The organism is Peptoanaerobacter stomatis (assembly GCF_000238095.2).
GTDB lineage: Bacteria > Bacillota > Clostridia > Peptostreptococcales > Filifactoraceae > Peptoanaerobacter > Peptoanaerobacter stomatis_A.
The window spans coordinates 674,097-731,767 of sequence record NZ_JH815225.1 but is presented as its reverse complement, the minus strand read 5'-3'; the positions used below and the strand labels follow the sequence as shown (position 1 = coordinate 731,767).

The 57,671-nt window shown below is 29.2% G+C and carries 49 protein-coding genes and 1 other annotated feature (2 of these 50 cut by a window edge); of the genes, 34 read left to right on the top strand and 15 right to left on the bottom strand.

Annotated elements, in window-relative coordinates; translation table 11 throughout:
• Positions 1–60 (bottom strand) — a binding site (T-box leader) (it extends 171 nt beyond the left edge of the window).
• Positions 61–211: 151 nt separating this feature from the next.
• From HMPREF9630_RS03020 to HMPREF9630_RS02990, 7 genes are all read left to right on the top strand, one after another.
• The gene (locus HMPREF9630_RS03020) at positions 212–688 is read left to right on the top strand and encodes a 4'-phosphopantetheinyl transferase family protein (protein ID WP_009527058.1); all 477 of its coding nucleotides are present in this window, start codon (positions 212–214) and stop codon (positions 686–688) included.
• A gap of 244 nt (positions 689–932) precedes the next feature.
• Entirely contained in the window at positions 933–1,154 is a 222-nt protein-coding gene (locus tag HMPREF9630_RS03015; protein WP_009527057.1) for a YdbC family protein, read from the top strand.
• Between the two features lie 312 nt (positions 1,155–1,466).
• A complete protein-coding gene (locus HMPREF9630_RS03010; RefSeq protein ID WP_009527056.1) occupies positions 1,467–3,050 on the top strand; it encodes a flagellar hook-length control protein FliK in 1,584 nt (527 codons plus the stop codon).
• Positions 3,051–3,072: 22 nt separating this feature from the next.
• Positions 3,073–3,336, top strand: a complete 264-nt coding sequence (locus HMPREF9630_RS03005) for an EscU/YscU/HrcU family type III secretion system export apparatus switch protein (RefSeq protein ID WP_009527055.1) — start codon at positions 3,073–3,075, stop codon at positions 3,334–3,336.
• Positions 3,333–3,683 (top strand): YraN family protein, encoded by a 351-nt coding sequence (locus HMPREF9630_RS03000; RefSeq protein ID WP_009527054.1) that lies wholly within the window; start codon positions 3,333–3,335, stop codon positions 3,681–3,683. Before HMPREF9630_RS03005 ends, HMPREF9630_RS03000 begins: the two co-directional genes overlap by 4 nt.
• 259 nt (positions 3,684–3,942) lie before the next feature.
• Positions 3,943–4,413 (top strand): Fur family transcriptional regulator, encoded by a 471-nt coding sequence (locus tag HMPREF9630_RS02995; RefSeq protein ID WP_009527053.1) that lies wholly within the window; start codon positions 3,943–3,945, stop codon positions 4,411–4,413.
• A gap of 122 nt (positions 4,414–4,535) precedes the next feature.
• A complete protein-coding gene (locus tag HMPREF9630_RS02990; protein WP_009531314.1) occupies positions 4,536–4,685 on the top strand; it encodes a rubredoxin-like domain-containing protein in 150 nt (49 codons plus the stop codon).
• Positions 4,686–4,890: 205 nt separating this feature from the next.
• Here the strand turns inward: HMPREF9630_RS02990 and metA are convergent, their stop codons facing one another.
• Together metA and HMPREF9630_RS02980 are read right to left on the bottom strand one after the other, a co-directional pair.
• A complete protein-coding gene (metA, locus tag HMPREF9630_RS02985; protein WP_009527052.1) occupies positions 4,891–5,802 on the bottom strand; it encodes a homoserine O-acetyltransferase MetA in 912 nt (303 codons plus the stop codon).
• Between the two features lie 138 nt (positions 5,803–5,940).
• Complete coding sequence (locus HMPREF9630_RS02980) at positions 5,941–7,227, bottom strand: O-acetylhomoserine aminocarboxypropyltransferase/cysteine synthase family protein (RefSeq protein ID WP_009527051.1); 1,287 nt, start codon at positions 7,225–7,227, stop codon at positions 5,941–5,943.
• Positions 7,228–7,743: 516 nt separating this feature from the next.
• Between HMPREF9630_RS02980 and HMPREF9630_RS02975 the strand changes: the two genes are divergently transcribed.
• Positions 7,744–8,631, top strand: a complete 888-nt coding sequence (locus HMPREF9630_RS02975) for a polyprenyl synthetase family protein (RefSeq protein ID WP_009527050.1) — start codon at positions 7,744–7,746, stop codon at positions 8,629–8,631.
• A 40-nt stretch (positions 8,632–8,671) separates the two neighbouring features.
• On the opposite strand, the gene HMPREF9630_RS02970 is transcribed toward HMPREF9630_RS02975, so the two are convergent.
• Genes HMPREF9630_RS02970 through HMPREF9630_RS02960 form a run of 3 tightly spaced genes read right to left on the bottom strand, consistent with a single transcriptional unit; the run spans position 8,672 to position 12,743 of the window.
• On the bottom strand, positions 8,672–10,540 hold the full coding sequence (locus HMPREF9630_RS02970; RefSeq protein ID WP_009527049.1) for an ABC transporter ATP-binding protein: 1,869 nt from the start codon (positions 10,538–10,540) through the stop codon (positions 8,672–8,674).
• On the bottom strand, positions 10,530–12,263 hold the full coding sequence (locus tag HMPREF9630_RS02965; protein ID WP_009527048.1) for an ABC transporter ATP-binding protein: 1,734 nt from the start codon (positions 12,261–12,263) through the stop codon (positions 10,530–10,532). The genes HMPREF9630_RS02970 and HMPREF9630_RS02965 overlap by 11 nt, the downstream gene beginning before the upstream one ends.
• 39 nt (positions 12,264–12,302) lie before the next feature.
• Positions 12,303–12,743 carry a MarR family winged helix-turn-helix transcriptional regulator gene (locus HMPREF9630_RS02960; protein WP_009527047.1) on the bottom strand — a complete coding sequence of 147 codons (441 nt, stop codon included), beginning with the start codon at positions 12,741–12,743 and terminating at the stop codon, positions 12,303–12,305.
• A gap of 386 nt (positions 12,744–13,129) precedes the next feature.
• Here HMPREF9630_RS02960 and aspS point away from each other — a divergent pair, with 386 nt between their 5' ends.
• Positions 13,130–14,902: an aspartate--tRNA ligase gene (aspS, locus tag HMPREF9630_RS02955; RefSeq protein ID WP_009527046.1), complete on the top strand. Its 1,773-nt coding sequence runs from the start codon at positions 13,130–13,132 to the stop codon at positions 14,900–14,902.
• A 118-nt stretch (positions 14,903–15,020) separates the two neighbouring features.
• Complete coding sequence (locus HMPREF9630_RS02950; RefSeq protein WP_009525350.1) at positions 15,021–15,455, top strand: SoxR reducing system RseC family protein; 435 nt, start codon at positions 15,021–15,023, stop codon at positions 15,453–15,455.
• A 157-nt stretch (positions 15,456–15,612) separates the two neighbouring features.
• Here the strand turns inward: HMPREF9630_RS02950 and HMPREF9630_RS02945 are convergent, their stop codons facing one another.
• Genes HMPREF9630_RS02945 through HMPREF9630_RS02935 form a run of 3 tightly spaced genes read right to left on the bottom strand, consistent with a single transcriptional unit; the run spans position 15,613 to position 19,296 of the window.
• A complete protein-coding gene (locus HMPREF9630_RS02945; protein WP_009527045.1) occupies positions 15,613–16,221 on the bottom strand; it encodes a thymidine kinase in 609 nt (202 codons plus the stop codon).
• Positions 16,222–16,237: 16 nt separating this feature from the next.
• Complete coding sequence (locus HMPREF9630_RS02940) at positions 16,238–16,918, bottom strand: metallophosphoesterase (protein ID WP_009525348.1); 681 nt, start codon at positions 16,916–16,918, stop codon at positions 16,238–16,240.
• Between the two features lie 20 nt (positions 16,919–16,938).
• Positions 16,939–19,296, bottom strand: a complete 2,358-nt coding sequence (locus tag HMPREF9630_RS02935) for an endonuclease MutS2 (protein ID WP_009527044.1) — start codon at positions 19,294–19,296, stop codon at positions 16,939–16,941.
• Positions 19,297–19,653: 357 nt separating this feature from the next.
• Here HMPREF9630_RS02935 and HMPREF9630_RS02930 point away from each other — a divergent pair, with 357 nt between their 5' ends.
• Entirely contained in the window at positions 19,654–20,823 is a 1,170-nt protein-coding gene (locus HMPREF9630_RS02930) for a M20 family metallopeptidase (RefSeq protein WP_009527043.1), read from the top strand.
• 193 nt (positions 20,824–21,016) lie between these two features.
• Here HMPREF9630_RS02930 and HMPREF9630_RS02925 read toward each other — a convergent pair whose 3' ends face one another.
• Positions 21,017–22,600: a diguanylate cyclase domain-containing protein gene (locus tag HMPREF9630_RS02925; RefSeq protein WP_009527042.1), complete on the bottom strand. Its 1,584-nt coding sequence runs from the start codon at positions 22,598–22,600 to the stop codon at positions 21,017–21,019.
• A 516-nt stretch (positions 22,601–23,116) separates the two neighbouring features.
• Between HMPREF9630_RS02925 and groES the strand changes: the two genes are divergently transcribed.
• The 20 genes from groES to era all read left to right on the top strand — a co-directional run bounded on the left by groES (position 23,117) and on the right by era (position 48,870).
• Complete coding sequence (groES, locus tag HMPREF9630_RS02920) at positions 23,117–23,401, top strand: co-chaperone GroES (RefSeq protein WP_009525344.1); 285 nt, start codon at positions 23,117–23,119, stop codon at positions 23,399–23,401.
• 174 nt (positions 23,402–23,575) lie between these two features.
• Entirely contained in the window at positions 23,576–25,198 is a 1,623-nt protein-coding gene (gene groL, locus HMPREF9630_RS02915; RefSeq protein ID WP_009527041.1) for a chaperonin GroEL, read from the top strand.
• A gap of 462 nt (positions 25,199–25,660) precedes the next feature.
• Complete coding sequence (locus HMPREF9630_RS02910) at positions 25,661–27,256, top strand: potassium/proton antiporter (RefSeq protein ID WP_009527040.1); 1,596 nt, start codon at positions 25,661–25,663, stop codon at positions 27,254–27,256.
• Between the two features lie 193 nt (positions 27,257–27,449).
• Complete coding sequence (dxs, locus tag HMPREF9630_RS02905) at positions 27,450–29,306, top strand: 1-deoxy-D-xylulose-5-phosphate synthase (RefSeq protein ID WP_009527039.1); 1,857 nt, start codon at positions 27,450–27,452, stop codon at positions 29,304–29,306.
• Between the two features lie 478 nt (positions 29,307–29,784).
• Positions 29,785–30,579, top strand: a complete 795-nt coding sequence (locus tag HMPREF9630_RS02900; RefSeq protein ID WP_009527038.1) for a TlyA family RNA methyltransferase — start codon at positions 29,785–29,787, stop codon at positions 30,577–30,579.
• A 176-nt stretch (positions 30,580–30,755) separates the two neighbouring features.
• On the top strand, positions 30,756–31,013 hold the full coding sequence (locus tag HMPREF9630_RS02895; RefSeq protein WP_009525339.1) for a hypothetical protein: 258 nt from the start codon (positions 30,756–30,758) through the stop codon (positions 31,011–31,013).
• A gap of 27 nt (positions 31,014–31,040) precedes the next feature.
• A complete protein-coding gene (recN, locus tag HMPREF9630_RS02890) occupies positions 31,041–32,720 on the top strand; it encodes a DNA repair protein RecN (RefSeq protein ID WP_009527037.1) in 1,680 nt (559 codons plus the stop codon).
• A 2-nt stretch (positions 32,721–32,722) separates the two neighbouring features.
• On the top strand, positions 32,723–33,271 hold the full coding sequence (locus HMPREF9630_RS02885; RefSeq protein WP_009525337.1) for an NUDIX hydrolase: 549 nt from the start codon (positions 32,723–32,725) through the stop codon (positions 33,269–33,271).
• Between the two features lie 28 nt (positions 33,272–33,299).
• Entirely contained in the window at positions 33,300–34,661 is a 1,362-nt protein-coding gene (gene glmU / locus HMPREF9630_RS02880; protein WP_009527036.1) for a bifunctional UDP-N-acetylglucosamine diphosphorylase/glucosamine-1-phosphate N-acetyltransferase GlmU, read from the top strand.
• Between the two features lie 220 nt (positions 34,662–34,881).
• Positions 34,882–35,835, top strand: a complete 954-nt coding sequence (locus HMPREF9630_RS02875) for a ribose-phosphate diphosphokinase (RefSeq protein WP_009527035.1) — start codon at positions 34,882–34,884, stop codon at positions 35,833–35,835.
• A gap of 12 nt (positions 35,836–35,847) precedes the next feature.
• The gene (gene pth, locus HMPREF9630_RS02870) at positions 35,848–36,411 is read left to right on the top strand and encodes an aminoacyl-tRNA hydrolase (protein WP_009527034.1); all 564 of its coding nucleotides are present in this window, start codon (positions 35,848–35,850) and stop codon (positions 36,409–36,411) included.
• 12 nt (positions 36,412–36,423) lie between these two features.
• Complete coding sequence (mfd, locus tag HMPREF9630_RS02865) at positions 36,424–39,807, top strand: transcription-repair coupling factor (protein ID WP_009527033.1); 3,384 nt, start codon at positions 36,424–36,426, stop codon at positions 39,805–39,807.
• A 189-nt stretch (positions 39,808–39,996) separates the two neighbouring features.
• The gene (locus tag HMPREF9630_RS02860) at positions 39,997–41,130 is read left to right on the top strand and encodes a peptidylprolyl isomerase (RefSeq protein WP_009527032.1); all 1,134 of its coding nucleotides are present in this window, start codon (positions 39,997–39,999) and stop codon (positions 41,128–41,130) included.
• Positions 41,131–41,410: 280 nt separating this feature from the next.
• Positions 41,411–42,601, top strand: a complete 1,191-nt coding sequence (gene coaBC / locus HMPREF9630_RS02855) for a bifunctional phosphopantothenoylcysteine decarboxylase/phosphopantothenate--cysteine ligase CoaBC (protein ID WP_009527031.1) — start codon at positions 41,411–41,413, stop codon at positions 42,599–42,601.
• An 89-nt stretch (positions 42,602–42,690) separates the two neighbouring features.
• Positions 42,691–43,533: a bifunctional 5,10-methylenetetrahydrofolate dehydrogenase/5,10-methenyltetrahydrofolate cyclohydrolase gene (locus tag HMPREF9630_RS02850; protein WP_009527030.1), complete on the top strand. Its 843-nt coding sequence runs from the start codon at positions 42,691–42,693 to the stop codon at positions 43,531–43,533.
• Between the two features lie 80 nt (positions 43,534–43,613).
• Positions 43,614–44,807 (top strand): acetate/propionate family kinase, encoded by a 1,194-nt coding sequence (locus HMPREF9630_RS02845; RefSeq protein ID WP_009527029.1) that lies wholly within the window; start codon positions 43,614–43,616, stop codon positions 44,805–44,807.
• 115 nt (positions 44,808–44,922) lie between these two features.
• Entirely contained in the window at positions 44,923–45,420 is a 498-nt protein-coding gene (locus HMPREF9630_RS02840) for a YceD family protein (protein ID WP_009527028.1), read from the top strand.
• 44 nt (positions 45,421–45,464) lie between these two features.
• Positions 45,465–45,644, top strand: a complete 180-nt coding sequence (gene rpmF / locus HMPREF9630_RS02835) for a 50S ribosomal protein L32 (RefSeq protein WP_009525326.1) — start codon at positions 45,465–45,467, stop codon at positions 45,642–45,644.
• Positions 45,645–46,057: 413 nt separating this feature from the next.
• On the top strand, positions 46,058–47,890 hold the full coding sequence (glmS, locus tag HMPREF9630_RS02830; RefSeq protein ID WP_009527027.1) for a glutamine--fructose-6-phosphate transaminase (isomerizing): 1,833 nt from the start codon (positions 46,058–46,060) through the stop codon (positions 47,888–47,890).
• A 50-nt stretch (positions 47,891–47,940) separates the two neighbouring features.
• Entirely contained in the window at positions 47,941–48,870 is a 930-nt protein-coding gene (gene era / locus HMPREF9630_RS02825) for a GTPase Era (RefSeq protein ID WP_009527026.1), read from the top strand.
• Positions 48,871–49,226: 356 nt separating this feature from the next.
• On the opposite strand, the gene HMPREF9630_RS02820 is transcribed toward era, so the two are convergent.
• The gene (locus tag HMPREF9630_RS02820) at positions 49,227–50,315 is read right to left on the bottom strand and encodes an HD-GYP domain-containing protein (RefSeq protein ID WP_009527025.1); all 1,089 of its coding nucleotides are present in this window, start codon (positions 50,313–50,315) and stop codon (positions 49,227–49,229) included.
• A 31-nt stretch (positions 50,316–50,346) separates the two neighbouring features.
• Entirely contained in the window at positions 50,347–51,366 is a 1,020-nt protein-coding gene (locus HMPREF9630_RS02815) for an HD-GYP domain-containing protein (protein ID WP_009527024.1), read from the bottom strand.
• Positions 51,367–51,949: 583 nt separating this feature from the next.
• Here HMPREF9630_RS02815 and HMPREF9630_RS02810 point away from each other — a divergent pair.
• The gene (locus tag HMPREF9630_RS02810; RefSeq protein WP_009527023.1) at positions 51,950–53,287 is read left to right on the top strand and encodes a butyryl-CoA:acetate CoA-transferase; all 1,338 of its coding nucleotides are present in this window, start codon (positions 51,950–51,952) and stop codon (positions 53,285–53,287) included.
• Positions 53,288–53,353: 66 nt separating this feature from the next.
• Here HMPREF9630_RS02810 and HMPREF9630_RS02805 read toward each other — a convergent pair whose 3' ends face one another.
• Genes HMPREF9630_RS02805 through HMPREF9630_RS02790 form a run of 4 tightly spaced genes read right to left on the bottom strand, consistent with a single transcriptional unit; the run spans position 53,354 to position 55,812 of the window.
• A complete protein-coding gene (locus tag HMPREF9630_RS02805; protein WP_009527022.1) occupies positions 53,354–54,016 on the bottom strand; it encodes a response regulator in 663 nt (220 codons plus the stop codon).
• Positions 54,009–55,148: a sensor histidine kinase gene (locus tag HMPREF9630_RS02800; protein WP_009527021.1), complete on the bottom strand. Its 1,140-nt coding sequence runs from the start codon at positions 55,146–55,148 to the stop codon at positions 54,009–54,011. The genes HMPREF9630_RS02805 and HMPREF9630_RS02800 overlap by 8 nt, the downstream gene beginning before the upstream one ends.
• Positions 55,145–55,603, bottom strand: coding sequence for a chemotaxis protein CheW (locus HMPREF9630_RS02795; protein WP_009527020.1), 459 nt, complete (start codon positions 55,601–55,603; stop codon positions 55,145–55,147). Before HMPREF9630_RS02795 ends, HMPREF9630_RS02800 begins: the two co-directional genes overlap by 4 nt.
• A 26-nt stretch (positions 55,604–55,629) precedes the next feature.
• Positions 55,630–55,812 (bottom strand): DUF896 domain-containing protein, encoded by a 183-nt coding sequence (locus HMPREF9630_RS02790; RefSeq protein ID WP_009527019.1) that lies wholly within the window; start codon positions 55,810–55,812, stop codon positions 55,630–55,632.
• A gap of 234 nt (positions 55,813–56,046) precedes the next feature.
• On the opposite strand from HMPREF9630_RS02790, the gene hpt reads away from it, so the two are divergent.
• Complete coding sequence (gene hpt / locus HMPREF9630_RS02785; protein WP_009527018.1) at positions 56,047–56,565, top strand: hypoxanthine phosphoribosyltransferase; 519 nt, start codon at positions 56,047–56,049, stop codon at positions 56,563–56,565.
• A gap of 193 nt (positions 56,566–56,758) precedes the next feature.
• Positions 56,759–57,671, top strand: the 5' portion of a protein-coding gene (locus HMPREF9630_RS02780; RefSeq protein ID WP_009527017.1) for a SpoIIE family protein phosphatase. It continues 857 nt past the right edge of the window; the window shows 913 of its 1,770 coding nt (coding positions 1–913); its start codon is at positions 56,759–56,761; its stop codon lies off the right edge, out of view.

Here is a 57,671-nt window from a genome sequence, read left to right as displayed (position 1 = left end):
CCAAACATTCTCTCTCTGAAGATACATATCTAAACTACTTTCCTTTTTCAACGTTTTTATACTTTAATGGTATAGATTATACTTCATAAATTTAATTAAGTCAATATGTTTTTTTAAAGAAATTAAAAAAAGTTGTAAATGTATTCTAAATATTTGTAAATTCAAGATGAACTATGTTATAATATAACAAAAATAATTTTTGAGTGATACTATGAAAACATATATTTTTTTGAGCCGATTAAATAAAAAAATTAAAACAGATGACTATGTAAAATATATATTGAGTAAGTATTATTTTATGAATTTTTCAGATATAGAAATAATACGAGGGCAAAACGGTAAACCATATATTAAAAATTCTGATATAAAATATAGTGTGTCCCATAAAAAAAACTATATGGTTGCAGTGTTTTCTTACGATGAGATAGGTATAGATATAGAGATATTAACTGATAAAGACTATAGTGGAATAGTAGATAGGTATTTTTTTGAAGATGAGAGGAAATATATATTATCATCTATATCAAAATTAGAGCAAAATAAGAGATTTTTTGAAATATGGACAAAAAAAGAAGCATATATAAAAAAATATGCTTTAAATATTTCATATATAAAAAAAATAGACAGCTTAAAAGAAGATATAAAAACATTTAAAATGAATGATTTGATAATATCGGTATGTAGTTGATATTATATTTTTGCGTGATATTAATAAAGAATTTTTAATTATATATCATTATACTAAACACTATTTAAATTAAGATATGTACAAATATATTTTGATAAAGGTATTTTTTTATAAATACATTTAAAGCAGATATTTATAAAAGAGTTAACAATTTGGATTGAAAAGCAATTAAGTATTCTATTAAAGAGTATCTATATTTAAATTAGATAACAGTATAAAATCATGAAAAACAGGAGATAAACACATGGCAAAAATAACATTTGATATAAAAGAAAGCTTTGGAGAGCTTAGCAAGGCGGCAAACGGCTGGACAAAAGAACTTAACCTTGTATCTTGGAATAATAGAGAAGCGAAATACGACATAAGAACTTGGGATGAAGAGCATGAAAGTATGGGAAAAGGTATAACCTTAGACAAAGAAGAGCTTATAATTTTAAAAGGAATACTTAATAATATGGAACTTTAGCATTTTTAATATTTGATAAAATTATACATAGTTATTCAATGAAGTTTTATCTTTATAAAATAAAAATTAAATACAAAAACCTATTTAGAGGATGATTTATACTAAAATCTTATAGAATAATGAAAATTCATAATAATTACTTTTTAAAATAGAGTATGTATGTTAATGTAATAATTATATGATTTATTTATAATTTTATTAGAAAATAATATTAATATGCTAAAAGCGATGCAATAAAAATATGAATAAAATTAATGACTTTTATCTACGATTTATAATTATGAATATTGTTTGAAGGAGGTGACTTTTTCGGTGAGAATAGACATAGATTCCATAGGATACAGACCCGAATTTATGCCACAAAAACCAAGTGGTGAAGTAAATGAACTTAACAATAGAGGCGAAAATGTAAGAGGGAGAATAATAGATGTCAACCAAAATATAGTTTTGATACAGACATCTACAGGCAAGCAATTTTCTGCAACAACGACTGTTCCAATGGAGAATTTTGTAGGGCAGGAAATGTCGTTTGCATTAATGATAGGTTTAGATGGAGAATTGTTGTTAAAACCTGAAATAGACGAAAAAAATCAAAAGACATTAGTAGACTTAAAGATAGAAGATATGTTAAACAAACTTGGGAAACAGATAACTCCTGATAACAAAGAACTTATAAAACAGATGATGAAAGCATCTATGCCTATAAATAAAGAACAGTTTGAAGAGATTAAAGAACTTAATTTTGCAATGAATTTATTGAAAAGCGATGAATTTGCAGTAAACTTGGAAAATGGAGATAACGAAAAAAACTTAAATGAATTGTTAAAAGAATTACAAACAAGAAAAGATTTCGGTTTAACAAATAAATCAGAAACAGCGGTATTAAATAAAGAAACTGATTTAAAAGACATATTGCTTCTTAAAAATCTCGGTTTAAAAGTAAATGTGAACAATTTAAAATCGCTTTATGATGTTTTAAATAAGGCTAATGTCAAACAAGATGATATAATCGGAATGAATAACCTTATAAATGATAAAGAATTTAGTCGAAATCTCAGATCAGAATTGGAAAATATTACAAATATACAAGTTGAACAAAAAGATGAAAATAATTTTGTAAAAACGACAAATGTGCTTTTGGAAAACGCCGAAAAACTGTCTTTCAAAGAAATGGAAAATCTGAATAAAGCCTTTAAAAATATAGAATTTAAAGATTTTTCAGAAAATATACTAACAGACACTATAAAAGAATCTGTAAAAAATCCTAAATTACAAAAAGAGATAAAATCGGATGAAATAACAGAAATGCTTAAAAATATAGAAAAAGGACTCATAAAAAAGATACAGCAAAACGGTAAATATAACAAGTCAGATTTGCAAGTAGAATATGAAAAAGCAAAAGAAGAAATAAAAGATATAATAAGTATATTTTCATCTCAAAGCGATACAGCAAAAGCAATAGAAAAACAGGTATTACCCAAATTGGATCTATTAATGAATATGGCAGAAAAATATAATTATAATGTCATACCGTTCAAAGTAGGAGAAAACTACGAAAATGTATTGCAGTATTATATGAAAAAAGGAAAGAAAAGCCTAAAAAAACAAGATGAAATAAATGTAGGCTTATCAATAGATACAATGAATTACGGCAACGTGAAAGCTATGGTAAACTACGATAAAAAAGACAGCTTAAAGCTTGATTTTTATACACAAGATAAAAATGTAAAAAATTTATTTGATAATAATATATCAAAATTAAAAGATATATTGAAAACCATAGGATTTTCCAATATAAATATAAATGTTCGTGTAAATGAAAATAAATCGCATAAGCTAATAAATGATGTGTTATTCGATGATAAAAATTTAAAAAGTTTTGAGATGTGGATATAGCCGTAAAAAATTAGGAGAAATTATGAGGGAAGAAAAAAAAGCCGTAGCACTTAAATATGACGAAGGCGAAGATATAGCTCCCAAAGTTATTGCAAAAGGGGAAAGAAAAGTAGCTGAAAACATATTGGAAAAAGCAAAGGAGCATAATATACCTGTTTATAAAGATAAAAAACTTGCATCTCAGCTAAGCAATTTAGAAATAGACGAAAATATTCCGCAAGAATTATATGAGGCTGTGGCTCAAGTATTGTTGTTTATAACAAAGTTGGACAGTGAGCAGTTATGAAAATATTCAACTTTATAAAAGGACAACAAGGAGAAGAGTTGGCACAAGAATATCTCAGAAAAACAGGATATAAGATAATTCAAAAGAATTATAGAACAAAATTTGCAGAGATAGACATAATAGCAAAAAAAGATAATATTTTAAGTTTTATAGAAGTAAAATCAAGGAATAATGACAACTTTGGAAGACCGTATGAGGCTGTTAATGGAGTAAAAATAAAAAAGATTAGGAAAAATGCGGAAATATTTTTAAGTACGACAGATATAAACTACGATGGAATATCATTTGATATAATAGAAGTCTTTCTTGAAAATAAAACTATAAACCATATAAAATCAGCATTTTAAAGACATATATGCAATATTTTTTAAAATTAAAAAATACCTATTGACTATTTTCAATTGATTATATATAATAGAAAACAAGATATATATTAGGCAAATATGTATAATTATATATACATATCAAATGATAATTAATTGCCATATGGGATAGAACATTTATTAACATAAAATAAATATTATAAAAATGGCAGGTTGAAAATTATTTTTTAAATATTGATTATAGTTATGGTGGAGATTTTTTAATAATAAAATGGAGGCGAATATGCTTAAAATTACTGATGAAAATTCTTATTTAGAAGAGTTGAAGTTCAGACTTAAAGAAGAAGGATTCAAATTAACTCATCAAAGAAGAAACATAGTGGAAGTGCTTTTAAATGCACATGGCAAACATATGAGCAGTGAAGAAATCTATGACGTGGTAAAAAGAGGATGTCCTGAGATAGGTTTAGCCACAGTGTACAGAACATTGCAGGTGCTGGACAAGTTAGGATATACAAACAAACTTAATTTAGATGACGGATGTGTGAGATATGAGTTGACATTGGATAAAAATGCACATAATCATCACCACTTGGTATGTAAAAACTGTTCTAAGATAATAGAAGTAGAAGAAGATTTGCTTGATCAGTTGGAAGATGTTATAAAAGAAAAATATGGTTTTGATGTAGAAAACCATGATGTAAAATTCAACGGATATTGTAGAGAATGTTCACAAAAATTGAGAAAAGCATAGATTTTTAACTATTATCAGTTATTTAAAATTTTAGATAAATTTTGTAATATTGATTAGTTTTTTTAAAATTGTTGTTATAGTATTTTTATAAAAAAGAATACTGTAATGAAAACGATAAGAGGGTGTTTATCATTAAAAGCTGGAAATGTACAATATGTGGCTATATTCATGATGGAGAAACTCCACCGGAAAAATGTCCGATATGTGGTTATGGGCCTGAAAAATTTATGCAAATAGCCAACTATAAAAAGAATGACAAAGATAATAAATAAGAAGATAAAAAATGGTTATATTTCAATATTTTTTGATGATATAACCATTTTTTTTATACAAGTGTTATCCAATTAAATAAAATATCTAAATTGTATAACACTAAAATCTATTTAAATTATTTATTTTATATAAGTTATATGATTTATTACAGTATATTTTTAATATACACATAATTTTATTGGATTTGATATAACAGTATTATTTTTATATTTTGTCTATATCATATGGTGTTGTTTGATATAAATGGTAGTTGAGCCAATTGGAAAACAATAAGTTTGAATGAGCTTTCCAATTCATATACGGTTTTTTAGAAATATCATCGTTAGGATAGTAGTTTTGTGGTATTTTTATATCTTTGTTAAGTGCCAAGTCCCTTTTGTATTCTTCATCAAGAGTATATCTGTCATATTCTGCATGACCTGATACAAATATAAATCTCTTTTCTTCACACATGCACATATACACACCTGCATCTTTAGAAGCTGCTATTATATCAAGTTCATCAATTTTTTCTATATCTTCTATTTTTGTAGTAGTGTGTCTTGAATGTGGAATAAAAAATTCATCATCAAATCCTCTTACAATAGGTTTTCTTTTTATTATTTGATGTTCAAAAACTCCAAACAGTTTTTCCGATAAAGTATATTTCGGTATTTTGTAATAATAGTAAAGCCCCGCTTGAAATGCCCAGCATATAAACATAGTTGAATGGACATTTGTCTTACAAAATTCAAAAACCTCTGTAAGTTCATCCCAGTAGTCAACTTCTTCAAAATCTATATGCTCAACAGGAGCTCCTGTTATTATCATACCGTCATATTTGTTATTTTTTATCTGTGAAAATGTCTTATAAAATTTAAGCAGATGTTCTTTTTTTGTATTTTTACTTTCGTGGGATTCCAACGTAACAAGGTCCACATCTATCTGCAAAGGACTGTTTGCGAGCATTCTAAGTATTTGCGTTTCAGTAACTATCTTTTTTGGCATAAGGTTGAGCAGTGCTATTTTTAGCGGACGTATGTCCTGGCTTGTAGCTCTTGCTTCATTCATTATAAATACGGATTCTTTTTCCAATATATCATAAGCTGGTAAATCTTTTGGTATTATTATCGGCATATCAAAACTCCTAACATATTTTTTATTACTTAATATCCATACCCTTTTAATATTATAATAATTAAAAACATATAAATAAATTTGTAAAATTATGGAAAAAACACTTAACAAAAAAAGTCAAGTGTTTTTTATAGGGAGCTATTTTATTTTCTCTAATGCTTGTTTTATATCGGCAATTATATCATCAGCATCTTCTATGCCGACAGAATATCTTACAAGATTAGGTAAGATACCGCCTGCTATTTGTTCAGCTTCGGATAATTGTCTATGTGTAGTGCTTGCAGGATGAAGTGCGTGAGTTCTAACATCAGCAACGTGTGTTACTAATGTAGCTAATTTCATATTGTCTATGAATGCTTTTGCATTGTCGCTTCCGCCTTTTACTCCGAATGCTACTACACCGCTTGCTCCTTTTGTCAGATATTTTTTTGCAAGTTCATAAGAAGGAGAGCTTTCAAGTAAAGGGTAGTTTACAAATTCTATTTTTTCGTGTCCTTCAAGATATTTAGCAACTTTAAGTGCATTTTCACAATGTTTTTCCATTCTGAGGTGTAAAGTTTCAAGCCCAAGTGTTGTTAAAAAGGCATTAAAAGGACTCATTGTTGAACCTATATCACGAAGAAGTCCTGCTCTTATTTTAAGAGCAAATGCAGCTTTTCCGAAAGCTTTTGTATATATTAAGCCGTGATAACTTTCGTCAGGAGTTGAAAGTTGTGGGAATTTTCCATTTTCCCAATTAAAATTACCTCCGTCTACTATTACACCGCCTACTGAAGTAGCGTGTCCGTCCATATATTTTGTAGTGGAGTGTATTACTATATTTGCACCTAATTCGAAAGGTCTGCAAAGATATGGAGTAGCAAAAGTATTGTCTATTACAAGTGGAATATCGGCTTTTTTAGCAATAGAGCTGAGTTTTTCAAAATCCAATACTTCCAAAGCCGGATTGCCTATAGTTTCAGCATAGACAAGTTTAGTATTGTCATCAATTAATGAATATATCTCATCTGCAGTAGCAGATGAACTTACAAACCTTACTTCTATTCCCATATTTTTCAATGTGCTTGCAAAAAGAGTATGAGTGCCACCATAAATATTATTTAAGGATATTATATTTTCACCGGATTTTGTAAGAGCAAGTACTGAAAAAAGTATTGCGGATTGTCCTGATGCAGTTGTAACAGCAGCAACTCCACCTTCCAATGTTGTTATTTTTTCTTCCAAAAAGGACAATGTAGGATTACCGAGTCTTGTATATATAGGTGTTGGAGCTTGCAAGTCAAAAGCAGCAGCCAAAGCGTCACAATTTTCGTATTTGTAAGTAGTAGATTGTACTATAGGCATAACTCTAGGCTCAGCAGAACCTTTCGGTAAATAACCTGCCTGTACACATTGAGTGGAAATATTAGTATTTTTTATATCCATTTTGATTTCCTCCTAAAATTTAGAAAAATTTGCTTTATTAAAAAGCAGTAAATACAGTATTTAAATTTTTATAGCATTGTAGGTTAAAATATATGTCAAAGTTTGTAATTTACAGATACAGAATATATAATCAATTAATTTTTAAAAATAATAATGTCTAAAAAAGAGGCAATATAAAAAAATTATAGGAGAGATGTAAATTAACTGATTATACATTTTATGATTTGAAAGCAATTATATAATAAAAAGATTGAAAAGTAAATAAGAACAAATTGTACATTTTTACAAAAGTATTAATATATGTTATAATACATCAAAGATATAATATTTGAATATACAAAGGAAAACATTGATTTATCCTATATTCAGTATATTTATGAAATATATCGCTATAGGCATAGTTTATACTTGGTTATAAGATAATCCAAACAGTATATAGATATTATTTGGTACGGAACAATATTTAAAAAATATATATGTTTATAACAGTATAAAAATAAAATGGAGAAAAATAAAATGGACATTAAAAATGTTATGCAAGCTGATAAAAAACTTATAGAAGATAGATTAATGGAGCTTATGAATATAAATTTGACATATTCATCTAAGATATTAGATTCTATGAGATATTCACTTTCAGCCGGTGGAAAGAGGATAAGACCTTGTATTTTTGTTGAAGTTTTAAAATCATATAATATAGATGTTAAAAAATATTTAGACGTAGCCTGCGTGATAGAGATGATACATACATACTCGCTCATACATGATGACTTGCCGGCTATGGATAATGATACTCTAAGGCGAGGTAAACCTACAAATCATATGGTGTATGGTGATGCCATAGCTATACTTGCAGGAGATGCACTTCTCAATTTTGCATACGAATTGTTATTTAAGTTTATAAAAAACAATTTTCAAATAAATTCTGTAAAAGCGTGTGAAGAAATATCAAATTGTGCAGGTATATATGGAATGATAGGCGGACAGGTCAGTGATATAATAAATGAAAATAAAGATATAAGCTCAGGTAATCTCGAATATATACACGAAAATAAGACCGCTAAACTTATAATTGCTTCTATGGTATCGGCAGGATATTTGGCAAATGCAGATGAAAATGATATGGAACATTTAAGAAAATATGCTTATAATCTGGGTATGGCATTTCAAATATCAGATGATATACTGGATATTATAGGTAATGAAAAATTACTTGGAAAAAGTGTAGGTAAAGATGTAGATGAAGGAAAAAATACTTATCCTAAGTATTTCGGTATAGAAAAGTCTAAAGAAAAACTTAATGGATATGTAAATAGCGCTATAGATGAAATATCTGAAATAAAAGACAAAGATATGAGTTTTTTTGCTCAGCTTGCAACTTATATAGGTAATAGAAAATATTAAAAAAGTGTACTTGCATTTATTTGCAGTACACTTTTTGCCTTTAGTCTAATTCTGTTTTACCTGTATATAGTTTGTAGTATTCGCCTTTTTGAGCGATAAGTTCTTCGTGGTTGCCACGTTCTATTATTCTTCCATGATCAAGTACCATTATTGCATCGCTGTTTTTGATTGTTGAAAGTCTATGTGCTATTACAAAAACCGTTCTGCCTTTCATTAAATTATCCATACCTTTTTGAACAATTGCTTCTGTTCTCGTGTCTATATTTGATGTTGCTTCGTCCAATATCAGTACAGGCGGATTGGAGATGGCTGCTCTTGCTATTGATATTAATTGTTTTTGACCTTGAGATAATTCTTCTCCTGAGCCTGATATTACTGTGTTATATCCATCTGAAAGCATATTTATAAAACCGTCTGCTTGAGCTAATTTTGCAGCATTTATTACTTCTTCGTCTGTTGCGTCCAATTTACCGTATCTTATATTTTCTGCAATAGTTCCTGTAAATAGTTTGGTATCTTGTAATACCACTCCGAGTGAGCGTCTAAGACTTTCTTTTTTTATCTTGTTGATATTTATATCATCATATCTTATTTTGCCGTCATCTATGTCATAAAATCTGTTTATAAGGTTTGTTATGGTAGTTTTGCCTGCACCTGTTGCACCAACAAAGGCTATTTTTTGACCGGGTTTTGCATATAATGATATATTTTGTAATACTTTTTTACCTTCTACATAGCTGAAATCCATATCAAATATTTTTATATCGCCTTTTAATTCTTCATATGTCACACGTCCGTCACTGTGAGGGTGTTTCCAGCCCCACATACCTGTTTTGTATGGAACAGGTATTATTCCGTTTTTTTCGTCTTTTTCTATATCTACAAGTGTAACATAACCTTCATCCTGTTCTACTTGTTCATCCAACTGTTCAAATATTCTTTGGGTACCGGCTAATGCCAACACTACTGAATTTAATTGTTGTGCTATTTGCATAAAGGGTTGTGTAAAACTTTTAGAGAATTGGAGATATGATACAAGTACGCCTATTGTTATGTTGCCTATGTTGTTTATAGATAATATTGCACCGAATACAGCCGTTATAACGAAAGTTATGTTGCCTATATTGGAGATAACAGGTGGTATATTGTTTACATAGATATTTGCAGTTTTTGCGCTTTCAAATAACTTTTCATTTAATTCGTCAAATTCTTGCTTTGATTTTTCTTCATGATTGAATATTTTTACAACTCTTTGACCTGTAATTCTTTCTTCTATAAATCCGGTTATGCTTGCTATATTTTTTTGTTGATATCCGAAAAATTTACCGCTTATAGATGTCATTTTTCTAACAACAAAAAACATTATTATCACCATAATACCTGCTGCAACTGTTAAAATAGGGCTTAATATAATCATTGATATAACAGTTACTATTACTGTGAATATTGATTGTAATATTTGCGGTATTGCTTGATTTATCATCTGTCTTAGCGTGTCTGTGTCATTTGTATATAAACTCATTATAGAGCCGTTTGTATTTTTATCAAAATAACTTATAGGTAAATTTTGCATATGTGAGAACATATCATCTCTAAGTTTTTTTAATATATTTTGACCTATTTTTGCCATAAGTCTGTTGTATATGAAGCTTGCAACGACACCTGTCAAAAAAACTGCGCCGAGTATCATCAATGCTTTATAAAAATTTGTATAGTCAGGTGTGATTTGTTGTGATAGGGGAACTATATAGCCATCAAGCAATATTTTGAAAGAAAAGGCTACTGCCGTTGAACCTATTGCACTTATGAGTATACAGATGAATACTACTATAAAACCTGCTTTATGATCTTTTAATATATAGTTTGTTAATCTTTTCAGTGTGCTTTGTGAATTGTCTTTAGTTTTCATCTATAACACCTCCTTTTTTTTGTGCTTCATATGTTTCTTTATAGATTGTATTATTTTTTAACAAATTTTCAGGCGTATCATATCCTACAACTTTTCCGTCATCAAGCACTATTATTTTATCTGAATTTTCTACAGATGATATTCTTTGAGCTATTATTATCTTCGTAGTGTCTTTTAAATCCTCTGCGAAGGCTTGTCTTATTCTTGCATCAGTTTTTGTGTCAACTGCACTTGTAGAATCGTCTAATATTAGTATCTTAGGGTTTTTAAGGAGAGCTCTTGCTATGCACAGCCTTTGCTTTTGTCCTCCCGATACGTTGTTTCCACCTTCGTATATCCGCTCATCATATTTATTGGGAAATTCGTTTATAAATTCATCTGCGCATGCCATTTTACATACATTTTCCACTTCCTGCATACTTGCGTTTTCATTACCCCATTTTATATTTTCGGCAATAGTTCCTGTGAAAAGTGTATTTTTTTGCAATACCATAGATACGCTGTCTCTGAGTTTTTCCAAATCGTAGTTTTTTACATTTACACCGCCTACAAGTATTTCGCCTTGTGTTACATCATATAGTCTTGGTATTAAATGAACAAGAGTGGATTTGGAACTACCTGTTGCACCTATTATACCGATTGTTTGTCCACTTTCTATTTTTAAATTTATATTCTTGAGTGAAAGATGTTGCATATTGTCGCTATAACTGAATGATACATCTTTAAACTCTATACTTCCGTCTTTTACAACTTTTTCTCCGTTTTCAGGATTTTCCATAGTAGTTTTTTCATTCAACACTTCATTTATTCTTTCTATTGAACTTTCAGCTATTATCAACAAGATGAAAACTATTGACAAAGTTATTACAGATGTGAGTATTTGTAAGGCGTATACTATTATGCTTGTGAGTTGACCTGTTGTCATATCTCCTATGACAATACTTGTTCCTCCGTTTAGCAAAATTAATATTATTACGGTATATATTACAACTTGTGTAGCAGGTAATACTGATGCTACAAGCAATTCAGCTTTTATGAATAAATCATATATATTTTTTGATAGATTTTTGAATTTTTGGTTTTCATAATCTTCTCGTACAAATGATTTTACAACTCTTTGAGCGTTAACATTTTCTGAAACTGTATTATTTAAAACATCATAATTTTTAAAAACTTTTATAAAGTACGGGTGAGCTAATTTTGCAATAGAAATCAGTACTATTGCTAATAGTGGTACGCTTATCAAGAAAATCAAAGATATTTTAAGATTTATTTTCATTGACATTATAAGAGCCATTATTATCATTATAGGGCTTCTTGCAACTGTACGAACTCCCATCATATATGCCATTTGCACATTGGATATGTCTGTAGTAAGTCTTGTAACAAGACTTGATGAGGAAAATTTATCTATGTTTTTGAAAGAAAAATTTTGCACATTATAGAATATATCATGTCTTATATTTTTGCTAAGTCCGGCTCCGGATATTGCAGCATATCTTCCGGCAAGTATACCGAAAAATAGTGAAAATCCTGCCATAACAAGCAATACAATGCCTAATTTTATTACATAAGGAAGGTTGGAATTTTTTATGCCTATATCAATTATGTTAGCCATAAGATATGGTATGAAGATTTCAAGAAAAACTTCGAGCGATACAAAAAAAGGTGCAAGTATTGCCTCTTTTTTGTACTCTCTTAAAGATTTTAACAATGACAACATCTTATTAACTCCTTTTTATATTATTTTAAATTTTATAAATCAAGATTTATTTATATTTTCGTACATTTTATTTAAGCATTTTATACAAGCATTCAGCTCATTTTTTTCTATTCCTCGCAATAAATCATTATCAAAATTTATTTTTCCTTTTACTATTGACTGGGTCATTTCATATGCATTTTCTGTAAGGTGAAGTGTTTTAAGACGCCTGTCAATTTCAGAGTGTTTGCTTGTTATAAATTTTTTCTGCTCTAAAGATTTTATTATAGAAATTGTTGTTGGATGAGTTACTCCAAGTAAGTTTTGTATATCTTTTTGGGTTGTAATTTCAACAGTATTTTTTTCTCTTTCTTTTAAATATAATAGTATTTTTATTTGTTGCATGGTTAAATTCATTTTTTTGAAATCATTGTTTACCCTTTTTTCTATACTTATGTTCAATATTTTTATCAGTCGTACTATATCATTTTTTTTATGCAAGTTCTCATCTCCTTTAAGTCAAAAACGTGTATAAATCCAAGTTTTATAAGTTGTAATTTATGTAGGTTACTACATAAAATATGTTGTATGCTACATATTTTATTACTTATAAAATAAAATGTCAAGAAAAAATTTATTTTTTTTGAAAAATGTCATTTGCTATTGCAATTTATAAGCTAAAAATATAAAATGTAAGTATATTTTAATTAAATAATGGTATTGATATAGAACATAAGACTAATTTCGTTTAAAAAATTGATAATATATATAAAGTATTCGCAAATAAAATTATATTTTATAATTATTTGATTATTTGGAATAATTATAAGTGTAATTGAAAATTTATATAGGACAAAAAATATTTTTATAACATAAAGGAGAAAATAATGGATAAATTAAACGGATTGAAAAGAACGTCATACTGTGGAACACTCAGAATGTCCGATGTCGGCGAAAAAGTTGTACTTATGGGATGGGTGCAAAGATCAAGAAATTTGGGAGCATTAATATTTACAGATGTAAGAGACAGAAGCGGTCTATGCCAAGTAGTGTTTGATGAAAACACAAGTGAAGAGATATACAAAAAAGCTGAAACTTTAGGAAGCGAATATGTAATAGCTGTTGAAGGAACAGTAAGAGAGAGAAGCTCTAAAAATAAAGAAATACCTACTGGAGATATTGAGGTGTTTGCTACTAATTTATTGATATTAAATATTTCGCAAACTCCACCTATATATATCAAAGATGATGATGACGCATCTGAAAGTTTGAGATTGAAATACAGATATTTGGATCTTAGAAAAGCTAAGATGCAAGGCAATTTATTTTTAAGACATAAAGTTACACAATTAATAAGAAACTTTTTAACAGAAAAGGGATTTATAGAGATAGAAACACCTATATTGAACAAGCCGACTCCTGAAGGTGCAAGAGATTATTTGGTGCCAAGTAGAGTTAACAATGGAAAGTTTTATGCACTTCCTCAATCACCTCAATTATTCAAACAATTGTTGATGGTATCAGGATTCGACAGATATTTCCAAGTTGCAAGATGTTTCAGAGATGAAGATTTGAGAGCGGACAGACAGCCTGAATTTACACAAATAGACTGTGAGATGTCTTTTGTTGAACCGGAAGATGTTATGAGCGTTACTGAAGAAATGGTTCAAAAAATATTTAAAGAAGTGCTTGATGTAGATGTGAAATTACCGCTTCAAAGAATGACATATAAAGAAGCTATGGAAAGATTCGGTTCAGATAAGCCTGATATAAGATTCGGTTTTGAGATTAAAGATTTATCCGATATAGTTAAAAATTGTGGATTTTCAGTATTTGAAAATGCAGCAAATACTGAAAAATCATCAGTAAGAGCAATAAATGTAAATGGTTTTGAGGACAAGTTTTCAAGAAAAGCCATAACAAAATTGGAAGATGTAGCAAAGACATATGGAGCTAAAGGGCTTGCTTATATAAAATTTACAAAAGACGGTATCAATTCTCCTATTGCAAAATTCATGAGCGAAGAAAAAATGGGCGAAATTCTTACAAGAATGGAAGCTAAAGAGGGCGATTTGATATTGTTTGTTGCAGATAAAAACAAAGTCGTTTTCGATGCTTTGGGACATTTAAGAATAGAGGTTGCAAAGCAACTTGATATGTTGAAATCTGATGATTACAAATTGTTGTTTGTAACTGAGTTTCCTCAATTTGAATACGATGAAGAAGAACAAAGATACGTGGCAATGCACCATCCATTTACAATGCCTATGGACGAAGATTTGCAGTTGCTTGACACAGACAGGGAAAATGTGAGAGCAAAAGCCTATGATATAGTGCTTAACGGCATAGAATTAGGTGGGGGAAGTATAAGAATACACGACAGCAAAGTTCAGGAAAAAATGTTTGAGTGCTTAGGATTTTCGACAGAATCTGCTTGGGATAAGTTCGGATTTTTATTAGAGGCATTCAAATACGGTACACCTCCTCATGGTGGTATAGCATTGGGGCTTGACAGATTTATAATGTTGCTTGCAAAAGAAGAATCAATAAGAGATGTAATAGCATTTCCTAAAAATCAAAATGCAATTTGTCCATTAACATCAGCGCCTGCTATGGCAGATGAGAAAGCATTGGAAGAACTCGGAATAAAATTGAGATAAATTTTAGAGATTTTATAATTTGTAACGATGTTTAGTATAATGTAATAAAAATCATTGTTTAAAAGCTCATTACAATATATTTTTCATAAAGAGTATAGTGCTTAGAAAGGAAAAGACCATGAAAGAGCTCGGAGAAGTCATAAGAATAGAAGGAAAAAATGCAATAGTGAGAGTAAATCGTTCAAGTGCTTGTGGTACTTGTACAGCTTGCAGTATGGGTATGGAGAATAAAAAATTTATAGAGCTTACTGTATCGAACACTGTAAATGCAAGTGAAAAAGATATAGTAGAGCTTGATATGGAAACTCCTAATATACTTCTTGCAGCATTTATAATTTATGGAATACCGCTTATTTCTATGCTTTTTGGAGTAATGCTCGGATATTATGTATTGTTTAAAGAAAACGTACTTGCAAGTGTAATTTCAGCATTTGTATTTTTGATAATATCATTTGTAGCAATAAGGCTTAATGAAGAAAAGATAAAGGCATCAAGCAAATTTTTTCCTACTATAAGTAGAAAAATACCGCAAGAATATACACCGATAGCATAAAAATAAAAAAGGCTGTCATTAATATATAATAATACTACTATCCATTAAAAATAGAAATTTTTCGATATATTTGAGAATATCTTAGTTTAATTGGATTTTAGTATAATATATTAGTGGCAGTCTTTTATAATGATATAAAATAAATGATGAATATTATTTATTGATTTTCTGCATCTTTAAGAGCTTTGTTGTAGCACTTTCCGCATACTTGCATATATTTTGTGTCGTCTGTTTCTATAACTGTACCGCTTTCAGCATTTGTGAGGAGTTTACCGTCTATGTACAGTAAATGAAATATGGCTTTTCTATCTCCACACATTTCGCATATTGTCTTTATTTCTTCCAAGTTGCTTGAATGTGCTATAAGATGTGCAGAGCCTTCAAACGGATTGCCGAGAAAGTCTATTTTAAGACCGTAGCACATAACTAATTTATCGTGTTTATAAGCTAATATTGACAGTTGTTTTGCGTGATGTTTTGTCAAAAACTGTGATTCATCTACCAATATAACATCTATTTTTTTATCATCGTCTTTTTCTTTTTTCAGCACCATATCGGCAATATTATCATCTTTATGGACTAAAGTGGCTAAAACTGACAAATCGTCGGACAATCTCGTTTTTATTATTCCTATATCTCTTGTGTCGATTGCCGGTTTTAGTATAAAAACATTTTTATTGTTTTGTGTGTAATTATAGTTTACACCGAGCAGATTGAGCGATTTTCCGGAGTTCATAGTACCGTATCTAAAAATTAATTTTCCCATTATATCTCCTGTTATTTTAGAATATTTTTTTCAATTTGAAATTCAAATAATCGCAAGATACCAAATGGTAGTGTACGTTATTTACAATTTCTTTATAACTTAAATCAAAGCTTTGACTTCCATGCAGATGACCGTAGATTACAGTTTTTATATTATTTTCTTCAATCAAGTCTACAAATTTTGAGCGTTCTTTTTTTTCATTTGTAGGCGGGTAATGAAGTATCAATATTATTTCTTTTTGAGTGGATTTAGCAAGGGATATTGCTGTTTGAAGTCTTATAGCTTCTCTTTCGTAGAGTTTTTTGTCTTGTTCACTGAAATGTTCGCTATTTGGACAAGTCCAACCTCTTGTACCGCAAAATACATAGTCATTTGTTTCATAGATGTTGTTTTGAATAAAAAACATATTATTGTTAAAGTTTTCCAATTTTTTGATTGATGTCCACCAAAAATCGTGATTACCTTTAATTAGTATTTTTTTGCCTTTTTGATTTGCAATTTTTTCGAGATCTTTTAAGCCGTCGTCTAACTTCAAAGCCCAAGATATATCGCCTGCTATGATGACTATATCATCATCTTGTACTTTATTATTCCAATCTTGCCATATCTTGTTTTCGTGATCTGTCCAACCGAATTTTTCCATAGATTTCGAACCGTCGGATGACAGGTGAAGGTCTGCTATAGCATATATGTTCATCTTTTAGGTGTAGAGCAAAATTATTTTAAAGTTGCTACGGTTACACCCATTCCCCCCTCTCCATACTGTCCGTCACGGAATGATTTTATATGTTTATGTTTTTTTAGGTATGACTGAAGTCCTTTCTTTAATACCAGTGTACCTACACCATGTATTATTGTCACTTCTGACAGACCGGCAAGATATGAGTTGTCGATGTATTTATCTACTTCAAGTATGGCTGTTTCCAAATCCATACCTCTCAAATCTACTGAGGTTTGTGCTGTTTTTGTCTTATTTGTCAATATTTTTCCGGCTTTTGTAGATTTTTTCTCTTTAATTTTTTCTTGAGTTGATAAGTTTTCTTTTTTTACGGTCATTTTTATAGCGCCAAGTTCTATAAGTACCTCGTCTTTTGCATCATCCACTGACAATACTTTTGCATTTTTTGCAAAGCTGTTTACATAGACTATATCACCTACATTTATATTTTCAAGCGGTTTTGAGCTTTTTGCAATCAATTCTTCTTTTGATTTTGCGTATTTTTCTTTGTATTTGTTGATATTTGTCTTTAGCTCGTTCATCTGTCTGTCAATATTTTTGTAGTCGGAGGAGTTTTTTATTTTGTTTAAATTTTTGGATATTATATCGGCTTCCGATTTTGCATCTTCGATTAGTTTTCTCGCTTTTTCTTTTGCATCTTCAATTAATTTTTTATTTTGTTCTTTTTGTCTTTGTTCTTTATTTTCCAGTTTTAAGCGTATATATTTTACATCTTCTAATTCTTTTTGGAGTTCTTCTTGTTTTTTTTCATAATCCGTTCTTATTTTTTCCAGTTTTGAAATTACATCTTCCATTTGTATGGAGTCTGTTTTTATATGTTCTTTGGCACTATTTATTATTTCTTCAGATAAGCCTAATTTTTTTGATATTTCAAATGCGTTTGATTTTCCGGGCACACCGATTAAGAGTTTGTATGTTGGTGATAATGTGTTTATGTCAAATTCTACTGACGCATTTGTAACATTTTCTTGCGTAAGTGCATAATTTTTAAGCTCACTGTAGTGTGTGGTTGCTACAGTCAAAATATTTTTGCTTTTAAGTGTTTCAAGTATGGATACTGCAAGTCCTGCTCCTTCTATAGGATCTGTTCCTGCACCGAGTTCATCAAATAACACCAATGAATTGTTGCCAACATTATCCATTATATAGACAATATTTGTCATATGTGCAGAAAATGTTGAAAGGCTCTGTTGTATACTTTGTTCATCTCCTATATCTGCAAACACATTGTCAAATATGCAAATTGTACTTTCCAAATCACAAGGTATGTGTAGCCCTGCTTGAAACATAAGTGAGCAAAGTCCGAGAGTTTTGAGTGTAACAGTCTTACCACCTGTATTAGGTCCTGTTATTATTAGTGTGGAGTATTCTCCTCCAAGTATTATTGTGGAGCTTACAACTTTGTCTTTTTCTATGAGTGGGTGTCTTGCATTTATTAGCTTGATATATTTTCTGTCGTTTATTTTCGGTTCTATAGCATTCATCTCTACGGATAATTTGCCTTTTGCCATAATAAAGTCAAGTTGTTCGAGTATATCACAGTTATGTGATATATCTTCACAATATTCTCCTACCAATGAAGTAAGATATGCGAGTATTCTTTCTATTTCTTTGTGTTCTTCCTGTTTGAGAGTAGATAGGCGATTGTTCATATTCACTATAGCCATAGGCTCTATAAACATTGTTGCCCCTGATGATGAGGTATCGTGAACTATTCCCGGAAAATCAGCTCGGTTTTCAGATTTTACAGGCACTACAAATCTTTCGTTACGCATTGTAACTACAGAGTCTTGTAGTATTTTTGAATATTTTGATGAGCTTACAAACTCATTTAATTTGTTTTTTATGTTTTGTTTTTCGCTGTTTATCTGTCTTCTTATTCTCCTTAAATCTACACTTGCATCATCCGATATTTCCGTTTCGGATAAGATTGATCTTTCTATTTCATCTTCTATATGTTTAAATATGTTTATTTCTTCTGATAGTGAACGTATGACAGGTATATCATTGAACTGTTCTACATATGCTTTGGAAATTCTTGCGGTTCTTAGAGTATCGCCTATTTTAAGTAATGATTTTGCGTCTAAAACAGAGCCTATTTGCGCTTTTCTTGACAGCAATCTTATATCGTATATTGCACCAAATGGTATGGAGCCTCTTGTGAGGATTATACTTTGTGCCTCGCTGGTCTGTTTTTGATACAAGCTTATGATTTCTTTTTTAGCTGACGGCATAAGAGAGTCAATCATTTTTTTGGCTCCATCAGATACGGCATAGCTGTGCAGTATGGATTTAATCTTGTCAAATTCGAGTGTTTTTATATATTTTTCGTACATTTCATTTCCTTTCGAGTCAGTGTATATGAAAATTTCATAAATATATAATAAAGTATATTGTTAAAATATTTATAAAATATAGTGTTTTAAAATTCTAATAAAATTTTTGTAAAATAAATCTATAATATTATATCATAAATTTATAATATTTTTGATGAAAATTACATTTCATAACATTTTGCTTTATTTTTAAAAATTTATGAACTATAATAACTGTGGTAAGTTATCAAAAAATAATTATAAGGAATTAACTCTGCTGTAAAATATATTGAGATTTTTATAATTTTAGAGTTGTGATTCAGCTGATAATTATTTTTTATTATCGTAAATTAATAATACATAAAAGGAAGTAGGAAGATGAAAAAATATTTTGATTTAATAAATGATAAAGAACTGCTTGATATATTTGCGAATGCTGTGAAGATACCGAGCATAAATCCACCAGGAAAAGAGAAAAAGATGTGCGAATATGTGGAGAATTTACTCAAAATAAATGATATAGAATATGAGAAAATAATTGTGGAAGAGGACAGATATGACATAGTTGCAAGAATAAGAGGCAAATCAAATGAAAACAGCATAATTTTTACAGGGCATATGGATGTTGTGCCGGTATCTGATGAAGAGATGAAAAGATGGAGTTACGAGCCTTTTTCAGCTACTATAAAAGAGGGTTTTTTGTACGGAAGAGGCAGTAGTGATATGAAAAGCGGGCTTATTTCAGCGATATACGCTATGATTGTACTTAAAAGGAATAATATTATTCCTCCAAACGATATTATCTTGGTAGCTACAATAGACGAAGAAAACTATATGAAAGGCTCAAAAGCACTATTAAATTCAAAGCTCATATCAGATGCGAAATATCTTGTAGTTTGTGAGCCTACTGATTTGAAAATATGTAACAAAGGAAAGGGGAGAACTTGGGCAGATGTATATGTAAAAGGCAAAACCGCTCACGGCTCTCAAGCAGGTGTTGGAGAAAATGCTATATATCTTGCTATAAGACTTATAGAAAAAATAAAAAATACTAATTTTGACGAGTATTCATCAGATGAAAACGGAAGCTCATTTTGGAGAACACTTGCAATAAATGCAGGAGTAGAGCCTCAAGTAGTACCGGATAAATGTACATTTACAGTAGATGCAAGACTTTCTGTAGGACACGAAACAAGTGAAGTATGGCAAAAATTGGACGAACTCATACAAGAGGTGAAAAGTGAAGTGCCGGATTTTGATGCAAGCTATGAGATAATAGACGAGCGTCACTCTTGGCATACAAGTGAAGAGAATAATTTGATAAGATTGGTAAAAAAAGGATTGGATAGTATAAACGAAAAATGCGAACTTGATATATTTGCAGGTTCAACAGATGCAAGCGTACTTATAAAAAACTCGCTTATACCCGTAATAATAGGACCTGGAGATTTGAGTGTAGTCCATAGAGAAAATGAATGTATAAAAATAGAGCAGTTGTACAAAGCGTGCAGATTATATATGAGTATGATGATTACAGGAATTATTTAGGAAATTTTTAAAATTTTTTAGATAGATTAATATTTACTTGAGGAATTTATGAACAAGCATAAAAATAATAATATAATTGATGATATGAGAAAATTTTTTAAGATATTGAAATATGGTAAATTTAAAATTTGATAATAAGATTTTGCAAAATAAAAGACTGTTATCAATAAATATTGACAGCAGTCTTTTATCATTATAATGAAGGGAATCTTGAATTGCCTTCCATTTGTATATATTGTTTTAGTCTGTAATTTGAAAGATATACACTTATAAGATGGGAAAATTTTATCAGCAAGTCCACTAATTTTAAACTCCAATATTTTTTGCCGTGACATTCATCGAAGCCGAGCATACCGAATCTTTGACCGCCGTTTTTAAGCTCACATTGGAGTACGGAGGTTATATTTTGAGGTTTTAATACATAGTATATAGGATCAGGATAAAATTCTTCAATATCTTTACAATATAATAGGCCGTTTGTTTCATCAAACTTATCGAATATAGCTTTTACACTATCAATAGTAAGAGCTTGAAGATTTTCCATTTCAGAGTCTATACCTTCATTACACCATTCAAACGTGTTTCTAAACCTCGTGTGATTTTCTGCATATTCAAATATATATACTCTGTCTACTCCGGTTTTTTGACCGAGTAATGATAATATCAAATTTATGGCACCGGGTATATCATCAGAATCGTTTAAAAGATTGAACGAATACCAAAGTAGCCAATCTCCCTCAGTTTCAGGCTCCATATTCTTTGAATCTATATGTGTATGTTTAGTTTCAGCATTCAAATAGTGATATGTTTTTGGTAGAGCATCGTAAAAAAATATTTGTCCTTTTCCTTCTTCTTTGGCATAATATAAAGCTGTGTCAGCTTTTTTATATAGGTCATCAAAAGTTTTTCCGTCATTTGGATATAGTGATACACCTATACTGCAAGTTATCGGTAAGCCTGTAGAACGCCTTTTTGAAATTTCAGCGATTGATTTTATTAAATCATTGGCTTTATCCATAGCTATATCTTTAGATTGAATATCTTTAAGAAATACAATCATTTCATCTCCGCCGACTCTACACAATATGTCAGTACTTCTGTATAAGGAGCGTAGAGATTTGGCTATATCTACTAATATGGTATCAGCATAAGGATGACCATATGTGTCATTTATTGTTTTAAAATTATCAATATCAAGGATAAAAAATACCGCTTTTGAGTTATCTACTTCATATTTTAAATAATTATCTATAAGAATTTGAGTAGTAACTCTGTTGTATAGATTTGTAAGTCCGTCATGTTCGGCTTTTTTCGTAAGCAAACGCATAGCTTTTTTTTGATAAGTTATATCTACAAGCGCACTGCAATATTCATATTCATTACTGGAACATTGACATATCATACCTTTGCTTAGTACCCATACGAGTTTGCCTGATTTAGTTATAATTCTAAATTCCATATCTATATCTATGCTTGAAGGTTTAATATTCATAGATTCTGTTACAACGTTTTGTAAATCTTCGGAATATATTATACTTGCAAAACTGTTGTTGTATAATCTAATTAATTCTTCGCGTGTATATTCAGTCAATCTCAAAAAACCGTCATTCATATATGTAAGAGTGAGATCTTTATCATTTTTGCAGCGGAATATTCCACAAGGAAGCATATTATGAATGAAAGAAAAGTCAGGGTATTTAAGAAAAAAACTATTCAGAGAATCATCGTTATTTTCAGAAATATTACTGAATTCAGTTTTTTTAATATTTTCATACATATAATTATTTACCTTCCATAAAATCATTAAAATTACAATTTTATAAAATAAAAATTGCTATAGTTACTATTATATTAAATTTATTAAGCACAATCAAGTATTTTTTACTAAAAAAGTTAAGTATATTTTTTACAAAAAATATATAAAATTTTTACAAAAGATAATTTTATTTTTTCTGTTAATTATATTTTGTAAATACAACATATACCGCTATTTGTTTAATGATAATTTAAAATATCAAAATTTATAAAGAGAATAAAAGTATAAATATTTAAAATGATTATATAATTAAAATTATTAAGAATATTTTAAAAATTATAAATTAGAATATCTTATAGAAAAAATTGTGTATTTGTTAATGCAATTTAGGTATATAAAAAATTTAATATTTATTATAAAAAACTATTGCAAAAAAATTTTTTTGTTATATAATAATATATGTGGTTAGCACTCGTATTAATTGAGTGCTAACATAAAAAGGTTAATTATTTATATTTATATAGGAGGCAATTAATAATGAAAATAAGACCATTGGCTGACAGAGTAGTAATAAAAAGATTAGAGGCTGAGGAAAAGACTAAGGGAGGAATAATACTTACAGGAAGCGCTAAAGAGCAACCACAAGAGGCTGAGGTAGTAGAAGTAGGACCAGGTGGAGTGATTGATGGAAAAGAAATAAAAATGGAAGTTAAAAAAGGTGACAAAGTATTATTTTCTAAATATGCAGGTACAGAAGTAAAGATAGACGGACAAGAATATACAATATTAAGACAAAATGACATACTTGCAGTAGTTGAATAATATAATTTATTGCAATGGTTTGTTTATTTTATAAAAGTATTACAGATACAGAAGTATTGACTGATGAGTTTTGAAACTTATGTAAAAAAATATATAAAAAAGAAAAATATATTTCAAATGTAGATAATAAAGTTTTACAGATTAATTTACAAGAATAATTCGGAGGTAATATAAATGGCAAAAGAAATTAAATTTTCAGAAGAGGCAAGAAAATCATTGGAAAGAGGTGTCAATAAATTAGCTGACACAGTAAAAGTTACACTTGGGCCTAAAGGAAGAAATGTAATACTACAAAAAAGTTTCGGAGCACCGCTTATAACTAATGACGGTGTTACAATAGCCAAAGAAATAGAATTGGAAGATGCTTACGAAAATATGGGTAGCGAGCTTGTAAAAGAAGTTGCTACAAAAACTAATGATATAGCAGGAGACGGAACTACTACTGCAACTGTTCTTGCTCAAGCAATAGTAAGAGAAGGATTAAAAAACGTAGCTGCCGGTTCTAACCCTATACTACTTAGAAAAGGTATAAATAAGGCTGTAGATATTGCAGTGGAAACTTTAAAGAAAAATTCAAAAACAGTAGAAAATAAAGAATCAATAGCACAAGTAGCAGCAATATCAGCAGGTGATGAACAAATAGGTCAACTTATAGCAGACGCTATGGAAAAAGTAGGAAAAGACGGAGTAATAACAGTAGAAGAATCAAAATCTATGGGTACAAATCTTAATGTGGTTGAAGGTATGCAATTTGATAGAGGATATGTATCAGCATATATGGCAACAGATGTTGAAAAAATGGAAGCAGTTTTACAAGATCCGTATATACTAATAACAGATAGAAAAATAAGCTCAATACAAGATATACTGCCTATACTTGAGCAAATAGTACAACAAGGCAGAAAACTTGTAATAATAGCTGAAGATGTTGAAGGAGAAGCACTATCAACACTTGTAGTAAATAAGTTGAGAGGAACATTTGATGTAGTAGCAGTTAAAGCACCTGGATTTGGCGACAGAAGAAAAGAAATGCTACAAGATATAGCAATACTTACAGGTGGACAAGTAATATCAGATGAATTAGGATTTGATATAAAAGAAACTTCACTTGAACAATTAGGAAAAGCTGCTACTGTAAAGGTTACAAAAGAAAATACTACAATAGTTGATGGAGCAGGAGCTCAAGATAAAATAGTTGAAAGAGTTGAACAAATAAAAAGACAAATAGAAGATACAACTTCAGAATTCGATAAGGAAAAATTACAAGAAAGATTAGCAAAATTATCAGGTGGTGTTGCAGTAATAGAAGTAGGAGCAGCAACAGAAACAGAACTTAAAGAGAAAAAATTAAGAATGGAAGATGCACTTAATGCAACAAGAGCAGCAGTAGAAGAAGGAATAGTTGCAGGTGGAGGTACGGCTCTAATAGAAGCTATGAAAGCTGTAGAAAAAGAAGTAGAAAAAGAAACAGCAGAAGAAAAAACAGGAATGCAAATAGTTGCAAAAGCACTTCAAGAACCGTTGAAACAAATAGCTACAAATGCAGGTTTGGAAGGTGCAGTAATTGTAGAAAATGTTAAGAAATCATCAACTAATGAAGGTTTTGATGCGTTGAATGAAAAATATGTAGATATGATAGCAGCAGGAATAATAGATCCTACTAAGGTTACACGTTCAGCATTACAAAATGCGGCATCAATAGCAGCAATACTTCTTACAACAGAATCAGCAGTAGTAGAAATTAAAAAAGACGAACCTCAAATGCCAATGGGTGGCGGAATGCCGGGAATGATGTAGTCCAAAATAAAGTTAAAAAATAAAACCTAAATTTTTTAGGTTTTATTTTTTTGCAATTTTTTATAAATTTTGCTAAAATATATATGACTATTTTAAGGTTAATAAGATATAATATTTTAGATACACAATTTCTGTAGATTATAGTAAACGCAATTATAGATTATAAAATCTCTAATTGATGCAACAGAAATTTTTAAATCAAGTTTTATTTTTGATAATTAACTCTAATATATGTTTATTAATGATGCATTTATATGAGTTATTTGTTTAAAATATACTTAATTTTACTCAGTTAATAGATTTTTAAAAGCAGAAATATCTATTATTCTATTAACCTTTAGTATTAATATAGGGATAATCAAATTGAAAAATAATAAATGGGTTTAAAATTTTAAAATTAAAAAAGAATTAGTATTTCAATAAAGTTTTAATATAAATAAAAATGCTGAAAATGGAGTTATAATGGTCACATCTTTGCTGATAGGTTCTTTAATTATTTTTTTGTGCGTACTTATAAATAAGTTTTCGTCTAAGGTAGGTATACCTACGCTTGTATTTTTTATTTTTTTGGGTATGATGTTCGGCAGTGACGGTATTGGAAAAATATATTTTGACAATTATTTAATGTCGGAAAATATATGTGTAATTGCACTTATATTCATAATGTTTTATGGAGGTTTCGGAACAAACTGGAATACAGCTAAAAAAGTTGTGAAGGAATCTTTGCATTTATCTACTTTAGGTGTTGTGGGTTCTGCCTTGATTACGGGAGTGATATGTCATTTTATATTAAAGTTTTCATTTTGGGAGAGTTTATTACTTGGTTCTGTAATAGGTTCGACTGATGCGGCATCAGTTTTCTCCATACTTCGTTCCAAGAAACTCGGAATAAAAGAGAATACTGCTCCTGTATTGGAATTGGAAAGCGGTAGTAATGACCCGTTTGCATATATGTGCATGATCATATGTGTTATGATATTAAAAGGTGGAGTATCTTCGTTTGAGATAGCAAAAACTTTTGTTATGCAAATTGTTATAGGTATATGCTGTGGTCTTTTAATAGCAAAGTTTACAATAGAGTTTTTGAAAAGATATAAATTTGACACAGAAGGATTCGACCAAATATTTTTTGTATCTGTGGCACTGTTTAGCTATGCTTTTCCTACTTTTTTTGGAGGAAACGGATTTTTGAGCAGTTATTTTGTAGGTATAATACTTGGTAATCAGAAGATAAAAAATAAGAGTTCATTGATACATTTTTTTGATGGAATAACAGGTCTTATGCAACTCATTGTATTTTTCTTGCTCGGTTTGCTGTCATTACCGTCTGCAATATGGAGTGTGAAAGAGGAGTTTTTCTTTGTATTTTTGGCACTTACATTTGTTGCCAGACCGGTTGCGGTGTTTTTGTTGTATTCGTTTGAGAAAGTGTCTTTGCAAAAGAAAATTTTGGTAAGTTTTTGTGGGCTTAGAGGTGCAGCATCAATAGTTTTTGCAATAATGGTGCTTGGCAGTGGACTTAATGTAAGTTTTGATATATTTCACATAGTTTTCGGAGTAGTTTTATTATCGATTATATTACAGGGGAGTTTGATACCTTATGTTACAAAAAAGCTGAATATGATTGATGAAAATGAAAATATACTAAAAACATTCAGTGATTATACTGAAGATATACCGGTTGATTATATAAGGGTGAAAATTACAGAAAATCATCCTTGGATTGGAAAAACCGTAAAAGATATAAACTTGCCTCCGGATTTGCTCATTGTGTCAATACAGGGGAAAGACGGTTCTATACTTCCTAAAGGCGATGTGGTATTTAGAAAAGATGATTGTATAGCATTGACGGCTGTAAGATTTAACAATAATATAGAATTTGATTTGAGTGAAATGACAATAACAAAAGAAAGTGATTATTTGGGTAAAAAAATACAGGAAATATCATTGGAAGAACAGCTTATAATATTGATAATGAGAGATGATAAGCCGGTAATACCTAAGGGAGATACAATTATATTGGAAAAAGATGTATTGGTATTAAGCCAGAAAAAATAAATTTTTTATATACTGAATATTAAATTGTAAATATAAAACATTAGTTTTATCAGTTTAAAATAAATTAAATCAAAATTTGAAATTAAGTTTAGACTACTTATAATAAAAATACAGAATCACAAATATTTTTATATAAATTATCTATGAGATTTATAATATAATAAATAAACTATAAAAATGAAAAGGTAGAAAAATGTATAAATATCTGGATAGAATAAAAGATGCACAGGACATAAAAAATATAAGAGAAGATGAAATGGTATTTCTTGCCAGGGATATAAGAAAGTTTTTGGTAAATAAAGTATCAAAGACAGGAGGGCATCTGTCATCTAATTTGGGCGTAGTGGAACTTACTATGGCAATACATAGTGTATATGATACCTCTGTTGACAGGGTGATATTTGATGTAGGGCATCAAAGTTATGTTCATAAAATATTGACAGGACGAAAAGAAAAGTTTGATACATTAAGACAGCTTGACGGTATGAGCGGTTTTCCGAAAACTTCTGAGAGCATACACGATCCTTTTAATACAGGACACAGCTCTACATCTATATCGGCCGGAATAGGTATGGCTATGACAAGAGATTTGCAGAATAAGGACTATAATGTCATATCTCTTATAGGAGACAGTTCAATATGCAGTGGTCTTGCATTGGAAGGAATAAATTTTTTGGGGCATTCTAAGCTTGATATGCTCATAATTTTGAATGACAATGAAATGTCTATTGATAAGAGCGTAGGCGGAATAGCAAAACATTTAAGTAAGTTGAGAGTAAATGAAAAATATAGACGTCTGTCAAAAAATGTAAGAGGAACTATATCATCTTTGCCTTTTATAGGTGAAAATGCAGTAAATGTAATAAAAAATGTAAAAGACAATATAAAAAATATAACAGTGCCGGGAGCGTTATTTAATGAATTTGGGATAAATTACTATGGGCCTGTCGATGGACATAATTATTTTGAAGTTGTAAATGCACTCAAAGAGATGAAAAAAATAAAAGGACCTAAAATACTTCATGTAATAACGAAAAAAGGGAAGGGATATGAATTTGCGGAAAATGACCCAACAACATATCATGGAGTAGGAAAGTTTGATTTTACAAAGAAGATAGAAGTATCAAATAAGGAAACATTTTCAGATATAGCAGGTAAATCATTGCTGAAGATATTTAATAAATATGATGATACTGTTGCAATAGCGGCTGCAATGATAAAAGGTACAGGACTTGACTGTCTTGAGAAAAAATTTCCAAAAAGAGTTGTAGATGTGGGAATGGAAGAAGAAAATGCAGTTACAATGGCGGCGGGCATGGCAATATCAGGAATAAGACCTTATGTGGCTATATATTCAACATTTTTGCAAAGAGCATATGATCAGATATTGCATGATGTCTGTATGCAGAATCTTCCTGTTACTTTTCTGATAGACAGAGCCGGAATAGTAGGTGAAGACGGAGAGACGCACAACGGTTTATATGATATAAGCTATTTGTCAAGTATGCCTAATATAGAAATATATTCTCCAAAAGATGCAATTGAAATGGAAAAAATGATAGATGTATTATATGGAAAAAACTGTCCTGTTGCGATAAGATTTCCAAGAGGAATAATATATAATTTGGGCTTTGATAAAAACGAGCAAGACGTTACAGCGTGGGAGCAGTTGTCATATAAAGGTGATTCTACTATATTAGCGACAGGGAAAATGCTTAATATAGCTTTGCAGGCACAAGAACTACTAAAAAAAGAATATAATATGGATATAAAAGTTATAAATGCGAGGAGAATACGCCCTGTAGATAATGAAATTATGGACAGTATATTAGATGACAAATATATATTTACAATGGAAGACGGAATAAAAACAGGAGGTTTTTCAGCAATAATATCAGATTATGTAGCAGAAAAAACTCAAAATCCGAAACTCAAATTTTTCTCATTCCCGGATGAGCCTATTTCCCATGGAAATGTTGATAAAATATATGAAAGATACGGCTTTACACCGGAAATTATAAGTAAAAAAATATATGAGATAATAAAATAATAGAATAGTGATTTTAATAACAGTATAAAACTTAAACGGACTTGTTTGATTACCTGCCGTCAGTGACTGTAAATATATCAAATTTCAGATTTAAAAAATAGCTTTTCCAATATTAATTTTTACAATTACTTTTAGCAGTTTTTAAAATTGAGCTGTTGAACAACTCTATTAATTATTAATCATATTTTATCAAAATTGCATATATTAATCAAAATAATTTTAGAAAACAGTAAATCGCAAAGGTTTGCTGTTTTTTGTATAATACTGATATTGCATATAACTTTTAATTTTATACAAGTAATAGAAAAAATGAAGAATTTATGTTATAATAACTAATGTTGTAATACTTTTATACTTTTTAACTGATTAAAAAATAAGTAAAATAAAAATTGCTATTATATTTATTTTTAATGGTGATTGCTATTAAATTAAGAATTTTAAAAATATAAAATAAATATTAAGCGAGTAATGAATTATTATGAAAAAAAGATTGGACGTAATTCTTGTAGAAAAAGGTCTATATCCGTCGAGGGAAAAAGCAAAAGCGAACATAATGGCAGGCAATGTTTTTGTTGATAATATACTGTCTGATAAAGCCGGTATGCTTGTAGATGAAAACAGTAAAATAAAACTGAAAGATGAGGCTATTCCGTATGTAGGTAGAGGCGGATTGAAATTGGAAAAAGCTATAAAAATTTTTGATATAGATTTAAAAGATAAAATTTGTATGGATATAGGGGCATCTACAGGTGGATTTACAGACTGTATGTTGCAAAATGGTGCAAAAAAAGTTTATAGTATTGATGTAGGATATGGTCAATTAGATTATAAACTTCGCATAAACGAAAAAGTAGTCTGTATGGAAAGGACAAATTTCAGATATTTGGAGAGAAATAAGGTTTCTGACGATATAGATTTTGCAGTAATAGATGTATCTTTTATATCGCTAAGAATAATATTTCCTAAACTGAAAGAATTTTTAAAAGACAGATTTTGTGTAATATCTCTGATAAAACCGCAGTTTGAGAGCAAGAGAGAAGAAGTGGGTAAAAACGGAATAGTAAGAGATATAAATGTGCATAAAAGAGTTATAAGAGAAATAATTGATGCCGGAATAGAAAATGAAATGTATATAAAAAATCTCACATTTTCTCCTATAAAAGGGCAAAAAGGCAATATAGAGTATTTGGCATATTTTACAGATGAAAACGTGGAGTTTGATAATAGTTTTATAGATTTGACAGCGGATGCTTCTCATAATGAACTTGATTAAGTTATAAGTAGATTTAAGATAATTATTAATAATTGTTAAATTATCAATATGCAAATGCTGTAAGTCTAAAGATTTTTGAGAGTTTTTAAATTAATTTATAATTTACAGTATATTGTATTTGTTTGAATTAACATATTATAATCACTTTTTACTGTATTAATGGTATGGAGTTTGTTATGGAGATTTTAGAAATTATTGTAGATATTATAATAGAAATTTTTTTAAATAAAGTTTCTGACAAAAAAGCTGTAAAAAAATTGTTGATATTTATTTCAGTAATAATATATGCACTTATAATAGTTGCTATATTGTGGGTTTCATTGGTATTTGTAAAAGATATAATGCCCAAATGTATACTTATTGTGATAGATTTGATAATTTTTATAAATTTCACTTTTGAAATGAAAAAGCTTATGTTTAATGAAGAAAATTGACTATGAACTGTTTTTTGGAGGAGAATAATGTTAAAACAGTTGTATATAGAAAACTTTGCACTTATTGATAAACTGGAGTTGGAAATGGAAAACGGCTTTACAGTTTTCACAGGAGAAACAGGCTCGGGAAAGTCCATAATGATAGATGCTATATCATTTGCTATAGGTAAACGGGCGGATAAGACATTTGTTAGAAAAGGTACAAATAAATCGATAATAGAGCTTATATTTTTCATAAAAGACAATATGAAAAAACTTCTTGAAAATATGTTGAAAGAAGAAAACATTGATATAGAAGACAATATTATAATTTTGAAACGAGAGATATACTCAGATGGACGAAGTCTTTGCAAGATAAACTCCAAAAATGTCAATACTTCTTTTTTGAAAAAAATATCTTCATATTTGATAAATATACATGGACAAAATGAGTTTAACGAGCTTGAAGAGACTAATCATATAAATATACTTGATTCATATATAGGTATTAGAAAAATGAAACAGTTTAAGGAATATATCAGCATATACTCTTCATACATAAAGCTTAGCAAAGAGTATGAGGATATGTATTCCAACTATGACAAAGAAAAAAACAAAAGAGAGCTTGAGCTGCTTAAATATCAAATAAATGAAATAGAAGAGTTGAAACTGAAAAAAGGTGAAGATAAAAATATAGAAGATAGACTTGAAATAATGGATAAATCTGTTAAAATATCAAAATGTATGAATGGACTTTATGAGGAGCTTTACGGGAAAACTAATAATATTCTTAAAGTACTTAGAATTTATATGCAAGAGTTTGAAAATTTTTCGGATTTGGACGATAATCTCAAATCTATAAGTGAAAAGCTAAATGACGAATATTATAATATAGAAGAACTATCTTATGAAGTTAGGGATAATCTCGGCAGATATGACTTTGACGAAGACAGAAAGACTATATTAGAAGACAGATATGATGAAATAAACAGAATATATTCAAAATATGCACAAGGCTACGACAAACTGAAGGAATATTTACAAAATGCTTATGATGAAGTAGAATTTTATGAAAAATATGAGGATAAGATAAAAGATATAAAAAGACAAATGTCACAGTTAGATGAAAAATTAAAAAATATTTCTGCAAATATAACATCTATAAGAACCGAGAAAAAAACAGAGCTTGAAAAACTTATAGTAGATGAACTTGCTACATTAGGTATGAAAAATGTAGCGTTTGATATTAATATAAGTCCTTTAGACACATATAACAATAAGGGCAATGATAATGTAATATTTTTGATTTCATTTAATAAGGGGGAAGATACAAAACCTTTTTCAAAAATTGCATCAGGTGGAGAAATCTCAAGATTTATGCTTGCACTTAAAAATGTAATATCTTCAGAATTTGAAAAGACTATGGTATTTGACGAGATAGATACAGGAATAAGTGGGCTTGCAAGTGAAAAGGTTGGAAAAAAACTTAAAGATATTTCAAGAGTGAGACAAGTGCTTTGTATAACACATCAAGGGCAGATTGCATCGTATGCACAAAATCATATAGAAGTATTTAAGACAGAAGAAGATGATAACACACTAACAAAGGCAAAAATTTTGTCAGAAAAAGAAAGGATAGTTGAAATAGCTAAGATGATGGACGCAAGTACAGATTCCATAAAATCTTTGGAGCATGCCAAAGAACTTCTTAGCAAAAATTCAAGGTGAATATGTTGAGCGATAGTAACAAGATAGAAAAAGCAGAAAATATTGTATCTCAAAAAGAGATATATACAGGAAAGTATATTTCATTGAAAGTGCTTACAGTAGAAAAAGCGAAGGGATATTCACAAAGAGAACTTATTGAGCACCCCGGAACTATATTGTTAATAGCATTAACAGAAGATAGAAAGCTTGTATTGAATAAAATATATAGAAAATCAATAGATGAATATTCAACTGAATTACCGTCAAAAAGAATAGATTCTAACGAAAATCATTTGGATGTTATAAAAAACGAAATGTTGGAAGAACTTGGTTATGAAGTGGACAATATCAAAAATGTATACAGTTTTTATCCAAGTATAGCTTATTCGGATGAAAAAGTGTATATGTATGTGACTGATGTAAGAAAGGTGAAAGATGTCAATGTTTGCAGTACGTTTTCTACCATGGAAGTATCTCTTGATCTTATAAAAGAAAGATTTGATGAGTTAGGAATAATAGATGCAAAGTCTATTGTTGGAATAGATTATATTTTGAAAGAATTTAATTTATAAAAAATAAACATAATTTTAGGAGATAAAAATGAGTTTACAAGTAGTAGTGCTTTGTGCAGGAAAAGGCACAAGGATGAAATCTGAAAAGTCAAAAGTTATGCATGAAATCATGGGTAAACCTATGATAGAGTATGTATATGAGATAGCTAAAGAGGTTTCCGATAAAAAACCTATCTTTATAGTAGGTCATGCTAAAGAACAAATAGAGTCATATTTTAAAGATAAAGTTGAATATGTTCATCAGGATGAGCAGTTAGGAACAGGTCATGCTGTAATTTTAGCAGAGAAAAATATAAATGAAAATGATGATGTACTTATTTTATATGGAGATACTCCACTTATACAAGCGTCTACAATAAAAAAACTTATAGAAGATAAAAAAGATGATACACCTGTAACAATACTTACAAGTATGGTGGATAATCCGTTTGGTTATGGTAGAATAGTTAAAGATATAAATGGAGATTTTGTTAAAATAGTAGAGCAAAAAGACGCCAACGATGAAGAAAAATTGATAAGAGAAATAAACTCAGGAATGTCTTATATCTCAGGCAAACTTATAAAAGAAAATATAAATAAGATAACTAACAACAACAATCAAAAAGAATACTATCTTACAGATTTATTTGAGATATTAAAAAACAACGGAAACAAAATATCGACTTTTTTCATAGAGCAAGATGAAATAATGGGAGTAAATTCAAGAACTCAATTAGAAGATGCAAGAAAAGTTATGAGCAAAAGAATAAACAGTTTCCATATGGACAATGGAGTTACTCTCATATCTCCGGAGAGTATATATATAGAAAAAGATGTAGTAATTGGAAGAGATACTATAATTTATCCTAACAATATATTGAGGGGTAAAACTGACATAGGGAATAACTGTATATTGTATGCAGGTAATGAAATAGTGGATACAGTTATAAAAGACAATGTTACTATAAGAACATCATTCTTAGAGGAAAGCTATGTCGATGAAAAAACAACTATAGGACCATATGCACATCTAAGACCGAAATCAAAATTAGGTAAGAAGGTTAAAATAGGTAACTTTGTCGAAGTTAAAAATTCTATTATGGGCAATAACAGTAAGGCGTCACATTTAGCTTATGTGGGTGACGGAGATATAGGAGATAATGTCAATATAGGTTGTGGAGTTGTATTTGTCAATTATGACGGAAAACATAAAAATCGCTCTATAGTAAAAGACAATGCTTTTATAGGCTCGAATTCAAATCTTGTAGCGCCTGTTACAATAGAAGAAAAGGGATATGTAGCTACAGGTTCGACTGTTACGGATAATGTGCCCGCAAACAGTTTATGTATAGCAAGGGCAAGACAAGTTATAAAAGCAGGATGGACTGCTAAGAAAAAACTTTTGGATTAAAAACTAAGTTATAAAAAAATTATTTTTAAATATTTTAATGATTTAATTTATAAAATCTGTTATAATTATCTTTATAATTTTAATATGAAAAAATTATAAACAAATTTTTATAGACTGATAAAAGAAGAATATACTTATATTTTTTATGAGTATATTCTCTTTGTGTTGTAAATTTGTTGTTTATAGACTTTTTTTTATTTATTTCTTGGAGGAAAATTAGATGAACACGAGTGGTAGTGAAATTAAAATTTTTGCAGGTAATTCTAATATAAGCCTTGCATCTAAAATTGCTAAAGGTGTAGGTGTAGAGTTGGGGCAAATTGAAGTCAAAAAATTCAGTGACGGAGAAATAGCTGTAAATATATTAGAATCTGTAAGAGGTAAGGATATTTATATAATTCAATCAACATCAGAGCCTGTGGATACTAATTTGATGGAGCTTTTGATAATGATAGATGCATTTAGAAGAGCATCAGCCGGAAGAATAAATGCTGTTATTCCATATTATGGATATGCAAGACAAGATAGAAAAGCAAAATCAAGAGACCCTATTACAGCTAAACTTGTAGCTAATCTAATAACTGCTGCCGGAGCAGACAGAGTTGTAACTATGGATTTGCACGCAGCACAGATACAAGGATATTTTGATATACCGGTAGATCATTTATTGGGCGAACCTATACTTGCAAAAGCTTATAAAAGTAGATTTTATGGTAGAGATGATGTAGTTATAGTTTCACCGGATCTTGGAAGCGTAACAAGAGCAAGAAAATTTGCTGACAGTTTGGGAGTAGGCATAGCTATAATAGATAAAAGAAGACCGAGAGCAAACGTATGTGAAGTGCTTAATATAATCGGTGATGTTAAAGATAAAAATGTAATAATAGTAGATGATATGATAGATACAGCAGGTACTCTTGTAAACGGTGCGAATGCACTTGAAGGTTTCGGAGCAAAAGATATTTATGCTTGTTGTACACACCCTGTATTATCAGGAGAAGCAATATCAAGGATACAAAACTCTCCTATAAAAGAAGTGATGGTACTTGATACTATAGAATTACCTGAAAAGAAAAAAATAGATAAAATAAAAATAGAATCAGTTGCGCCTATATTTTCACAAGCAATATCAAGAATATTCAGCAATCAACCTATAAGTGCAATTTTTTCATAAGAAAGAGGAAGTATGTATATTATTGTAGGGCTTGGAAATCCGGGCTTGAAATATCAAAATACAAAACATAATGTTGGCTTTATGGCAATAGATATATTGTCTAAGAAGTTGAATATAAAAGTAGATAAAATAAAGTTCAAGGCACTGATAGGAGAAGGACAGTATAAAGGTGAAAAGATTATACTTGTAAAACCACAGACATTTATGAATTTAAGCGGTGAATCAGTGCAACAAATAATGAGTTTTTATAAAGTAGAGCATCAAAATCTGTTTGTGCTTTATGATGATATAGATATTGATGTGGGAAAGTTGAGAATAAGGCAAAAAGGCAGCTCCGGAACTCATAATGGAATGAAAAATATAATATATTTACTTGGATATGATGATTTTCCAAGATTTAGAATAGGCGTGTCAAAACCACCGCAATATATGGATTTAGCCTCATATGTACTATCTAATTTTACAAGCGAAGAGACGAATATTCTATCAGATGTACTTGATAAATGCAGTGAAGCGTGTCTTTATGCAATAGAGAAGGGTTTGGATAAGTCTATGAATAAATACAATATAAAGTAAGGAGGTTATATTTTGGATAAATTTTTGAATTATCTATCTGAAACAGATGAATTTATACAGATGGATAGAGCTATATCTGAAAGAAACACTCCGATTCTATTAAATGGAATATCAACTGAGAGCATACCATTTTTTTTGGATTATATATATAGCGCTCATAAACAGAAGGTAATATTCATAACACCAAGTGATATAGTAGCACAAGACATATATAGAGAATTGCTTAGATATAATAGTTCTAAAATAATCATACTTCAAAGCGATGAGTTGAAATTTTATCAAATAGATGCGATAAATAGAGATAATGAGTTTCAAAGAATAAGTTGCTTGAAGAAAATATATGATAATGACTATGATATATTAATTCTAAGCATAGCGTCGCTACTTAGAAAATATATGCCTAAAAAATATTATGAAAAAAATATAATAGATATAAAAATTTCTTCCAATATAGATATATATGAATTGACAAAAAAACTGGTGATTGCAGGATATGACAGGGTAAGGAAGATAGAATCAAAAGGACAGTTTTCGCTCAGAGGTTCTATAATAGATATATTTCCTCCTGATTTCAGTAATCCTGTAAGAATAGAATTTTTTGACGATGAAGTTGACTCTATAAGAATATTCGATCTATATTCACAGGTATCCATTGATAAAGCGGAAAAAGTTATAATAATACCTGCAAGAGAATATATATATCCTGAAAATATAGACAAGTCTTTAAAAAATATAGAAAATCTTCTAAAAGATAATACAAGTGAAGATATAAGAATTGATATAGAAAAAATACAATCTAAGACATATTTTAAAGGTTTAGAAAAATATATAGGCTTTTTGTATGAAGAAAAAGATTTGAGTATCTTACAGTTTATAGATAAAAATTGTAATATAGTATTAAGTGAACCTAATAGGGTTTTTGAAAAAATTGATAATATATATTACGAGTTTTTTGAAAACTATAAAAGTTCTTTGGAAAGAGGCTTTGCATTAAAAGGTCAAGATAATATTTTTATAGACAAAGACAGCATAATGCAAAAAATATATGACTATAAACTCATACTTACATCAGAAGTAACAGGAAACATTAAAAAGATAAAAACGAAAGCTATATTTAATTTTGATGTACAAAGTGCACCAAAATATAGAGGAGACATCAATCAACTTATAGTAGACATAAATACTTATAAAGATAGAAAATATAAGATAGTTATACTTTTGCAAGAAGAGAAAGTTATAAAAAATATAATTTCGGAATTGGAATCAAGTGATATATCGGCAAAATATATAAACAGTGATAAATTTGATATAGAATCATCAGACGTATTTATTTTAAAAGATAATAAAACTCAAGGACTTATATTAAAAAAAGCAAATTTTGTGTTTATAACAAATAATGATATATTTTTTAGATTGTCAAAGCTAAGTACACCAAGAAAGAGGAAAAATATAAAATCTGAAAGACTGAAGGGCTTTGCAGATTTAAAAAAAGGCGATATAGTAGTACATGAAGTTTATGGAATAGGAAAGTTTATAGGTATAGAGCAAAAGGAAAATGATGGTATAAAAAAAGACTATATAAAAGTTTCTTACAAAGGTGGAGATTTTATATATGTGCCAATATCCCAAATGGATAGAGTTCAAAGGTATATAGGGAATGCAAGTGATAGAATAAGTCTTACACAACTGGGTTCAAACCAATGGAAAAAGCAAAAGCAAAAAGCAAAAAAAGCTGTTGATGAGATAGCAAAATATCTTATAGAACTTTATGCAGAAAGAGAAAATCAAAAGGGATATGCTTTTTCAAAAGATACAGTATGGCAAAGAGAGTTTGAAGCACTTTTTCCATTTGAGGAAACACAAGATCAGTTAAAGTCTATAAAAGACATAAAAAGAGATATGGAAAATATAAGACCTATGGACAGATTGATTTGTGGGGATGTTGGATACGGAAAAACAGAAGTGGCATTAAGAGGTATTTTCAAAGCCTGTATGGATCAAAAACAAGTTGCGTTTTTAGTTCCGACTACTATTTTGGCACAACAGCATTACAAGACTTTGAGCGATAGATTTGAAAACTATCCTATAAATGTAGACGTACTGAGCAGATTTAAAACTAAAAAAGAACAGGAAAAAACAGTAGAAAAAATAAAAAATGGAGAAGTGGATGTAGTAATCGGAACACATAGACTTCTTTCAAAAGACGTTGAATTTAAAAATATAGGGATGCTTGTAATAGATGAAGAGCAAAGATTCGGAGTAAAGCATAAAGAAAAAATAAAACAGATGAAGTCAAATATAGATGTTCTTACGCTTACAGCAACACCTATACCAAGAACATTGAATATGTCGCTTTCCGGTATAAGAGATATGTCAGTGCTTGAAGAACCTCCAAATGACAGGTACCCTGTAATAACATATGTTACAGAGGCAAGAGAAGGTATAATATTAGATGCAATAGAGCGAGAAATGGCAAGAAACGGTCAAGTATTTTTTGTATACAATTCTATAGAAAATATTGATAAAATGTATAATTTTATACAGAAATTAGTGCCTTCAGCAAGGATAGCAATAGCACATGGTCAGATGAGTGCAATAGCATTGGAAGATATAATGATGGACTATCTTGAAAAAAAATATGACGTATTGCTTTGTACCACTATAATTGAAACAGGTATGGACATATCAAATGCCAATACTATAATAGTATATAATGCTGATAAGATGGGATTATCACAATTATATCAATTAAGAGGAAGAGTAGGACGCTCATCAAGGCAAGCTTATGCATATCTAATGTATGAAAAAGATAAAGTGCTTACTGAAATAGCACAAAAAAGATTGAAAGCAATAAGAGAGTTTACAGAATTTGGAAGTGGATTCAGAGTTGCTATGATGGATTTGGAGATAAGAGGCTCAGGCAATATACTTGGTGAAGTGCAACACGGTCATATAGAAGAAGTAGGATATGATTTATATATAAAGATGTTGAATGACAGTTTTAACAGACTGAAAGGAAAAACAGTAGAAGAAAAAGTTTCAACAGAAGTATATTTAAATGTGAATGCCTATATTCCCGATGACTATATAGAAGATGAAATACAAAAAATGGAAATCTATAAAAAAATTGCATCAATAAACAGTAAAGAAGATTATTTTGATATTCAAGCAGAAATAGAAGACAGATTTTCAGACATACCGCAAGAAGTTGAAAATTTACTTAAAATTTCAAGCATACGCTCACTTGGAGAAAAAATTAGAGTTGTAAAGATAAGTCAAAAAAATAGAAACATAGTATATGAAACTAAAACTCAAAAATTTATACAAACTTTAAAGACTGTAAAAGAAGATCAAATGTTAAAAGAAATCATAGAATTCATGAGAAAATTTTTGTAAATTTTTTGTATTATTAATTTAAACTTTTTTAAAGAAAAATAGTATATAATATAAAAAATAAATCATTAATTTTATTATTAACATTGGAAAATATCTAAAATATGTTATTACAATAAATAATTGATTTTGTATTTTATTATAAATCAATTTTTATTCATCAATTAGCATAATAAAAATAGGAGTGTGAAAATGAAAAAATATTTTAAGCTGCTCAGTGTAGTTATAGCATCTGTGATGTTGTTTACAGCTTGTAAGTCTACAAGTGTAGGTAAATCGGTAGCAACAGTTAACGGAGAAGACATACCATACGAAGAATATCTTAAAAAATTGGAAGTGTTTAAATTTCAATTAGATAGTATTTATGGAGAAGATATTTGGAAAGAAAAAGCTCCAAATACTGATGAAACAATATTACAACACTTTAAAGGAGAGATATTAAATAAGGTTATAGATGACAAGATTATATCACAAGAAGCAAAGAAACAGTCAGTAACAGCAGATGAGAGTAAAGTAAACGAATATTTTGAGCAATCAAAGAAAAGCATAGATGAAAATGAAACGTTAAAGAAATATTATGAAGATAATAAAATAGACGATAATTTTATAAAATCTATGATACAAGAAGACGTTGTAAAAATGGCATTACAAGATAAATATTCAAAAGAAAATGAAGTCACACAAGAAGAAGTTGACAAATATTATGAAGAGCATAAATCAGAATACAGCAGCGAAAAAGTAAAGGCATCTCATATAATAATTCTTACTACAGAAAACGGTAGTGATATGTCAGCAGAAAAACAAGAAGAAGCTAAGAAAAAAATAGATGAAATCTATGAGAAAATACAAGCGGGTGAGAGTTTTGAAGAGTTAGCTAAACAATATTCTCAAGATGGCTCAAAAGACTCAGGAGGAGATCTCGGTTATTTTTCAAAAGGCGAAATGGTTAAAGAATTTTCGGATGTAGCTTTCAATATGAATGTTGGAGAAATATCAAAACCTTTTAAGACACAATTCGGTTATCATATAGTAAAAGTAACAGACAAAAAGAGTGAAACAGAAGAAGAAAAAGCAAAAGCTAAAGAATATATAAAAAATATGTTACAAGAGCAAAAATTCTCGGAATATATTGAAAATTTGAAAAAAGACGCTAAGATAGAAAAACACGAAGACGCCATAGCAAATGCAGAAAAAGATATAAAACCTGTAGAATTAAATAAAAAAGAAGAAACTACAGAGCAAACAGGTGAAGATAATAACGCCAACAAAGACGAACAACAGGCGCAAACAGAAGAAAATAAAACTCAAGACACACAAAATAAATAAATTAGATTATAAAAGGAAACCTTTAATATATAGGTTTCCTTTTTGCATTTATGATGATATAATATTTTGTTGTATCGTTTATTTAATTATATGATAGTATAATACTTAAAGTCTAATAGAATTGTGTATATTTAGTGAAAATCAATATATTAGTACAGAGCAAAAAAATATATAGGATATAACTTATATCACTTGGAAAAAACAAATAATTTATATAGGTTTTAGTATAAGCTGATTTTATAATTGATATAATTTTTTATAAAATAAAAGAGGACGAGATATGAAAAATATAGTTTTAGGAGTGACAGGAAGTATTGCAGCATACAAAGCTTGTGACATAACATCAAAACTTGTAAAAAAAGATATAAATATAGATGTTATTATGACAAATAATGCTGTAAAATTTGTAAATCCGTTAACATTTCAAACATTGAGCAGCAATGTGGTCAATGTAGATATGTTTCAAGACATCAAATATTGGGAAGTAAATCATATTGAGCTTGCAAAAAAAGCTGACATATTGTTGATAGCACCTGCAACAGCAAATATAATAGCAAAAATTGCAAATGGAATAGCTGATGATATGCTCTCAAGTGTTGCACTTGCGACAAAAAGTAAAATAATAATTGCACCGGCAATGAATACCAATATGTATGATAATCCTGCAACTACTGAAAATATAGAAAAATTGATAAAAAGAGGCGTACTGTTTATAGAACCTGATAGTGGAGTTTTAGCCTGCAAGGACATCGGCAAAGGAAAACTTGCAGATGTTGAAACAATAATAGAAGTTGTAGATTTTGAACTCAACAAAACGCAAGAGCTTGAAGGGAAAAATATACTCGTAACAGCCGGAGCAACTATAGAAGATATAGATCCTGTAAGATATATAACCAATAATTCAAGTGGGAAAATGGGATATTCCATAGCAAAAGAATCTGCACTTATGGGAGCAAATGTCATATTAATATCAGGACATACAAATTTGAGCGTGCCGTACGGTATAAAAGAGTTTGTAAGAATAAGAAGTGCAAAAGATATGTATGATGAAGTTGTAAATATGTATGATAATATAGATATAGTAATAAAAGCGGCAGCTGTAGCTGATTATACTCCACAAAAAAAGGCGGATAATAAAATAAAAAAATCAGATACGGATATGAGTATAGCACTTACAAGAACTAAAGACATATTAAAAACGTTGGGAGAAAATAAAAAACATCAGATATTAGTAGGCTTTGCGGCAGAAACCACAGATGTTGAGAACTATGCAAAAACTAAGATACAAAAGAAAAATCTTGATATGATAGTAGCAAATAACGTATCTATGGAAGGAGCAGGCTTTTTATCGGACACTAATATAGTAGATATATATTATTCTGATGGAAGCAAGACGCATATTCCAAAATCTTCAAAATGTGAAATAGCAAAACTTATACTGAAAAATATAAAAGATAAATTTGTAAAATAAAAAACTTTTGTTAAGATAAAAATATAGAAAAATTAAGTGATGATATATCATTCGCTTAATGGATAATTCTATTTATAAGGAGAAAGATAATGCGGATATTATATGGCAAGCCTGTGGCTGAAAATATAAAAAAAGAGATACAAGAAATGTTGTTTGAATTGAATAAAAGAAATAAAACTCCTAAAATTGCCCTGATAAGAATAGGGGAAAATATGGATGATATAACTTATGAGCATTCATTAAAAAGAAATTTAAAAATGTTTTCAATACCATATGATTCATATGTTTATGCACAAGATGAAGACGCTGAGGTTTTGAAAAGGCAAATAGAAAAATTGAATAAAGATGATGAGATAGACGGGATAATGATATTCAGACCTATACATCCGCAAATAGAACAGTTTGAGATAAATGAAACAATACATTGGAAAAAAGACATAGATTGTGCTACATCATATAATCAAGGTAAATTATTCGAGAAGAAGAGCAATTTATTATATCCTTGTACACCAAGAGCGGTAATGGAGACTTTGAGATTTTATGGTGTAGATTTAGTCTCCAAAAAATGTACAGTTGTAGGAGCATCACAAGTTGTAGGAAAAGCACTCGCTATAATGCTGATAAAGGAAAAAGCTACTGTTACGGTGTGTAATTCTAAGACGCTTGACTTAAAAGCAGAAACAAGAGATGCAGATATAGTTATATGTGCAACCGGTCAGGCAAAACTTATAACAAAAGAACATTTGAGAGATAATCAAGTTGTAATAGATGTAGGAATAAACTTTGATAACGGTAAGATATCAGGCGATGTAGATTTTGAAAACATAGATTATGATAACATAAGAATAACTCCTGTACCGAAAGGTGTGGGTGTAATAACAACTTTAACTTTAATAAAACAACTGGTTGAAAAAACTTTAAAGTTGAGTTAAAATATAGATAGTATAGCAATTAACTGTTAAGTTTTTATTCTTGTTATTTGACAAAATATTTTATTAAGGAGAGTGTTAAAGTGAATATTTTAGTTATCAATTGTGGAAGTTCATCTTTAAAATATCAATTCATAGATATGAAAGATGAAAGCGTATTGGCAAAAGGTTTGGTTGAAAGAATAGGTATAGAAGGTTCTGTACTTAAACACGAAAGAACAGGTATGGATAAAGAAACTATAAAACAAAGCATACCTGACCATAATGTTGCCCTAAAATTAGTAATAGATGCTCTTATGAATGAGAAATACGGAGCTATAAAAGATCTCAGTGAAATAAATGCTGTAGGACATAGAGTGGTTCACGGTGGAGAGGCATTTGCATGCTCTGTTGTAATTGATGAAAAAGTTAAAAAGAGTTTGGAAGATTGTATAGATTTGGCACCACTACATAATCCACCTAATCTTGTTGGAATAAATGCGTGTGAAAAAATACTTCCAAATGTACCTATGGTTGCAGTATTTGATACAGCATTCCATCAAACTATGCCTGCATCATCATATTTATACGCATTACCTTATGAATATTATACAAAACATAAAATAAGAAGATACGGCTTCCACGGAACATCACATCTTTATGTAAGTAGAAGAGCGGCTGAGATACTTGGTAAAAAACCTGAAGATTTAAATATCATAACTTGCCATTTAGGAAATGGTGCAAGTATAACTGCTGTAGAAAAAGGCAAATCAATAGATACATCTATGGGCTTTACTCCGCTTGAAGGTCTTATAATGGGAACAAGAACAGGGGATATGGATCCTGCAATAGTTACATTTTTGATGGAAAAAGAAAAACTTTCTGCAAAAGATGTTGACAGCATAATGAATAAAAAATCAGGTGTATTAGGTTTATCAGGAGTAAGCTCAGATTTCAGAGATATAGAACAAGAAGCTGAAAAAGGAAATGAAAGAGCACAAATAGCACTTGATTGTTTCCATAACAGAGTTAAAAAATATATAGGTGCTTATATTGCTGAATTAGGACATGTAGATGCAATAGTATTTACAGCAGGTCTTGGAGAAAACTCAGCAGAATCAAGAGAAGAAATTTGTAAAGGAATGGAATTTTTAGGCATAGAACTTGACACTGAGGAAAACAAAGTAAGAGGAAAAGAAAAAATAGTATCAAAAGAATCTTCAAAAATAAAAATAATGGTTATACCTACTAACGAAGAGTTAGTTATAGCAAGAGATACATTGGCATTGATAAAATAAAGTAAATATTGTCATAAAATTAAAAATTATATGTAAAATAAAGCAAAATTACTTGACACATATACCTAATTTTTAGTATAATATCAATTGTTACTCAAAAAATGGGGTGTTTTTTATGAAGATACTTATAAAAGATATGCTTTTATCTCAAAAGAGCAGATTCAATTATAATTATGAGCCGAATATTGATTTGTGTAATATGGAAGGCAGAGAGGTTAAGTTTAACAGTAAGCCTGAAGTTTTATGTGAAATCACCAAACAAGCAAATGATGACTTATATGCTGATATAAATATACACCTTGATACTACGCTTAACTGTGTAAGATGTTTGGATGATATGAGAGCAGTTGAAGATGTTAAAATCTCAGGAATATTATCAAAAGAAGATAAAGATGTTGATTATGATATAATTATAGTAGATGATTATTTGGATTTTGATAAGATATTTTACGATGCTGTTTTTGAACATCTTAATAATAATCTTTATTGCAAAGAAGATTGCAAAGGGCTTTGTCATATATGCGGAGCTGATTTAAATAAAACTACTTGCAATTGTGAAGAAGAAAATCCAAATATCGATCCGAGGTTGGCAGAACTAAAAAATTTTTTGTAGATATATAGATATATTTGCGAAAAAATATGGAAGGAGGAGAGAATATGGCAGTACCAAAAAGAAAAACTGGAAAATCAGCTACTCGTTCAAGACGCTCAGCGAATATGAATATGACAGCTAAAAATTTAGTTGAATGTCCTCAATGCCATTCATTAAAATTGTCACATAGAGTTTGTCCGGAATGTGGATATTATAATGGAAGAGAAGTTGTTACAGCTGAATAGTCAGCTATATAAAGCCTATCGATATATACTATCTCAATTTTTTGATGAAATTATATATTTGATAGGCTTTTTAACTGTTTTAATATTTGGAGAAAATATTATATACTGAATCTTAAATGAGTTTTATAATAACTCAATTTACTGTAAAATAGAGTTTTGGTATTAAGTCAAGCGCCAGGATAATTAATCTCTGTGTATTATTAAAAATATAAAAAATTTTACTTTTTTAATGCAGAGTTTATTATTGACGAGGATTGGAATTATCGAAAGACTCGGCGGGTATTCCAAAGGCTTGTGGCAGTCTAAAAATATATAACAAAAAGAAATTTATCTTTATAAATTTTAACAAAAAATGTATTGAGTCACTTCTCCGAATATAGTAAAAATTTGAAAAATTATTACAAGGAGAAAATATGTGTGGAATAGTAGGATATATAGGAAATCAAAATGCTCAAGACATAGTTGTAAACGGTCTTGAAAAATTGGAATATAGAGGATATGATTCATCAGGTATAGCTACAATATCAAATGGAAAATTGGAGCTTTCAAAATTTAAGGGAAGATTATCGGTGCTTAAAGAACACCTGAAAAAACAACCTCATACCGGATTTATAGGTATAGGTCATACGAGGTGGGCTACTCATGGAGAACCGTCAGATGTAAATTCACATCCCCATATCAATGAAAGTGAGTCAGTAGCTGTAATACACAATGGAATAATAGAAAATTACAGAGATTTGAAAGCTGAGCTCATAAAAGAAGGATATAAATTTAAGTCTCAAACTGATACAGAAGTAATAGTGCATTTGATAGATCATTATTTAGAAGATTCAAAAGATATAATGAAAGCCGTTAATTTAGCAGTAAAAAGATTAAGAGGTGCATATGCGCTTGGAATAATATATAAAAATGAACCTGATAAGATAATAGCTGTAAGAAATGAATCGCCACTTGTAGTAGGTATAGGCAAAGGAGAAAATTTTTTTGCATCGGATATACCTGCAATACTAAGTTATACAAAAGAAGTGTATTATATAGATAACGAAGAGATGGTCGTACTTACAAAAGACAGCATAACAATATATAACTTAGAAGGAGAAAAAATAGAAAAAGAAAAGTCTGTGATTACTTGGGATATGGAATCTGCAACAAAAGCAGGTTATCCGCATTTTATGCTCAAAGAGATAAATGAACAGCCTCAAGCAATATCAGATACTCTATTAAGAAGAATAGATAAAAATAACAATTTAATATTGGATGATATAAGACTTGATGAAGATGAAATACAAAAAATAAAAGATATATATATAGTTGCATGCGGGACGGCGTATAATGCCGGACTCATAGGCAAATATATAATTGAAAACCTTGCCAATTTAAGAGTTAGAGTAGATATTGCCTCAGAGTTCAGATATAATAAGCAATTTATAAATGAAAATACTCTTGTTATACTTGTAAGCCAGTCAGGAGAAACGGCGGATACACTTGCCGCACAAAAGTTGGCAAAAACAAAAGGGTGTAGAATATTATCCATAACAAACGTAGTAGGTTCGTCAGTCGCAAGAAATTCGGATGATGTTTTTTATACGCTTGCAGGACCTGAAATAGCAGTGGCATCTACAAAAGCGTATACTACAATGCTTGTAGCATTTTATATGATAGGCGTTGAATTAGCTAAGTTGAAACAAGAAATAAGTATAGAAGACTACCATAATATAGTTGAAAAGCTGAAAAAATTACCTCAAAAAGTAAAAGAAACTCTGTCCGTAGAGAAGAAATGTATCGAGATTGCTGAAAAGATAAAAAATTCAAAATCAGCTTTTTATATAGGCAGAGGCTTGGATGACAGTGTTGGCAAGGAAGGTGCTTTAAAACTTAAAGAAATATCATATATATATACTGAATCATTCGCAGCAGGAGAGCTAAAGCATGGGACGATAGCATTGATAGAAAAAGATACACCTGTTATTGCAGTAGTAACCCAAGATAAATTACTTGATAAGACAATGTCCAACATACAAGAAGTAAAGGCAAGAGGGGCATATACGATAATAATAACTGATAAACATATAGAAGATGTAAAAAATTATGCAGATGATGTTATACAAATACCGGAAGTTTATGATATGTTTTCATCAATTCTGGCAGTTATACCGGCACAATTTATAGCGTATTATACATCTATAAAAAAAGGAAATGATGTGGATAAACCGAGAAATTTGGCAAAATCTGTCACAGTTGAATAATGTATTAAATTTTAGATAAAAATATGTATATTTATTAAGGAGAAAGATTTTTGGAAAAATTACAAAATTTACTAAGTGAAGATGCAGTGTGTAAAACTGGTTTTGTCAGTATAGTTGGGCGCTCTAATGTAGGAAAATCAACTTTGTTAAATGCAATGATAGGAGAAAAGATAGCTATAACAAGTGATAAACCCCAGACAACAAGGAGCAGAATAAAAGGTATATACAATGATGAAAATTCTCAGATAGTATTTCTTGATACGCCGGGAGTTCAAAAACCTAAAAATAAATTAGGTTCATATATGGAAAAAGAAGTAAAATCGTCATCTTCATCGGCAGATGTTATACTATATGTAGTGGATGAGTCAGAAAATATCGGTAAACTCGACAATTCGATAATAGAAAGCTTAAAAAAATCGAAACAACCAAAGATAATTGCGATAAATAAAATAGACAAACTTAACGAAGAAAAAATATTTCAACTCATAAAAATGTATGATGAAATAGGTATATTTGATGATATTGTTCCAATAAGTGCAATTAAGAAAAAAAATGTATCAGAGCTGATAGAAACAATAAAAAAATATCTTGTATACGGTCCTAAATATTTTCCGGATGGCATAAGCACAGACCAAAGTAATAAAGTTATGATAAGCGAGATAGTAAGAGAAAAAATATTGAATTATACAGATAAAGAAATCCCTCATGGTACAGCAGTAGAAGTAGAAAAAATATTTGACAATAAACAAAAAAATATGATAGAAATATCAGTTGTAATATATTGCGAAAGAGATTCTCATAAAAAGATAATAATAGGAAAAAACGGTAGAAAATTAAAAGGTATAGGCAAATCAGCAAGGGTAGAGTTGGAAGAAATTTTTGGTTGCAAAGTATTCTTGGAGACTTGGGTAAAAGTTAAAGAGAATTGGAGAGAAAATACCAATTATATAAGAGAATTCGGATATATAGAAGAAAAATAGTTGTACCAATTATAATATTTTTAAATTGTATAACATATTATTTTCTAAAAATATAACTTTTTAAAGGCATTATAATATGGCTTTAATTGGTATTAGTACGAGCATATCCAGATTTGAATAAAGTTTACACTAAAGCTTAATAGAATAATGGATATTTTAAGTAAAAATAAACTAATATTAATACTAAAATCTCATAGAATAATGGGTAATAATAATAATTAATTTTTCAATAAACTATTTATATTGATGTTATATCATTATATAAGTTATCTATAATTTTATTAGAAAACAGTATAACATAAAAAATACGATAGATTTTCATCTATCGTATTTTACATTTTGTATTATTAAATTTTTTAGAAAAATTCTTCAATTTCTATATCATGATTTGCCTTTGAGCTCAAATCCAATAAATCTCCTGTCGGTTTTAATTTTACTATAGGTCTTAACGGTGCATTAGCATTTATAAATATTATTTCACCTTTATTACCGTCAGATAATCTAAGCTCTGCTCCTATATAGTTAGATGCTATCTTGTTGATAAAATCAGATAGTATAACTATGTCAAGTTTCTGCATAAAATCTGTTTCAAGTAATTTTACAGCTGCAAATGGTGTCATTTTATTTCTATAAGGTCTCATTGAAGTTAGTGCTACAAACACATCTGCAAGAGCTAATATCCTTGCTAAAAGCGGTATTTCATCACCTTTTAGACCATAAGGATACCCACTTCCATCACATCTTTCGTGGTGATATTTTATCGCATCTATTATATTGTCATTCAAGTCATAAGGTTTTAATATTTCTAATGATTTTTCTACGTGAGATCTTATAACTTCAATTTCAAACTCAGTTAAGGGTGTAGTTTTTCTGAGCAAATCTTTTGATAGAGCATATTTTCCTACGTCAAAAAGCAGACCGGCGAGAGATAAATCTTTTAAATCACTCTCTGATAATTTCATCCATTTACCGATAGTATGCACTGTTAGAGACACAGCATTACAGTGTACAAATGTCAAATCATCCGAGTTTTTGAACTTTTGTAGCAATTGGAATACGTTGGTATTTTTACCGGAATTGGTTTTTATCGTCTCTGATAGAATATTTTCAAGGCTTTTTGCGTTACCAGTACCTGAAATAGTGCTTATGATTTCTTTTTCAAAACTATTTACAACATTATTGAAATCCGTCATAAAACTTTCTATTTCTTGCTCTTTTATTACTTCAAAAGGAACATTTACGTCCTCCTGTTCATTCTCCTCTTTGGCAATGTCAAAAAGCATTAACACTTTTATTTTATTAATAGCATTTCTTTTCAATAAATCTTTGATAAAATTTTCGTCAGAAACTGATAAACCTTTTGATAAAATAAGTCTACCGTTAGAATTATATATATCCTCGTCAATGATCATATTATTTTTAATGTCATCTATAGAAATTCTCATCTAATTAACTCTCCTTAGTAAAGACATATTTTTATAAAATTTCAATTATCTTGTTATTTTTATATTGACTGCTTTGTAGGTTTATTATCTGACCTTCGCCTGTTTTGATAAAAGGAAGCACTACTTCATTTTCAGGAACGAAAACAATTACTCCGCTTGTTCCATCTGATAATCTTACAGTTGAACCTATATACTTATTAGCCACTTTATGAAGGAATATATATAGTATTCTTGTATCTAATAAAGACATATATTCGCTTTGCATTATTTTTAGAGCATCAAAAACTGACATTCTTTCATAGAATTCGTTGTTGGTAGTAAGTGCATAGAATATTTCAGATATAGCTATAATTTTTGCATATATAGGTATTTGTTCGTTTGTAAGTCCCATAGGACCTGAACCGTCATTTCTTTCTCTTGACGTTATGGCAGATTGTAAAACTTCTTTAGAAACAGTATCTGCACCTTTTATTTCATGTATATTCTCATAATCGACATCGCTAAGTGCAAAAATAGAGCTTAGCATAGATGCTTCAGAAAGTTCTTTTAATTGAACATCATCTAAATCTATCCATTTTCCTATTGAATAAGATATTAATGATACTTGAAGTATATCGGAATATTTATTTGAACCGTCATTTTTTATTTTTTCAACTAATTGGAATATAGTCAGTACAGATGATTCGGATTCTTTTGCAAGCTCGGCGCCTCTATCCAATTCTCTTATTTTTGAGATGTCTTTAGTTTGAGTGAAATTTTCTATGTCTTCTTCCAAGTCTTCAACTATTTTGTTAAATTCTTCTTTAAAAGCTGCGACTTCTTGCAATATCTTTTGAGAAATTCTATCTGATTCTTTTACGGCTGAAGAAGCTTGAGTTTCATCATCTTTTATCATTACAGAATTTATGCCGTTTCTACGAAGTACGATTGAAACTAAATCAGGATTTTCTATCTTAAAACCTTTGTACAATAATAGCGAGCCTCTTTTACTAAATATATCGCTATCTATAATCATTCCTCTCTCTAACTTATTTACAGATATGTTGCTCATAATAAATACACTCCTAAAAAAATTTAAAATAACAGCTTATATGTATATAATTATAATTTTAAATAGTCAGCTAATCAATAAGAAGTTGTTTTAAACAATAAACTTTTATTTTTATATTTTAAATAAAATTCTTTTTCTATATAAGATATTATAATGGTTACAAACATATTTGTAAAGCATTATTAAAAAAAATAAAAATTATTGGTTGTTTTGCTGTTATTTTTGCAATAAATGATACTAATTGTTCATAAATAATACGATTTATACTATCATTCCATAAAAATAAAACAATCTATTTCTGATACTTTGATAATAGAAATTTGTATTAAAATATATTTTAGCATAATATTAAAAATATATATGTTTATTCAGATAATAATATATTTACAAAATGAAATTTAAAAAGTTTTTTTAAAACAAATAACTATACTAAAATGGTGAAATATTAATGAAATATAATGATATTCTTAATTATAAGGAAAATAATCTATTTTATTTTTGTTGAAAATAAAAATAAAATAGATTATAATGTAATAAAAATATTTTTAAATCGTTATCATAAAATTATTTTTAGGAGGAGTTTATGGATTATTCAAAACAATACAAAGAAAAATTAGTAACTGCCGAAAAGGCTGCTGAACTTGTAAAATCAGGTGATTGGGTAGACTACGGCTGGTGTGTAGGTACAGCATATGATTTTGATAAAGCTCTTGCAAAGAGAGTAAATGAGCTTAAAGATGTAAATCTTAGAGGAGGAGTAATTTTTTGGGAGCCTGAGGTAATCAAAGCTGATGAAACAGGAGAGCATTTTACATGGAATAGTTGGCATTGTTCAGGTATAGAAAGAAAAATGGCAAGTAATAAAAGAGCTTTTTATATTCCTCTAAGATATTCTGAAATGCCAAGATATTATAGAGAGAATCCTATTCCGGTAGATGTTGCTGTAATGCAGGTTACACCTATGGATAAACATGGATTTTTTAATTTCGGACCTAATGCATCTCATATGATGGCTTTAATAGAAAGTAGTAAAAAAGTTGTGGTTGAGGTAAATAAAAATATGCCGAGATGTCTTGGTGGTTTTGAGTCTGAAGTGCATATATCAAAAGTTGATTATATAATTGAAGGAAGCAATACACCTATTGCAGCTATGAAAGCCGGCTCATATTCGGAAGTAGATATAAAAGTTGCAAATATGATAGTTGAAGAAATACCAAATGGAGCATGCTTACAATTAGGTATAGGTGGTATGCCGAATGCAGTAGGCTCTGTAATAGCAGACTCTGATTTAAAAGATTTAGGAGTTCATACAGAAATGTATGTAGATGCTTTTGTAGAGATGACTGAAAAAGGTAAGATAACAGGTGCTAAGAAAAATATAGACAGATTTAGACAAACATATGCTTTTGGCGCAGGTACTAAGGCTATGTATGATTTTATGGATGATAATCCTATGCTTATGTCAGCTCCTGTTGATTATACAAATGATGCAAGAATTATAGCATCTTTAGATAATTTTATATCTATAAATAACGCAGTAGATGTTGATTTGTTCGGTCAGGTAAGCTCAGAATCTTCAGGAACAAAACATATAAGTGGTGCTGGCGGTCAGCTTGATTTTGTGCTTGGTGCATATTTATCAAATGGTGGAAAGAGCTTTATATGCTTATCATCTACTGTTACAGATAAAGAAGGAAAAATGACATCAAGAATAATACCTACATTGAAAGAAGGTTCTGCAGTTACTGCCGCAAGACCTAACACTCATTATGTAGTTACAGAATACGGTAAGGTAAATTTAAAAGGTTTAAGTACATGGCAAAGAGCAGAGGCACTTATAAATATAGCTCATCCGGATTTTAGAGAAGAGCTTATAAAAGATGCTGAAAAGATGAAAATTTGGAGAAAAAGCAATAAATAATTATAAAATAAAACAACCGCCTTTTAGGTGGTTGTTTTATTTTATAATAAATTGAACAAAATTTTGTTATAATTCAACTATTTTATTTTTTATTGCATATATGGCTACTTGAGTTCTATCTTGCAATTCCAATTTTTTTAATATGCTTGATACGTGGTTTTTCACTGTTTTTTCGCTTATCTTAAGTTTTTCTGAGATTCCTTTGTTACTTAATCCGTTAGCTATAGCTTTTACAACTACTATTTCCTTTCTCGTTAGAGATTGAACAGCGTCTACTTCCTCTTTATATGCTTGTTTTTCTTTTGTTATGTGTTTTATCAACTTTGTAGCAAGGGTAGGCTGTATATAACTGCCTCCTGAGTTTACTATTTTTATTGTTTTTATCAAAGTTTCAGAATCTGAATCTTTTAATACATATCCGTCTGCTCCTAAGCTGACGCTTTGTGATACATATTCTACGTCATCATATACTGTAAGCATTATTATTTTTGGTTTTGAATGTGATGATTTAAGTTTTTTAAGTATTTCTATACCTGTCATATCAGGCATATTTATATCTAAAAGTATAACATCAACTTTACATTTTTTTAGTGATTCTATTGCTTCTGGACCTGATTTTGCTTTGCAGACCACTTCTATATCATTTTCCATATCTAATATTCTTGATATTCCCTCTCTTATAAGCTCATGATCATCTGCGATCATCACTCTTATTCTGTCATTATGCATATATATCCTCCTTGTTTGGTATTTTTATTTCGAGTCGTGTTCCGTTATTGGGCTTAGATAGTATCTTTACTTCTCCTTCAGCTAACAAAATTCTTTCTTTAAGAGATGAAAGCCCAAATGATTTTGAAGAGTCAATATCTTCAATATTAAAACCTATTCCATCATCTTCTACTTTCAATATTATTGTTTTAGAACCGATAGATATGTTTATATCTACATTTTTAGCGTTAGAATGCTTTAAAATATTATTTATTGATTCTTGTAAAACTCTAAAACATATTATTTTTGTAGTAGAACTTTTGATTGGATCATTTTTTCTTGTAGATAAATTGAAATTTATATCATAATCTTCTTTTGCTTTGGCTATAAGCCCTTGTATACTTGGAATAAGTCCTAATTCGTCCAAAGAAGTCGGCCTTAAGTCGTATATTATTCTTCTTATTTCTTTTATTGCATTTCTAAGTTGGTGTTTAAGTTGTTCTAATTCTCTATATATAGTATTTTTAGGTGAATCCTTTTCTATAAGTCTTTTTATTATATCAGATTTCATAACTATAGATGCTAATGTTTGAGCAGGTCCGTCATGAATATCTCTTGATATTCTACTTTTTTCTTTCTCTTGAGAAAGTATCCATTTTCCGGTAGCATCTTTTATATCATCTTCATCATCTGATACATCTACTTTTATATATTCGCTTAATACTTCAATTCTATTTAATAATCTGTCTGCTTTTTCTGTGAGTTCTTTATTTTTTTCTATTCTTTTTTCTAAATTTTCGAGAGTCTGTAAAACTGTTGTGACATCGCTTTTTTTTGCAAGCAGTTTTTCTTGCAACGTAAGTGCTTCTTCATATGCATTTTTTATATCTTCATGAGTGTAATGATTGAAGTCTTTACTTACTAATAAAAGTTTTTCTCTGCTGATAAGTTCACTCTCTTTTAAATCTTCCACTTCTTTAGTATAAATACTTATGGTTTTTTTAGTCTTGACTATATCAGATTGAATTATTGTGTTTTCTTTATTAATAGATTCGGTTATATTAAAAATTTCTTCTTTACCGCTTTGCATGGAGTCAATTATATTTTGTATAGCAAGATTTATATTGCTTGTATGTTTTTTTATACTCATCATATTGCTTGCTCTTTATTGAGTTGTTCTACACTTGACAGCTCTTCTTTATTTAAAATATGTTTTAAATCTATAGATATTATCATTTCATCTTCTGATTTAATGATGCTGTTTATGAAATTCACTTCATTTTCAAGCATTTTTGGTTTATCATTAACATCTTCCGAAGGTGTGTGTATAATACCTATGACTTCGTCAACCAAAAAACCGATTAGTAATTCATCAATTAAAACCACCAATATTTTTTGCTCTTGGAATGGTGTAGTGGAAAGAATTCCTAATTTTTTAGAAAGGTTTATTATGGTTAAAACTTCTCCACGCAAATTTATAATGCCTTCTATAAATGACGGTGTGTTTGGTAAGAAAGTTGCTTCTTTATTGCTGCAAATTTCTTTTATAGTTAATATATTTACACAATATTTTTGTTCGTTTATTTTAAAAACCACATAAGTGTCCATTAATTGTCTACCTCCTTACTTTTTAATCATGTGTTTTGAGGCTTTATATTATCAAGATGTGATTTTAAATTCTTCTTTACTCTCGATATATATTCATTTCTAAGTGTTTTTTGTAATATAAGTTCTTCTTGAGAAAGTTCCTCTTTTTTTGCAAGCTTGTTTATTTCTTGTATAAGCTCGTGTTCATTTAAATTTTTTATATCGTCCATAATTTTCAACTCTTAAAATTAGATTATAAAAGTAAATTCTAACAAAATTTATAAATATCTTTTTTACTATTTTAACACAAAATTTTATATTTTCAATATATTTGTGGAGATTTTTATTAATATTTTATGTAATTTATAAAATAATGTTTTTTATTTTTTATAGATAATTTTAAGTTTTAATGTTATAATTACTTAGATAATTTATTTTTATTTATAATTGAAGAGGTTTATGCAATGAAAATTTCTAGTATATTTATATCTCAAGAGGATATAAAAAATAAGGTTTATGAAATTGCAAAGAGTATAGAAAAAGATTTTAAGGGTGAAGAAGTACTTTTAGTTGGAGTTTTAAAAGGTGCAAGTGTATTTTTATCTGACTTGATTAGAAATATAGACTTAGATGTAGAAATTGATTTTATGGCTGTATCCAGTTATGGAATGTCAACTAAAAGTTCAGGGGTTGTAAAGATACTTAAGGACTTAGATAATGATATAAGTGGGAAAAATGTGATAATAGTGGAAGATATAATAGATACAGGGCTCACTCTTAAATATTTAAAAGATTATTTAAGTAATAAAAATGCAAAGGTTTTAAAAATATGTACATTGTTGGATAAACCGTCAAGAAGAAAATGTGATATAGATGTTGATTATATAGGTTTTGAAATAGAAGATAAGTTTATAGTGGGATATGGTATAGATTATAAAGAAAAATATAGAAATTTATCATATATTGCATTTGTGGAAGAATAAATTTTTGACTGATTGATTATTTTAAAATAGAAAACTTATTTTAACTTACTTAACGAAGTTATTAAAAATAAGGAAGTTTGTATTGAAATAAATATGTTTATAAATTTTTTCCTAAAAAAGTCTATATAAAAATAATCATTTTTTATAAAAAATATTTAGTATGTCTTTAATTTAAAGTTTGAAGAGGTGTATTTTGAGTAATTTAGATAAAACCTTGAGCACTATGGTTGAAATATCAAAAATAGTTACATCTTCTAAAGATTTTTTTGATATAAAAGATTTAGTAATTGATAAAATGCTTGAAATTATTCCTCCAAAAAGAGCGTGCGTCAATATATTTAGGCAAGATACATATGAATATACATATTTAGTATGCAAAGAAACCTTAGGGGATATACCTAAATACATAAATGGTGAAGAAACTGCTATAGGTAAAAAGATAACAATGGAGGAATTTCCACAGTATATATATGATGCAGTTGTAAATAAAAAAACCTGTTATATAGAGGATTTGTTTGAGGATGAAAGAGGAGAAAGCGAAAGAGATTTTGCAGAGCTGAACGGATACGTTAGTAGAATAGCAGTTCCGTTAATTTCAGGGGATAAGGCAAGAGGATTTATGACTTGTTTTTTGGGACCTGAAGAAAAATTGTTACAAGATGATATCAAATTTATGGAATCAGTTGCATCACTGCTTGCTCTTTCTGTTGATATTACAAGTAGAAACAGAGAAATTGATGAAATAGTTAGAAAGTTGAGAGATGCAATAGTATCAATTGAAACACTTACAGATAATTTATATGAAAACAAAGGGCTTGACTCATATTTTAAACTTATAGCAAGGGATATTTGTAAGATAACAAACTCTAAATCCGCTATGATATTTATAGATGATGAAGATTCTGATTTAAGAATTATACAAAGTCATGGAAATCGTAAAAGACTTGCAATAACTACAAATTTTCTTAAATATAATCCAAATGATAAGAAAAAGACATTTACATTTGAAGACATACCACCAAATGTATCTAAATACGGTATAAGTACAATAGCTTATGAAAATATAATAAAAGATGATAGAAAAATTGGTCAGATAGTAATGATAA

Bases quoted from the DNA above. Each gene is read 5' to 3' on its own strand.
- HMPREF9630_RS03020 (WP_009527058.1), top strand. From the start codon at position 212: ATGAAAACATATATTTTTTTGAGCCGATTAAATAAAAAAATTAAAACA.
- HMPREF9630_RS03015 (WP_009527057.1), top strand. From the start codon at position 933: ATGGCAAAAATAACATTTGATATAAAAGAAAGCTTTGGAGAGCTTAGC.
- HMPREF9630_RS03005 (WP_009527055.1), top strand. From the start codon at position 3,073: ATGAGGGAAGAAAAAAAAGCCGTAGCACTTAAATATGACGAAGGCGAA.
- HMPREF9630_RS03000 (WP_009527054.1), top strand. From the start codon at position 3,333: ATGAAAATATTCAACTTTATAAAAGGACAACAAGGAGAAGAGTTGGCA.
- HMPREF9630_RS02995 (WP_009527053.1), top strand. From the start codon at position 3,943: ATGCTTAAAATTACTGATGAAAATTCTTATTTAGAAGAGTTGAAGTTC.
- metA (WP_009527052.1), bottom strand. From the start codon at position 5,802: ATGCCGATAATAATACCAAAAGATTTACCAGCTTATGATATATTGGAA.
- HMPREF9630_RS02980 (WP_009527051.1), bottom strand. From the start codon at position 7,227: ATGGATATAAAAAATACTAATATTTCCACTCAATGTGTACAGGCAGGT.
- HMPREF9630_RS02975 (WP_009527050.1), top strand. From the start codon at position 7,744: ATGGACATTAAAAATGTTATGCAAGCTGATAAAAAACTTATAGAAGAT.
- HMPREF9630_RS02970 (WP_009527049.1), bottom strand. From the start codon at position 10,540: ATGAAAACTAAAGACAATTCACAAAGCACACTGAAAAGATTAACAAAC.
- HMPREF9630_RS02965 (WP_009527048.1), bottom strand. From the start codon at position 12,263: ATGTTGTCATTGTTAAAATCTTTAAGAGAGTACAAAAAAGAGGCAATA.
- aspS (WP_009527046.1), top strand. From the start codon at position 13,130: ATGGATAAATTAAACGGATTGAAAAGAACGTCATACTGTGGAACACTC.
- HMPREF9630_RS02950 (WP_009525350.1), top strand. From the start codon at position 15,021: ATGAAAGAGCTCGGAGAAGTCATAAGAATAGAAGGAAAAAATGCAATA.
- HMPREF9630_RS02945 (WP_009527045.1), bottom strand. From the start codon at position 16,221: ATGGGAAAATTAATTTTTAGATACGGTACTATGAACTCCGGAAAATCG.
- HMPREF9630_RS02940 (WP_009525348.1), bottom strand. From the start codon at position 16,918: ATGAACATATATGCTATAGCAGACCTTCACCTGTCATCCGACGGTTCG.
- HMPREF9630_RS02935 (WP_009527044.1), bottom strand. From the start codon at position 19,296: ATGTACGAAAAATATATAAAAACACTCGAATTTGACAAGATTAAATCC.
- HMPREF9630_RS02930 (WP_009527043.1), top strand. From the start codon at position 19,654: ATGAAAAAATATTTTGATTTAATAAATGATAAAGAACTGCTTGATATA.
- HMPREF9630_RS02925 (WP_009527042.1), bottom strand. From the start codon at position 22,600: ATGTATGAAAATATTAAAAAAACTGAATTCAGTAATATTTCTGAAAAT.
- groES (WP_009525344.1), top strand. From the start codon at position 23,117: ATGAAAATAAGACCATTGGCTGACAGAGTAGTAATAAAAAGATTAGAG.
- groL (WP_009527041.1), top strand. From the start codon at position 23,576: ATGGCAAAAGAAATTAAATTTTCAGAAGAGGCAAGAAAATCATTGGAA.
- HMPREF9630_RS02910 (WP_009527040.1), top strand. From the start codon at position 25,661: ATGGTCACATCTTTGCTGATAGGTTCTTTAATTATTTTTTTGTGCGTA.
- dxs (WP_009527039.1), top strand. From the start codon at position 27,450: ATGTATAAATATCTGGATAGAATAAAAGATGCACAGGACATAAAAAAT.
- HMPREF9630_RS02900 (WP_009527038.1), top strand. From the start codon at position 29,785: ATGAAAAAAAGATTGGACGTAATTCTTGTAGAAAAAGGTCTATATCCG.
- HMPREF9630_RS02895 (WP_009525339.1), top strand. From the start codon at position 30,756: ATGGAGATTTTAGAAATTATTGTAGATATTATAATAGAAATTTTTTTA.
- recN (WP_009527037.1), top strand. From the start codon at position 31,041: ATGTTAAAACAGTTGTATATAGAAAACTTTGCACTTATTGATAAACTG.
- HMPREF9630_RS02885 (WP_009525337.1), top strand. From the start codon at position 32,723: ATGTTGAGCGATAGTAACAAGATAGAAAAAGCAGAAAATATTGTATCT.
- glmU (WP_009527036.1), top strand. From the start codon at position 33,300: ATGAGTTTACAAGTAGTAGTGCTTTGTGCAGGAAAAGGCACAAGGATG.
- HMPREF9630_RS02875 (WP_009527035.1), top strand. From the start codon at position 34,882: ATGAACACGAGTGGTAGTGAAATTAAAATTTTTGCAGGTAATTCTAAT.
- pth (WP_009527034.1), top strand. From the start codon at position 35,848: ATGTATATTATTGTAGGGCTTGGAAATCCGGGCTTGAAATATCAAAAT.
- HMPREF9630_RS02860 (WP_009527032.1), top strand. From the start codon at position 39,997: ATGAAAAAATATTTTAAGCTGCTCAGTGTAGTTATAGCATCTGTGATG.
- coaBC (WP_009527031.1), top strand. From the start codon at position 41,411: ATGAAAAATATAGTTTTAGGAGTGACAGGAAGTATTGCAGCATACAAA.
- HMPREF9630_RS02850 (WP_009527030.1), top strand. From the start codon at position 42,691: ATGCGGATATTATATGGCAAGCCTGTGGCTGAAAATATAAAAAAAGAG.
- HMPREF9630_RS02840 (WP_009527028.1), top strand. From the start codon at position 44,923: ATGAAGATACTTATAAAAGATATGCTTTTATCTCAAAAGAGCAGATTC.
- rpmF (WP_009525326.1), top strand. From the start codon at position 45,465: ATGGCAGTACCAAAAAGAAAAACTGGAAAATCAGCTACTCGTTCAAGA.
- glmS (WP_009527027.1), top strand. From the start codon at position 46,058: ATGTGTGGAATAGTAGGATATATAGGAAATCAAAATGCTCAAGACATA.
- HMPREF9630_RS02820 (WP_009527025.1), bottom strand. From the start codon at position 50,315: ATGAGAATTTCTATAGATGACATTAAAAATAATATGATCATTGACGAG.
- HMPREF9630_RS02815 (WP_009527024.1), bottom strand. From the start codon at position 51,366: ATGAGCAACATATCTGTAAATAAGTTAGAGAGAGGAATGATTATAGAT.
- HMPREF9630_RS02810 (WP_009527023.1), top strand. From the start codon at position 51,950: ATGGATTATTCAAAACAATACAAAGAAAAATTAGTAACTGCCGAAAAG.
- HMPREF9630_RS02805 (WP_009527022.1), bottom strand. From the start codon at position 54,016: ATGCATAATGACAGAATAAGAGTGATGATCGCAGATGATCATGAGCTT.
- HMPREF9630_RS02800 (WP_009527021.1), bottom strand. From the start codon at position 55,148: ATGATGAGTATAAAAAAACATACAAGCAATATAAATCTTGCTATACAA.
- HMPREF9630_RS02795 (WP_009527020.1), bottom strand. From the start codon at position 55,603: ATGGACACTTATGTGGTTTTTAAAATAAACGAACAAAAATATTGTGTA.
- HMPREF9630_RS02790 (WP_009527019.1), bottom strand. From the start codon at position 55,812: ATGGACGATATAAAAAATTTAAATGAACACGAGCTTATACAAGAAATA.
- hpt (WP_009527018.1), top strand. From the start codon at position 56,047: ATGAAAATTTCTAGTATATTTATATCTCAAGAGGATATAAAAAATAAG.